Source organism: Phytopseudomonas flavescens (assembly GCF_900100535.1).
Lineage (GTDB): Bacteria > Pseudomonadota > Gammaproteobacteria > Pseudomonadales > Pseudomonadaceae > Aquipseudomonas > Aquipseudomonas flavescens.
Genome location: NZ_FNDG01000032.1, coordinates 1 through 49355 on the forward strand (window position 1 = coordinate 1; position 49355 = coordinate 49355).

The 49355-nt window shown below is 63.7% G+C and carries 42 protein-coding genes, 1 tRNA gene and 2 pseudogenes; 21 read left to right on the forward strand and 24 right to left on the reverse strand.

What is annotated here, in order from left to right:
* Nucleotides 1–337 (forward strand): transposase (locus BLR94_RS25730; protein WP_139207512.1); only part of this gene is annotated, 337 nt, incomplete at its 5' end.
* Between the two features lie 107 nt (nucleotides 338–444).
* On the opposite strand, the gene BLR94_RS27385 is transcribed toward BLR94_RS25730, so the two are convergent.
* The 8 genes from BLR94_RS27385 to BLR94_RS25765 form a co-directional block, all read right to left on the reverse strand.
* Complete coding sequence (locus tag BLR94_RS27385) at nucleotides 445–1485, reverse strand: hypothetical protein (protein ID WP_139207513.1); 1041 nt, start codon at nucleotides 1483–1485, stop codon at nucleotides 445–447.
* A gap of 123 nt (nucleotides 1486–1608) precedes the next feature.
* Nucleotides 1609–2862 (reverse strand): ribonucleotide-diphosphate reductase subunit beta, encoded by a 1254-nt coding sequence (locus BLR94_RS25735; RefSeq protein ID WP_084308801.1) that lies wholly within the window; start codon nucleotides 2860–2862, stop codon nucleotides 1609–1611.
* Between the two features lie 156 nt (nucleotides 2863–3018).
* On the reverse strand, nucleotides 3019–5931 hold the full coding sequence (locus tag BLR94_RS25740) for a ribonucleoside-diphosphate reductase subunit alpha (protein WP_084308800.1): 2913 nt from the start codon (nucleotides 5929–5931) through the stop codon (nucleotides 3019–3021).
* Nucleotides 5932–6626: 695 nt separating this feature from the next.
* Nucleotides 6627–7460 (reverse strand): 5'-nucleotidase, lipoprotein e(P4) family, encoded by an 834-nt coding sequence (locus BLR94_RS25745; protein WP_084308799.1) that lies wholly within the window; start codon nucleotides 7458–7460, stop codon nucleotides 6627–6629.
* Between the two features lie 230 nt (nucleotides 7461–7690).
* A complete protein-coding gene (locus tag BLR94_RS25750) occupies nucleotides 7691–9841 on the reverse strand; it encodes a TonB-dependent siderophore receptor (RefSeq protein ID WP_084308798.1) in 2151 nt (716 codons plus the stop codon).
* A 280-nt stretch (nucleotides 9842–10121) separates the two neighbouring features.
* The gene (locus BLR94_RS25755; protein ID WP_084308797.1) at nucleotides 10122–11093 is read right to left on the reverse strand and encodes a magnesium and cobalt transport protein CorA; all 972 of its coding nucleotides are present in this window, start codon (nucleotides 11091–11093) and stop codon (nucleotides 10122–10124) included.
* Between the two features lie 55 nt (nucleotides 11094–11148).
* The gene (locus BLR94_RS25760) at nucleotides 11149–11892 is read right to left on the reverse strand and encodes a lysophospholipid acyltransferase family protein (RefSeq protein ID WP_084308796.1); all 744 of its coding nucleotides are present in this window, start codon (nucleotides 11890–11892) and stop codon (nucleotides 11149–11151) included.
* A 125-nt stretch (nucleotides 11893–12017) separates the two neighbouring features.
* Entirely contained in the window at nucleotides 12018–12707 is a 690-nt protein-coding gene (locus BLR94_RS25765) for a crotonase/enoyl-CoA hydratase family protein (RefSeq protein ID WP_084308795.1), read from the reverse strand.
* A 332-nt stretch (nucleotides 12708–13039) separates the two neighbouring features.
* Between BLR94_RS25765 and BLR94_RS25770 the strand changes: the two genes are divergently transcribed.
* Nucleotides 13040–13129: transfer RNA gene (locus BLR94_RS25770), tRNA-Ser, on the forward strand.
* Nucleotides 13130–13210: 81 nt separating this feature from the next.
* On the opposite strand, the pseudogene BLR94_RS28095 reads toward BLR94_RS25770, so the two are convergent.
* Nucleotides 13211–13452: pseudogene (locus BLR94_RS28095) on the reverse strand (Txe/YoeB family addiction module toxin); the annotation flags it as partial.
* 15 nt (nucleotides 13453–13467) lie between these two features.
* Complete coding sequence (locus tag BLR94_RS25780; protein WP_084308794.1) at nucleotides 13468–13905, reverse strand: hypothetical protein; 438 nt, start codon at nucleotides 13903–13905, stop codon at nucleotides 13468–13470.
* Nucleotides 13906–14719: 814 nt separating this feature from the next.
* Between BLR94_RS25780 and BLR94_RS25785 the strand changes: the two genes are divergently transcribed.
* The 3 genes from BLR94_RS25785 to efp are packed head-to-tail and all read left to right on the forward strand — an operon-like array spanning nucleotide 14720 to nucleotide 17845.
* The gene (locus tag BLR94_RS25785; RefSeq protein ID WP_084308793.1) at nucleotides 14720–16069 is read left to right on the forward strand and encodes an MFS transporter; all 1350 of its coding nucleotides are present in this window, start codon (nucleotides 14720–14722) and stop codon (nucleotides 16067–16069) included.
* 32 nt (nucleotides 16070–16101) lie between these two features.
* Nucleotides 16102–17226, forward strand: a complete 1125-nt coding sequence (gene earP, locus BLR94_RS25790) for an elongation factor P maturation arginine rhamnosyltransferase EarP (protein ID WP_084308792.1) — start codon at nucleotides 16102–16104, stop codon at nucleotides 17224–17226.
* A 46-nt stretch (nucleotides 17227–17272) separates the two neighbouring features.
* Nucleotides 17273–17845 (forward strand): elongation factor P, encoded by a 573-nt coding sequence (efp, locus tag BLR94_RS25795; protein WP_042556123.1) that lies wholly within the window; start codon nucleotides 17273–17275, stop codon nucleotides 17843–17845.
* Nucleotides 17846–17951: 106 nt separating this feature from the next.
* On the opposite strand, the gene BLR94_RS25800 is transcribed toward efp, so the two are convergent.
* From BLR94_RS25800 to BLR94_RS25810, 3 genes are all read right to left on the reverse strand, one after another.
* Nucleotides 17952–18509 carry a Smr/MutS family protein gene (locus BLR94_RS25800; protein WP_084308791.1) on the reverse strand — a complete coding sequence of 186 codons (558 nt, stop codon included), beginning with the start codon at nucleotides 18507–18509 and terminating at the stop codon, nucleotides 17952–17954.
* Nucleotides 18510–18557: 48 nt separating this feature from the next.
* Nucleotides 18558–18881, reverse strand: a complete 324-nt coding sequence (locus BLR94_RS25805) for a hypothetical protein (protein ID WP_084308790.1) — start codon at nucleotides 18879–18881, stop codon at nucleotides 18558–18560.
* A 174-nt stretch (nucleotides 18882–19055) separates the two neighbouring features.
* Nucleotides 19056–19655, reverse strand: coding sequence for a cysteine hydrolase family protein (locus BLR94_RS25810; protein ID WP_084308789.1), 600 nt, complete (start codon nucleotides 19653–19655; stop codon nucleotides 19056–19058).
* 224 nt (nucleotides 19656–19879) lie between these two features.
* On the opposite strand from BLR94_RS25810, the gene prmB reads away from it, so the two are divergent.
* Nucleotides 19880–20806 carry a 50S ribosomal protein L3 N(5)-glutamine methyltransferase gene (prmB, locus tag BLR94_RS25815; RefSeq protein ID WP_420895753.1) on the forward strand — a complete coding sequence of 309 codons (927 nt, stop codon included), beginning with the start codon at nucleotides 19880–19882 and terminating at the stop codon, nucleotides 20804–20806.
* 311 nt (nucleotides 20807–21117) lie between these two features.
* Here the strand turns inward: prmB and cobF are convergent, their stop codons facing one another.
* The 5 genes from cobF to phhA form a co-directional block, all read right to left on the reverse strand.
* A complete protein-coding gene (gene cobF / locus BLR94_RS25820) occupies nucleotides 21118–21882 on the reverse strand; it encodes a precorrin-6A synthase (deacetylating) (RefSeq protein ID WP_084308788.1) in 765 nt (254 codons plus the stop codon).
* 155 nt (nucleotides 21883–22037) lie between these two features.
* Complete coding sequence (ggpS, locus tag BLR94_RS25825; RefSeq protein WP_084308787.1) at nucleotides 22038–24296, reverse strand: glucosylglycerol-phosphate synthase; 2259 nt, start codon at nucleotides 24294–24296, stop codon at nucleotides 22038–22040.
* A 105-nt stretch (nucleotides 24297–24401) separates the two neighbouring features.
* Complete coding sequence (locus BLR94_RS25830; protein ID WP_084308786.1) at nucleotides 24402–25691, reverse strand: MFS transporter; 1290 nt, start codon at nucleotides 25689–25691, stop codon at nucleotides 24402–24404.
* Between the two features lie 191 nt (nucleotides 25692–25882).
* Nucleotides 25883–26239, reverse strand: coding sequence for a 4a-hydroxytetrahydrobiopterin dehydratase (locus tag BLR94_RS25835; protein ID WP_084308785.1), 357 nt, complete (start codon nucleotides 26237–26239; stop codon nucleotides 25883–25885).
* Nucleotides 26240–26273: 34 nt separating this feature from the next.
* Entirely contained in the window at nucleotides 26274–27059 is a 786-nt protein-coding gene (gene phhA / locus BLR94_RS25840) for a phenylalanine 4-monooxygenase (protein ID WP_084308784.1), read from the reverse strand.
* A gap of 280 nt (nucleotides 27060–27339) precedes the next feature.
* Here phhA and BLR94_RS25845 point away from each other — a divergent pair, with 280 nt between their 5' ends.
* The gene (locus BLR94_RS25845; protein ID WP_084308783.1) at nucleotides 27340–28893 is read left to right on the forward strand and encodes a sigma-54-dependent transcriptional regulator; all 1554 of its coding nucleotides are present in this window, start codon (nucleotides 27340–27342) and stop codon (nucleotides 28891–28893) included.
* A 45-nt stretch (nucleotides 28894–28938) separates the two neighbouring features.
* Here the strand turns inward: BLR94_RS25845 and BLR94_RS25850 are convergent, their stop codons facing one another.
* The 4 genes from BLR94_RS25850 to BLR94_RS25865 form a co-directional block, all read right to left on the reverse strand.
* Complete coding sequence (locus BLR94_RS25850; protein WP_084308782.1) at nucleotides 28939–29601, reverse strand: DUF799 domain-containing protein; 663 nt, start codon at nucleotides 29599–29601, stop codon at nucleotides 28939–28941.
* A gap of 5 nt (nucleotides 29602–29606) precedes the next feature.
* Nucleotides 29607–29963, reverse strand: coding sequence for a DUF4810 domain-containing protein (locus tag BLR94_RS25855; RefSeq protein ID WP_084308804.1), 357 nt, complete (start codon nucleotides 29961–29963; stop codon nucleotides 29607–29609).
* Between the two features lie 14 nt (nucleotides 29964–29977).
* Nucleotides 29978–30646 (reverse strand): CsgG/HfaB family protein, encoded by a 669-nt coding sequence (locus tag BLR94_RS25860; protein ID WP_084308781.1) that lies wholly within the window; start codon nucleotides 30644–30646, stop codon nucleotides 29978–29980.
* Between the two features lie 223 nt (nucleotides 30647–30869).
* Nucleotides 30870–31778 (reverse strand): LysR substrate-binding domain-containing protein, encoded by a 909-nt coding sequence (locus BLR94_RS25865; RefSeq protein ID WP_084308780.1) that lies wholly within the window; start codon nucleotides 31776–31778, stop codon nucleotides 30870–30872.
* 128 nt (nucleotides 31779–31906) lie between these two features.
* Between BLR94_RS25865 and BLR94_RS25870 the strand changes: the two genes are divergently transcribed.
* From BLR94_RS25870 to BLR94_RS25915, 10 genes are all read left to right on the forward strand, one after another.
* Complete coding sequence (locus tag BLR94_RS25870) at nucleotides 31907–32734, forward strand: HTD2 family dehydratase (protein WP_084308779.1); 828 nt, start codon at nucleotides 31907–31909, stop codon at nucleotides 32732–32734.
* A 115-nt stretch (nucleotides 32735–32849) separates the two neighbouring features.
* Nucleotides 32850–34013 (forward strand): acyl-CoA dehydrogenase family protein, encoded by a 1164-nt coding sequence (locus tag BLR94_RS25875; protein WP_084308778.1) that lies wholly within the window; start codon nucleotides 32850–32852, stop codon nucleotides 34011–34013.
* Nucleotides 34014–34023: 10 nt separating this feature from the next.
* Nucleotides 34024–35376, forward strand: a complete 1353-nt coding sequence (locus tag BLR94_RS25880; protein WP_084308777.1) for an MmgE/PrpD family protein — start codon at nucleotides 34024–34026, stop codon at nucleotides 35374–35376.
* 80 nt (nucleotides 35377–35456) lie between these two features.
* Complete coding sequence (locus BLR94_RS25885; RefSeq protein ID WP_084308776.1) at nucleotides 35457–36659, forward strand: CaiB/BaiF CoA transferase family protein; 1203 nt, start codon at nucleotides 35457–35459, stop codon at nucleotides 36657–36659.
* A 155-nt stretch (nucleotides 36660–36814) separates the two neighbouring features.
* Nucleotides 36815–37639, forward strand: coding sequence for an HpcH/HpaI aldolase/citrate lyase family protein (locus BLR94_RS25890; protein ID WP_084308775.1), 825 nt, complete (start codon nucleotides 36815–36817; stop codon nucleotides 37637–37639).
* Between the two features lie 127 nt (nucleotides 37640–37766).
* The gene (locus tag BLR94_RS25895) at nucleotides 37767–38762 is read left to right on the forward strand and encodes a TRAP transporter substrate-binding protein (RefSeq protein WP_084308774.1); all 996 of its coding nucleotides are present in this window, start codon (nucleotides 37767–37769) and stop codon (nucleotides 38760–38762) included.
* 247 nt (nucleotides 38763–39009) lie between these two features.
* A complete protein-coding gene (locus BLR94_RS25900) occupies nucleotides 39010–39477 on the forward strand; it encodes a MarR family winged helix-turn-helix transcriptional regulator (protein ID WP_084308773.1) in 468 nt (155 codons plus the stop codon).
* Nucleotides 39477–40922 carry an efflux transporter outer membrane subunit gene (locus BLR94_RS25905; RefSeq protein WP_175154262.1) on the forward strand — a complete coding sequence of 482 codons (1446 nt, stop codon included), beginning with the start codon at nucleotides 39477–39479 and terminating at the stop codon, nucleotides 40920–40922. The genes BLR94_RS25900 and BLR94_RS25905 overlap by 1 nt, the downstream gene beginning before the upstream one ends.
* Before the next feature lie 9 nt (nucleotides 40923–40931).
* Nucleotides 40932–42116 carry an HlyD/EmrA/EmrK family protein gene (locus BLR94_RS25910; protein WP_084308772.1) on the forward strand — a complete coding sequence of 395 codons (1185 nt, stop codon included), beginning with the start codon at nucleotides 40932–40934 and terminating at the stop codon, nucleotides 42114–42116.
* Nucleotide 42117: 1 nt separating this feature from the next.
* Nucleotides 42118–43647 (forward strand): DHA2 family efflux MFS transporter permease subunit, encoded by a 1530-nt coding sequence (locus BLR94_RS25915; RefSeq protein ID WP_084308771.1) that lies wholly within the window; start codon nucleotides 42118–42120, stop codon nucleotides 43645–43647.
* Between the two features lie 10 nt (nucleotides 43648–43657).
* On the opposite strand, the gene BLR94_RS25920 is transcribed toward BLR94_RS25915, so the two are convergent.
* Together BLR94_RS25920 and BLR94_RS25925 are read right to left on the reverse strand one after the other, a co-directional pair.
* Complete coding sequence (locus BLR94_RS25920) at nucleotides 43658–44593, reverse strand: hydroxymethylglutaryl-CoA lyase (RefSeq protein ID WP_084308770.1); 936 nt, start codon at nucleotides 44591–44593, stop codon at nucleotides 43658–43660.
* A 234-nt stretch (nucleotides 44594–44827) separates the two neighbouring features.
* Nucleotides 44828–46033 carry a CaiB/BaiF CoA transferase family protein gene (locus BLR94_RS25925; protein WP_084308769.1) on the reverse strand — a complete coding sequence of 402 codons (1206 nt, stop codon included), beginning with the start codon at nucleotides 46031–46033 and terminating at the stop codon, nucleotides 44828–44830.
* Between the two features lie 178 nt (nucleotides 46034–46211).
* Here BLR94_RS25925 and BLR94_RS25930 point away from each other — a divergent pair, with 178 nt between their 5' ends.
* The 4 genes and pseudogenes from BLR94_RS25930 to BLR94_RS28100 all read left to right on the forward strand — a co-directional run.
* Nucleotides 46212–47099 carry a LysR family transcriptional regulator gene (locus BLR94_RS25930; protein ID WP_084308802.1) on the forward strand — a complete coding sequence of 296 codons (888 nt, stop codon included), beginning with the start codon at nucleotides 46212–46214 and terminating at the stop codon, nucleotides 47097–47099.
* Between the two features lie 398 nt (nucleotides 47100–47497).
* Entirely contained in the window at nucleotides 47498–48502 is a 1005-nt protein-coding gene (locus tag BLR94_RS25935; RefSeq protein WP_084308768.1) for a DctP family TRAP transporter solute-binding subunit, read from the forward strand.
* 22 nt (nucleotides 48503–48524) lie between these two features.
* Nucleotides 48525–48902 (forward strand): VOC family protein, encoded by a 378-nt coding sequence (locus BLR94_RS25940; protein WP_084308767.1) that lies wholly within the window; start codon nucleotides 48525–48527, stop codon nucleotides 48900–48902.
* 292 nt (nucleotides 48903–49194) lie between these two features.
* Nucleotides 49195–49355: pseudogene (locus BLR94_RS28100) on the forward strand (C4-dicarboxylate ABC transporter); the annotation flags it as partial.

Genomic DNA, 49355 nt, shown 5'->3' on the forward strand with positions numbered 1-49355 from the left:
GCTGGCCGAACTGGGCGATCTGCACAGGTTTGACAGCAGCCGTGCTGTGACGGCCTATGCGGGGCTCAATCCCAGGCTACAGGAGTCCGGGAAATTCAAAGGCCAAACACGGATATCTCGCACCGGCTCGGCCATCTTACGCGCAGGGCTGTATATGCCCGGCTTGGTGTCCATAACGCATAACGCGGCGATACGGGCAATGGCCGAGCGCATGAGAGCCAAAGGCAAAACCGGCAAACAGATCGTCTGCGCGGCGATGCGCAAGTTGCTGTGTATCGCCTACGGCGTGCTGAAATCGGGAATGCCTTTTGATGCCGAATTGGCGCTTGCAAGGTAACGGGCAAGACGGTATCTACACCCACATTTAATCCCGTCGTAGGGTGGATGACGTTTTACCCATCCACCATTGGTGGTGGTTGTTCGGGCTACTTGCTTGCTAAACCATTAATCTAATCGTTTAAAGGAGGGACGCGGGGAAATGATCTTGGGTGCCATTTCTTTAATATGGAGCCAGTCAGGAGCGTTAACACTTATCAGCTGATGTTTTTGGGTGACAAGATCTTGTTGAGCTGCTTCATTAAGGGCCTCTTCAACATCAAGAGCTGTTGAGTTCTCGTATTTATGCATTTGCTCCATTAATCGTTGTGCTTTTGCGCTTGGTTTAACCCAGTATTCTGGTTGAGGAAGTTTTCCAAGCTTTAAAAGGACGCGTGCAACTGCATGGTAGCCGTCATTGAAAAGCCCCATGAACCCATTCGGGTCAGCAAGTGTTACAATCCATAAACCATGTTTTTGGTCAAATCGTACACCTTCTCTGTTTCCTATGTCAGTCGATTCTGGAACTATCCCTATTCTAAGCCCTTGTCCGCCTTCTAATAAGTTGTAGTTGGATTTAATTGTTGCGGCGAAATAGCGTGGGTCATCTTCCACAGAAAGAAAAAGGTCTGTCTTCCATATTTTTTTTATTCTTTCGTTGAGAAAACCCTCGGCCTGTATGCCTTGGGCTGCTAGAGAGACCCATGGCCCGAAGTGAAAGGGTCTTCCACTTCCTTGTGGTAGTAAATAAGACTGATCTCCTGCGCCATCTATCACTGCGTCAAGGAAGCCGAGATATTTTGCACGTTCATGTCCAAATAGTAATGAGGCGGGGCATGCGTCCTTGATTTTTGTTGAGGCTTTTTTTAGAGCGTGGGCTACAGGATCAATAATTAGAGGCTCTTTTCCCAGAATAGCTTCGTGTACAGCCCACTCGAATCCATCACCTCGCATGCCTTTGTCTCTATCAAGTCGCGCTATTTTAGAGAGTTGGCGCATTGTGACTTTATTAAGCTCAGTATTCAGGTCTGCTAGATCTTCTTCGGACAATGAGTCGATGAATGCTCTTAGTACGGATCGAGCAATTGCATAAAGTGCGCGCCCATACTCGTCAATGGGGGCGTTCTGCTCGATGAACGTTACGTTGGGCTTCGCTTTGCTTTTTTTCATTTTGAATACACTTTTTCGAATTTCTTAATAAGAAGCCCCGCACTAGGCGGGGCTTCTTATTAAGCTTCAACCCCAACATCCATGGCAGGTGTGGGGGTAATTTACAGTCATTTCAAATCGCCATCAATCCCAGCTCAACGCCCCACCCGTCTGATACTCGATCACTCGGGTCTCGAAGAAGTTCTTCTCTTTCTTCAAGTCCATGATTTCACTCATCCACGGGAACGGGTTGCTGGCGCCCGGGTATTCTTCTTTCAGGCCGATCTGGGTCAGGCGGCGGTTGGCGATGAATTTGAGGTAGTCCTCCATCATCGCCGCGTTCATGCCGAGTACGCCGCGGGGCATGGTGTCGCGGGCGTATTCGATTTCCAGCTGGGCGCCCTGCAGGATCATCTGGGTCGCCTCGTCCTTCATGGTGGCGTCCCACAGGCTCGGGTTTTCGATCTTGATCTGGTTGATCACGTCGATACCGAAGTTCAGGTGCATGGATTCGTCACGCAGGATGTACTGGAACTGTTCGGCGGTGCCGGTCATCTTGTTGCGGCGGCCCATGGAAAGGATCTGGGTGAAGCCGCAGTAGAAGAAGATGCCTTCCAGTACGCAGTAGTAGGCGATCAGGTTCTTGAGGAACTGGCGATCGGTTTCCGGGGTGCCGGTTTCGAACTTGGGATCGGAGATCGAGCGGGTGTACTTGAGGCCCCAGGAGGCTTTCTTGGCGACGCTGGGGATCTCGTGGTACATGTTGAAGATCTCGCCTTCATCCATGCCCAGCGATTCGATGCAGTACTGGTAGGCGTGGGTGTGGATCGCTTCCTCGAAGGCCTGGCGCAGGATGTACTGGCGGCACTCGGGGTTGGTGATCAGGCGGTACACGGCCAGTACCAGGTTGTTGGCAACCAGGCTGTCGGCGGTGGAGAAGAAGCCGAGGTTGCGCATGACGATGCGGCGCTCGTCTTCGCTGAGACCGTCTGTGGATTTCCACAGGGCGATGTCGGCGTTCATGTTCACTTCCTGCGGCATCCAGTGGTTGGCGCAACCATCCAGATACTTCTGCCAGGCCCAGTCGTACTTGAAGGGGACGAGCTGGTTGAGGTCGGCACGGGCGTTGATCATCTGCTTGTCGCCGACTTCCACGCGTGCGGAGGTGCCTTCGAGCTCGTCCAGGCCTTCCTGGATGTCGAGGTCGTTGAGGGCCTTTTTCGCACGGGCGATGGCATCGGAGTCATTGGCGTCGATGGCACGGGCTTCGAGGGCTGCGGCGTCGCCGACCTGGTTGAGCCTTTCCAGGCTCATGTCGGCACTGGCTTGTGCGGCGGTCTGTTTCGGAGCGGCAGCTTCAGCGCCGTCTTCCTTGTCGAATTCATCCCAGCTCAGCATGAGGGGGCTCCTTTCAGGAGCAGCTTCAAGCTTCAGGCTTCAAGCTGCAAGTGGTTGGGTGGTGGCGGGGAGGGCAGTTCCATCCCCGCGAGCAGCACACGGTCGGCCATGTTGTGCGGTCAGTTTGTGGCTGACCGCTTGCAGCTTGCCGCTGCTTTATTGGCAGGCTTCGCAATCCGGCTCGTCGATGGCGCACGCCTTCGGAACCGGAGCCGGGCCAGGCGAGGCCTGGGTGGCCGGAGCAGCGGCAGGGGCCGCGCCGAGGCCTTGGTCACCGCCGCTGGATACCGCGTTCAGCTTGCCGGTGTTGATGGTCGACTTCTCGGTGCTGGTGGCGGCCAGGGCACGGAGGTAGTAGGTGGTTTTCAGGCCACGGTACCAGGCCATGCGGTAGGTCACGTCGAGCTTCTTGCCCGAGGCGCCGGCGATGTACAGGTTCAGCGACTGCGCCTGGTCGATCCACTTCTGGCGACGGCTGGCGGCATCGACGATCCACTTGGTGTCGACTTCGAAGGCGGTGGCGTACAGGTCTTTCAGTTCTTGCGGGATACGCTCGATCTGCTGCACGGAGCCGTCGTAGTACTTGAGGTCGTTGATCATCACCGAGTCCCACAGGCCGCGCGCCTTGAGGTCGCGAACCAGGTAGGGGTTGATCACGGTGAATTCGCCCGACAGGTTCGATTTCACGTACAGGTTCTGGTAGGTCGGCTCGATGGACTGCGACACGCCGGTGATGTTGGCGATGGTCGCGGTCGGCGCGATGGCCATGATGTTCGAGTTACGAATGCCTTTCTGTACGCGAGCCCGTACCGGAGCCCAGTCCAGGGTTTCGTTCAGGTCGACGTCGATGTATTTCTGGCCACGGGCCTCGATGAGGATCTGCTGGGAGTCCAGCGGCAGGATGCCCTTGCTCCACAGCGAACCCTGGAAGGTTTCGTAGGCGCCACGCTCGTCGGCCAGGTCACAGGACGCCTGGATGGCGTAGTAGCTGACCGCTTCCATGGACTTGTCGGCGAAGTCGACGGCGGCATCGGAGCCGTACGGGATGTGCTGCAGGTACAGCGCGTCCTGGAAGCCCATGATGCCCAGGCCTACCGGGCGGTGCTTGACGTTGGAGTTGCGCGCTTGCGGCACCGAGTAGTAGTTGATGTCGATGACGTTATCGAGCATGCGCACGGCGGTCTTCACGGTGCGCGCCAGCTTGGCGGTGTCCAGCTTGCCGTCAGTGATGTGGTTCGGCAGGTTGACCGAGCCCAGGTTGCAGACGGCGATCTCGTCCTTGTTGGTGTTCAGGGTGATCTCGGTGCACAGGTTGGAGCTGTGCACCACGCCCACGTGCTGCTGCGGGCTGCGCAGGTTGCATGGGTCCTTGAAGGTCAGCCACGGGTGGCCGGTCTCGAACAGCATCGAGAGCATCTTGCGCCACAGGTCCTTGGCCTGGATGGTCTTGAACAGTTTGATCTTGCCCGGGTACTCGGTCAGGGCTTCGTAGTACTCGTAGCGCTCTTCGAAGGCCTTGCCGGTCAGGTCGTGCAGATCCGGCACTTCGCTTGGCGAGAACAGGGTCCACTGGCCGTCGTCGAAGACGCGCTTCATGAACAGATCCGGGATCCAGTTGGCGGTGTTCATGTCGTGGGTACGGCGACGGTCATCACCGGTGTTCTTGCGCAGCTCGATGAACTCTTCGATGTCCATGTGCCAGGTTTCCAGGTAGGCGCACACGGCGCCTTTGCGCTTGCCGCCCTGGTTGACCGCCACGGCGGTGTCGTTGACCACCTTGAGGAACGGCACCACGCCCTGGGATTTGCCGTTGGTGCCCTTGATGTAGGCGCCCAGCGAGCGAACCGGAGTCCAGTCGTTGCCCAGGCCGCCGGCGAATTTGCTCAGCAGGGCGTTGTCGCGGATGGCGTCGTAGATGCCGCCCAGGTCGTCAGGCACGGTGGTCAGGTAGCAGCTGGACAGCTGCGGACGCAGGGTGCCGGCGTTGAACAGGGTCGGGGTGGAGGCCATGTAGTCGAACGACGACAGCAGGTTGTAGAACTCGATGGCGCGGTCTTCGCGGTTGTTCGGCTCTTCGATGGCCAGGCCCATGGCCACGCGCATGAAGAACACCTGGGGCAGTTCGAAACGGATGCCGTCCTTGTGGATGAAGTAACGGTCGTACAGGGTCTGCAGGCCCAGGTAGGTGAACTGCTGGTCACGCTCGTGGTTGATCGCCTTGCCCAGTTTTTCCAGGTCGTAGGTTTTCAGTTTCGGGTCGAGCAGTTCGAATTCGACGCCGGCTTCGACGTAGGCGGGCAGGGCCTTGGCGTACAGCTCGGCCATCTCGTGGTGAGTGGCACTGGCGGCGACGTTGAGGAAGCTCAGGCCTTCGGCGCGGATGTTGTCCATCAGCAGGCGGGCGGTGACGTAGCTGTAGTTCGGCTCACGCTCGACCAGGGTACGGGAGGTCATCACCAGGGCGGTGTTGACGTCTTTCTGGGCAACGCCGTCGTACAGGTTCTTCAGGGTTTCCTTCTGGATCAGCGCGCCGTCGACTTCCAGCAGGCCTTCACAGGCCTCGGTGACGATGGTGTTGAGGCGGCCCATGTCCAGCGGCGCCAGGCTGCCGTCAGCCAGGGTCACGCGGATGCTCGGGTGCGGCTGGGCGATGCCGTCGGCGGCGTCGGTGGTCTTGCGCTTGTTCGCCTGGGCTTCGCGGTAGATCACGTAATCGCGGGCGACTTTCTGCTCGCCGGAGCGCATCAGGGCCAGTTCGACCTGGTCCTGGATCTCTTCGATGTGGATGGTGCCGCCCGACGGCATGCGACGCTTGAAGGTCGCGGTGACCTGCTCGGTGAGGCGGGCAACGGTGTCATGGATACGCGAGGAGGCGGCGGCATTGCCACCTTCCACTGCGAGAAACGCCTTGGTGATGGCGACGGTGATCTTGTCACCGGTGTACGGCACGACGGTACCGTTACGCTTGATCACACGCAGTTGGCCCGGTGCGGTTGCAGCCAGTGCCTCGGTGGCGTCGCCCTGAGGCGCCTGGGCCTGAGGGTTCTCGCGAGTGGTGTCGGTATGCATGAAGGTCTCCATGATCAATGAAATGTTCAGGCGTGAGCGTTCTGTCGCCGACCCCCCCGGCTGCAATCCCCTCGGCTGGCGCGAGGCCGGCAGCAGGGTGTCGCGAAAAGGCGCTGAGCGACTAGCGGCAGCCGGGGTGTCTCGATGCCGGAACGCTTCATTCCTGGCTTAACGGGTGCTTGCTGCAGTGCACGGTCACTAGATGTAGTGTTGCCGGTGCTGGCGCAGCGAGCGGTATTGGGTCTGGGCCGCTCGATAAGGTCGTCTGTCTGCTTGTCGGTGCGCCGGGGTCGGCGACCGTAACCTGTACCGTAAAAAAGAGGCCGGGCATGGACTTTTTCAGGCCATTCGTGCTTGGGTTGTTTCGGCCAAAAACCCAACATGTAGGTGTTTGGCGAGTTCGGGATACAAGATAGTGCGGTCGGTGGGCTAAGGCAAGCCCCGTCTCCTGTGGATAAATCTGTGGGTTAATACGGGGTAAGTGGCGCAAGAGCCCGTGGATACTGGCGATGCCAGGATCGTTGGGCTGATTGCCGCAGGTCGTTTTTTTTGCGGCGCTGGCGGCGGCGGTTCACTTCGTCGCCTGGACACAACATATAGGGTTCATTCGCGCATTCTGGCGTGCAATATGCAAAGACCCGTCGACGGCCCTCGAGGTCATATCGAGGGTTGTCTGACGCGCGGCTGGCCGCCCCTCAGGGCAGCACCAGTACCTTGTGTTTCGAGGCGCGTTGCTGTTCTGCCGAGAGGTCGTCGCGATCACCGTATGGCGCCGTGTACCAGCCACCATAGGTCGGGTTGGGCAGCAGGAACCAGCGCTGACCGAACCACGCCAGGTAGGGCGCTGCGGCCTGGCGTTGATCGCTCGCGCGATTGGGCGCCGCGATGAAGTCGCCGTAGCTGTCGCCCACCATGAGCAGCACCCGCGCCCGCTCGCCGACCCACTGGCGGCGGCAGGTCTTGTCCGAGCCGGCCTGCTGGCAGCCGCCGGTGGCGGTTCCCGCGGTGAGAATCTGCCCTTCGTCACGGATGGGAAAGCCGGCCTGGCGCAGGTTGCGCAGGGTGTCGGCTTCCTGGCCGGGCTCGCGGTTGGTCAGGTAATAGGGGGTGATGCCGAGTTTTGCAGCCGCCTGCATGAAAGCCAGCGAGCCGGGCAGGGCGCGGGCCTGGGCCTTTGCCACCCAGCGGTACCACTCGGCATAGTCATAGGGGCCGCCCTCGATCACCGACCTGGCATTGACGGGGGTGTTGTCGAGCAGCGTCTCGTCGATGTCGACGATCACCGCAGGTGCCAGGCCCGTCAGATCGCGCGGCGGTTGCGCCAGGGCATCCCAGCGCGGGTCGGCGAGTGCCGGCTGCAACTGGCGGGTCGCGGCGGCGTAGACCTGCTGGTAGAGCAGCTCGTGCTCGATGGCGGTCTGCGTCCACAGCACCGCGTCGAGCTGATCGTGAGCCTTGGGTGTTTGCTGGCAGCCAGTGAGCAGGCTTCCCAGCACGCAGACGGTCAATAACGATGCGGTGCCACGCATTTGCAATGCTCCTTGGGCGTTGCGGGGATGGTTCATATGAAGTGGCGGCGACAAGGCGTAAGCAGCCATTTGTAGGGTGGACGACGCTTCACCCGTCCACCGCTCTGCGATCGCGATGGTGGATGAAAAGAGCGTCATCCACCCTACGGCTGCTTCCGCCTCCTCTCTGCCCATCACCGGTACGCTTGTGTGCCCGTGTCCATCAAGACCTCCCGGTGGTGAATCGCCTCCTAGAAACTCACGGTGGCGGACAGGCGCGCGGTGCGCGGGTCGCCGGGGAACAGGTAGCCGTCGCCCTGGTAAGAGCCGGTATCGCGCCAGTAGCGTTTGTCGAACAGGTTGTCGACCGTCAGGCGCAGTACCGTTTCATAGCCTTCTATACGGGTGGTATAGCGGCTGCCGAGGTTGAATACCGTGTAGTCGGCGACTTTCACCGTACCGCTCGGGTCGGCGTACTTGCTGCCGCTGTACTGCAGGCCGCCAAGCAGCGACAGGCCCTGGATCCCGGGAATGCGGTAATCGGCGGACAGGCTGGCGCGCACCCTGGGTACGTTGACCGCCTGATGACCTTCATAGGCCTCGGTGCCGCTGTCGATCGCCCGGGCGCGAATCACCGCGGCGCTGGCCGACAGTTGCAGGTCGCGGGCGGCCTGCCCGCTGGCGGAGAGCTCCAGGCCGATATTGCGCTGCTTGCCCTGCTGCACGTAGGTGAGGGTGCCGTCGTCGTTCGGCCGGCTGTATTGCAGCGCCTGGTCGATACGGAACAGTGCGGCGCCCAGGCTCAGGCCCTGCCAGTCACGTTTGAAGCCGGCTTCCAGTTGGCGCGAGGTGGTCGGGGCGAGGATCTGCCCCTCGTTGCGGGTGTACCAGGGGGCCTCGCCGCCCAGGGACAGGCCCTTGCTGTAGCTCACATACAAGGTGGTGTCGGCCTGGGGTTTGTAGAGCAGCGCGGCATTGGGCAGGAATTCGCTGCGCCGGGTGCGCCGCTCGCTGACACCGCTGCTGGTGAAGGCTTCTTCGTCCAGGCGCACCTGCCGCCCGCCGAGCAGCACCTGCCAATGCTCGTCGAAGCTGATGCGGTCGCTGAAGAACAGGCCGTACTGGCGGCTGTCGAGGCGGCGTTGCCTGGGATTGAGCGGCACGCCGGTCGGGGCGAAGTCGGCTGGGTCTTCATGGATATTGCCGTCGCCCACCTCCACATTGACCGAACTGCGCCGGGCCACGGTGCGGCGCAGTGCGCTGCTGCCAACTGTCAGCTCATGGGCGATGGCGCCGGTAGCAAAAGCGCCCGACAGGGTGGCCTGCAACTCATCGTGCTGGCGCGTGTCGTCGGGGCTGCGGTAATCGTAGATGTCGTAGTTACCTTCGGGGCTGAAATGCGCGTACCAGGTGTCACAGCCTGACCTGGGGCTGCAGCCATATGGAAAGCTGCTGTAGTCGTCGATCACCACTTTGCTGTGGGAGGCGTCCAGAGCCGCTTTCCAGTCGTCATCGAAACGGTACTCGAAACGCCCGCCCAGGTTCAGGGAGTCGATGCCCACCGGTTTCGACCAGCTCTGGTGGCCCAGGCGGGTGTCCGGATCGACGCCGCTCGGCACCCGGGTGCCGCCAAGCAGTTGATAGCCGGGCACCGAGCGCTGCTCGCGGGTCTGGTATTCGGCGTCCAGTTGCAGCGTGGCGTTGGGCGACAGGTTCCAGTCCAGCGCCAGGGAAATGAAGTCGCGCTTGCCATCGGCGTGCTCGACGAAGGAACGGATGTCCTCGTGGGCCAGGTTGAGGCGCAGGCCCAGTTCCTGCTCGCTGCCAAACCAGTGGCCGAGGTCGGCGGCGACATAGCGCTCGCCATCCTGGTTACTGGCCACGCTCAGCGAGCGCACTTGCTCGGTACGCTTGGTCACGTAGTTGATCAGCCCGCCGGGCTCGACCACGCCGCTCTGCAGGCCAGACAACCCCTTGAGCAGCTCGACCTGCTGCTTGTTCTCCAGTGCCACGTTCTGCTCGCCCACCACGCTGCGACCATTGACCCGGTAGCTGTTGGCGGCATTCAGCGAGAAGCCGCGCACCACGAAGTTCTCGTAGTAACCGATCGGGGCATAGGCTTCGCCCACCGACGCGTCGTTCTTCAGCACATCGCTGAGCAGGCGCGCCTGCTGATCGTCGAGCAACTGCCGGGTGACCACCGAAACCGACGCGGGCGTATCGAGCAGCGGCGCCTCCGTGAAACCTCCCACAGTGGCACTGCGCGCCTGGTAGCTGTCGCTGGTCTGGTCTTCGATGGTGGTGGCGTCGAGGGTGATCAGCGAGTCGGCGGCCCATGACAGCGTCGGGCTCAATGCCAGGGCGAGCAGGGTCGGGGCGAAGCGCGGGCGAGGCAGGGCCATGCAAATTCCTTGTAGGCGGCGGTCGGCGATTGGCTATCCGGTACGCGGGCGATGTGTGGTCGGCACGAGGCAGCCATCGCTTGGCGGGGCGGTATTGTCGCTTATCGGGCCAGGGCTTGCCATGTCTGCAGGGCGGTGAGTTGGCGCAGGGCGGGCCGCGGTGATGTTTCCCGGCCCTGGCCGGCTGTGTATCGGCGAGCCTGCCGGCCTGGCGAGCAGCGCCGCCGGGGCGCCTCACGGGATCGGCATGGTGGCTGCGTTTGCCGTTCTCCGTGGGCGTTTACAGCCAGCCGTAATGGCGGAAGCTGGCGTACAGGCCGCCGCAGCCGGCGCCGATCACGCCGAGCACGGCGAAATAGCCGTATTGCCAGGTCAGCTCGGGCATGTTGTGGAAGTTCATCCCGTAGATGCCGGCGATGGCGGTAGGAAAGGCCAGTATGGCCGCCCAGGCGGCGAACTTGCGCTGTACCACGCTCTGCCGGGACGACTCCAGCAACAGGCCGATCTCGATGGCGTGGTCGGCCATTTCCCGCAGGTTGGTGAGGTCTTCGAGCAAGCGGTTGACGTGGATGGCCACGTCGCGGAAGTACGGGCGCATGTTTTTGTCGATGAAGGGGAAGTCCAGGCGCTGCAGTTCCTGGCAGATCTCCGCCAGCGGGCCGATATTGCGTCGCAGGCGCAGCAGGTTGCGGCGCAGGTGCTGGATGCGTACCACCTCGGCATGGCTCATCGCGCATTCCAGGACCGCCTGTTCGAGCTGCTCCAGCTCGGCGTAGTAGACGTCCATCAGCGGTCGGTAATTCTCGATGATGAAACTGAGCAGGGCATAGAGCACGAAGTCTTCGCCATGCTCGAGCAGCAGGGGCCTCGCCTCGCAGCGCTGGCGCACTCTGGAATAGGGCGCGGATTCACCGTAGCGGGCGCTGATCACGTAGCCCGTGCCGGCGAACAGCTGGGTTTCCACGAAGGTCAGTTCATCGTCGACCTGCACCGGCGAGTAGAGCACCAGGAACAAGGCATCGCCGAAGGTCTCGAGCTTGGGACGAGTATGCCGTTGCAAGGCGTCCTCCAGGGCCAGTTCGTGGAGGTTGAATTGACGCTGTAGGTTGCCGAGCTCCTCGCTGCCGGGGTCGTGCAGGCCGATCCACACGAAATGCCCGGGCTTTTGCGCCCAGTCGCGGCCTTCGTCGAGGTGGATATCACTGACCTTGCGGCCTTTGCTGTAGACGACTGCTGCGACGACTTCGCCCATGGTGTGCCCCGTGCGTGATCTGTTCAGCGCAGCTTAGCCGCTTATCGCATCCCGCTCAGTCCCTTTGCGCGAAGGCCGGGGTCGTCGCCAGCTCGGCATCCATCGAGGCGATGCAGGCCTGCATGCGGGAGCGGCAGGTTTCGATCAGTTGCGGCAGGTCCTCCATGCTCAGGCCGGCAGTGGGGATCGCCGGCAGCGAGCGGATCATCACGCGGCCACTGTTCCAGGCATTGAGGCGCAGGCTGCGTATGTAGTTGCTCGCACACACCGGGATGATCGGCACGCCGGCGGCGACCGCCATCTGGAAGGCGCCTCGCTTGAACGGCAGCAGCTCGCCACCGCCGTTGCGGGTGCCTTCGGGGAACACCCAGATGGAGGTGTTCTCGTGCTGCAGCGTGTGGGTGGTCGCCAGCATCGAGCGCTTGGCCTTGCGCGCATTGCCGCGATCGATCAGCACGTTGCCGGCCAGCCAGTACAGCTGGCCGAACAGCGGCACCCATTTCAGGCTCTTCTTGCCAAGGCTCACCGTGCGCCGGGGCACCACGCAGCCGATGACATAGAGGTCGTAGTTGGACTGGTGGTTGGCGATGATCACGCAGGGGCGATCGTGTTCGGCGAGGTGGCGCGTATCGGTCTCGACCCTGATGCGCAGCAGGCGCAGGGCCGGCAATGAATAGAGACGCGCGCACAGCCGGCTGTTGTCCGGGTGGAAGGGCCGGCACAGGCCCAGCAGCAACCCGAGAATGCCGGCGACGATGAAATGCACGCCCATCATCAGCATGCGCGGTACGAAGAGCATGGTTGCGACCCACTCGGAAAAGGTCGCGCAGTGTAGGGGCGGCCCGGGCTTTGGGCAATTGCCAGGCCGTTGCCGCTGATTGCGGCGTTCAGGCGGTCAATCGTGGCGGTTGACCGCGCGACGCCCTACAGGGCGTGCTGCCTGTCCAGCTCGATGGCGCGGTCGAGGGTTTCCAGCAGCGCGGCCCGAACCTTGAGCTTGGTCTTGCCGTGGGCGCTCAGGTTGATCTTCTTGAACTGCGTCGCGACCGCCAGGGCGGTGCTCGGCAGTTGCTCGACCGGCACCACCCGGTCGAGGAAACCGGCACCGAGCGCGCCCTGCGGGTCGAACATCTCGCCATTGATCACCGAGCGCTGGAAGGCCGACTTGCGCAGGCGATCCCGGGCCAGTTCGATGCCGACATGGTGCATGGTCATGCCGATCTGCACTTCGTTGAGACCGATACTGAAAGGCCCCTCGACACCGATGCGGTAATCGCCGGAGAGCAGCAGGAAGGCACCCTTGGCCACCGCATGGCCCGGGCAGGCGACAATGATCGGGTAGGGGTGGGCGAGCATGCGCCGCGCCAGGGTCGAGCCCGCGGCCACCAGCTCGATGGCGTGCTGTGGCCCGGACGTCATCACCTTGAGGTCATAGCCGCCGGAAAGAATGCCCGGCTGCCCGGTGAGGATCACGATGGCCTTGTCCTGGGTGGCGCGATCCAGGGCCGCATTGAAGGCGTCGATCACCGCAGGGGAAATGGCGTTCACCTTGCCGTTGTTCAGGGTCAGGGTAGCGATGCCGTCATCGAGTTGGTAGCTGATCAGGTCGCTCATGGTCGACTCCTTGTTCTGGATGTGCGGCTGACGTTACCCATCGGACGAGATCAGGTAAAGCGCGAAGGGTGACCGTAGAGTCAGGCTTTCAGCACGGGCGAGTGGAGGATCCCGTTTCAGCGTAGCGCCGATGATGGATTGGATCGATCGCCACTGTCTTCACTCCTTCGCCTGCCTGACATTGCCGGCATGAGCCTGCTGTGCATGACCAGGCGGCCCGCCACTGTCTGTTGCCATGGCTTAAATGCATGAATCTTCTGAAAAAGTTTGCCTTTGCGAAAACCTTCGATTACATTAGCGCGCCTCGACGGACTGCATGTCTGGCGAGATCCGGTGAAGTGTCCGAGCGGTTGAAGGAGCACGCCTGGAAAGTGTGTATACGAGAAATCGTATCAAGGGTTCGAATCCCTTCTTCACCGCCACTTTCGCAATACCTAAAGCCCTGAAAACGTTACTGTTTTCGGGGCTTTTTGCATTCCGGGTCAGCGGACTGTCGAAAGCGCTTATTCGTAGTGAGTCCAGAGCCGCAGCACTTTGACCACGTGCTCATCCTGCAGCACCTGATAGACGAGCGGTGCTGGATGTTGATGCGCCGCGGGTAAGTGCCGGACAGGTCGCCCACCCGATTTTCGTAGGCTGGTGGGTTCTGGAAGGGGTTGACCTGTAGCACGTCCAGCAGGGCTTTGGCCTTGTCCTTCAAGCCTGCTGCAGCAAGCTTCTTGGCGTCTTTCTGGGCCTGTTTCGTTCGCTCGGTGCTGCCTCACACCGCTTTGGATCTGGGGTAGCTCTTCTGATAGCGCGTCAGCTCGTCCTTGCCTGGCTCGCGGTAAGACGTGCCTGGGCCGTCATTGGCGATGAAGAACGTGTCCGATGAAGAATGCGTTGCCGTTGCCTTGGAAACCGTATCGAGCGGCGTCCAGGGCAATACGACCGAACCCTTTTTGAACGATGTGCAGCCGTTGATCGACGCGAGATAGAGCGTCTTTTCGGGCGCTCCAGGTGTGGCCACCTTCACTTCACGCTCTTCAAGCAAGCGCTTGGCAACCGCCGCACCAAGCAGCTTTGCAATGGGCGCGGTCAGGGTATCGATGTTGCCAGGAACCGCCACCAGAATGTGGTCATTCTTGTTCATGGCCAGCCGCAGAACCCGGGCGAATTCGTCTGCGAAAATGCCGTGCTTGATCGTGTGATACATCATGATCCGCATCCTTACGTCGATGTTTGAACGTTCAGGCTAGAGCAGGATTGCCTGAGCTTCAACCAGAGTGGCGTTCCACGGGATATTCGGTGCAGGCCCGAGGTTTGGTGCCTCGAAGTGCTTCTATTGGCAGCCACTCATCCGTAGAGGATCCGGTGGTCTCGCCACCCCACCGCGCGGAACACCCTGCAACTCGCCCCCCTGCGTTGCATTCCTGGTGGATGGCGCCCTCCGGGCCGATATTCTCCGGGGGCTGCTCAGGCGAATGGTATAGGGAAAAATTGGGCAATGGATAGGACGTTCTTGTCCGTGACAGGGCGCTACTGTATCGTCCGCGCCCTGCCGTGATGGGGCCCTGTGGCAAGCTGAAAGAGAAGGTGTCGGGGTTTGAATCCCTTCTTCACAGCCACTTTCGAACAACACTAGGCTCTGTCCGAAAAGTACCTGCGCTCGGTGATGCTTCGTTAAAAATCGGTTCGGAATGCTCATTTACAGCTCGTAAACTCGAATGCGAGCCCAGTCCGTTCCTCACCGATTTTTGCCTCGCCTGACCTTCGCTCGGAGACTTTTCAGACAGACCCTAAAAATCCCGAAAGCCGACAGGTCTTCGGGTTTTTGGGCTTCTGGTGTCCGGCCTTCTGCGGCGCCGATTATCTCCGAGCATCCAGCACTCAGCCGAGCACAGCTCGCAGGCGAGTCTGCACGTGTGCGGTTCAGGTTTCGATTGCTGCATGTGCACCGGCCACGGCCTTTCTGATTTTTCAGGCACCTGCCCATGGCGGGGGCGGACTCACATCATCGTTCCGAGGTTTTTATGTCGCAACTGCTTGGCATGGCGCTGGGGCCTTTGCTCGGTTTGTTCATCATCAGTATGGGTAACGGCTTCATTTCCTCGCTGACCACGCTGCGCCTGGACGCGGCCGGGGTGTCGGCGACGGTCATCGGCGTGGTGTCTGCCTCTTATTTTATCGGCCTGACCCTGGGTGCGCTGTTCAACGACCGCCTGATCCTGCGCATCGGCCATATCCGCGCCTACAGCAGCTTCGCGTCGCTGACCGCGGTCAGCGTGCTGCTGCAGGGGTTGTTCTTCGACCCCTGGGCCTGGTTCGTCTTCCGGCTGATAGCCGGTTGGTCGATTCTCGGCGTCTTCCTGGTGGTGGAAAGCTGGATGCTCCTGGCCGGCGACCAGAAGGTGCGCGGCCGCCTGCTGGCGCTGTACATGATGGCCTTGTACGGCTCGGGGATGCTCGGGCAGTTGCAACTCGGTGCCATCGACGCCTGGGGTGAGACCGCGCCGTTCATGGTGGCGGGCCTGCTCGCTTCGTTGTCGGTGTTGCCGATGGGCATCATTCCGCGGGTGACGCCACTGGTCGAGAAGGTCGAGCCGTTGCTGCCGCAACAGTTGATCCGCATGACGCCGACCGGTGTGATCGGCTGCTTCGGTTCCGGCATCGCGATCGCCGCTGTCTACTCGCTGCTGCCGCTGTATCTGCAGCGCGTGGGCATGAGCGTCAGCGAAGTGGGGCAGATGATGGCCAGCGTGATTCTCGGCGCCATGCTCTTGCAGTACCCGGTGGGGCGCTGGTCGGATCAGTACGATCGCCAGGTGGTACTGATCGCGCTGAGCATCTTCTGCCTGGCGATCTCGGTGGCCATCATGGTGTTGCCATCTTCGCCGCTGGTGCTGATGGTGCTGCTGTTCCTGCTCGGCGGCGGGGTGTTCGCCGTTTACCCGGTAGCGGTCAGTCACGCGGCGGATCGGGCACCGGCCGGAGCCCTGGTGCGTATGGTCCAGGGGCTGTTGCTGATCAACTCCCTCGGTTCGGCGATCAGCCCGCTGATGATCTCGCCCTTGATGGAGCGTGACCAGGATGCAGGGCTGTTCCTGGCGTTCAGCCTGCTCAACGGCTGCCTGGTGGTGTTGTTCTTCTGGCGTCGCAAGTTGCGCCCGGCCCCGCAACCCGTGGCACCCTTCGAGCCGGCGACTCCGGCCTCGATGGTCGGTGCGGAGTTGCGGGTGACCGAGGGTCTGGTTCAGGGCGCGCTCGAGCACGAGCGCATGGAGGATCTCTCCGATGTGGTACCCGGTGTCGAAGTCGCCGAGCCCGTGATCGATGCGTCGGCAGATACCCGGGAGCGCGGCACTGGTGGGGTTCAGGCCTGACGTGAGCAAGGCTCAGTGGGGGAAGCATTGCGATGAAGTGGGACATTTTCTGCCGCGTCGTCGACAACTACGGCGACATCGGGGTGACCTGGCGGCTGGCGCGCCAGTTGGTGGCCGAGCAGGGCGTCGAGGTGCGCCTGTGGGTCGATGACCTGGCGGCACTGGCGCGCATCTGTCCGCAGGCGGATGCCGGGTCGGCGTGCCAGCGACTGCGCGGCGTCGAGGTGCATCACTGGGCTGCGGCCTGGCAAGCGGTTGCGCCGGCCGATGTGGTGATCGAGGCGTTTGCCTGCACCTTGCCCGCCGACTACGTGGTGGCGATGGCGGCGCGGCAGGCCCCCGTCCTCTGGCTGAACCTGGAGTACCTGAGTGCCGAGGATTGGGTCGAGGGTTGTCATGGGCTGCCCTCGATGCAGAGCGATGGCCTGCAGAAGTTCTTCTTCTTTCCAGGCTTTACCGCCGGTACCGGCGGGCTGCTGCGCGAGGGCGACCTGCTCGGCGCCCGCGACGCGCTGCAGCGGGACGCGGGCGCCCGTGAGCGCTTTCTCGCGTCGATGGGCGTGCGACCGGCCAGCGGCACCCGCCTGATTTCCCTGTTCGCCTACGAGAACGCGGCGTTGCCTGGCTGGCTGGATGCGCTGGCGAGCGATGCCGCGGCCAGCCATCTGCTGGTGCCCGAGGGTCGGATTCTCGGCGATCTGCAGCAGTGGCTGGGGCAGCCTGTCGAAGCAGGCACGCTGGCGCAGCGCGGTGCGCTGAGCATTCAGGTGCTGCCCTTCATGGAGCAGGATCAGTACGATGCGCTGCTCTGCTGCTGCGACTTGAATATGGTGCGTGGCGAGGATTCCTTCGTGCGCGCGCAGTGGGCCGGGCGACCGCTCGTCTGGCATATCTACCCCCAGCAAGAGGGTGCGCACCGTGACAAGCTGGAGGCCTTCATGGCGTTGTATTGCCAGGGGCTCTCGGTCGCAGCCCGCGTGGCGCTGCAGGGGCTGTGGCGAGCCTGGAACGGCGGCGAACCCATGGCGCAGGGCTGGCACGGCTGGCTGCAGTGCCGCGAGGAGCTGAACGCCCATGCCCAGGCATGGGCGAGGCGCCAGGCGGTACGTGTGGATCTTGCTGCGGCGCTGGTGCAGTTTTACCGAAATTGGCTATGATATGCGGCCTCGAATTTTGTAAATCCATTCAGATCCGGATATTCGTATGAAAACCGCACAAGAAATGAAGCCTAACAGCGTGGCCCTGATCGATGGCCAGCCATGGCTGATCCAGAAGGCCGAGTTCACCAAGTCCGGTCGTAACAGCGCCATCGTGAAGATGAAGCTGAAGAACCTGATGAATGGCTCGAAGACCGAGACCGTCTACAAAGCCGACGACAAGATGGAGCCGGTCATCCTTGAGCGCAAGGAAGTGAACCTGTCCTACATCAGTGGCGACGACTACGTTTTCATGGATCCGGAATACAACTCCTACGAGCTGCGCGCCGAAGACCTGGAAAGCGTTCTGCCGTTCATCGAAGAAGGCATGAACGACGTCTGCGAAGCGGTGTTCTTCGAAGGCAAGGTGATTTCCGTCGACCTGCCGACCACCATCGTGCGTCAGTTGGCCTACACCGAAGGTTCCGCCCGTGGCGACACCTCCGGCAAGGTGATGAAGCCCGCCAAACTGAACAACGGTACCGAAGTGAAAGTGGCCGATTTCTGCGAAATCGGCGACTGGATCGAGATCGACACCCGCACCGGCGAGTACAAGTCCCGCGCCAAGGCGCCGGTCTGATCCTCAGGTTCGCCGTGTGATGAAAACCCGGCCTTCGCGCCGGGTTTTTTATCGCCTGCTGGTTGCCATTCGAGGAGGCGACGGCCGTCCCGTCTCCTGGTGGCGATCACTCGTCACGGCCATCGAGCATGGTGCGTTTGAGCATCACGTAAAGTGCGCCGGTTCCGCCGTGTCGGGCGATGCAAGAGGTGAAGCCCAGTACCTGCGGGTGCTGGCGCAGCCAGGTGTTGACGTGGCTCTTGATCATCGGCTTGCGCCCGTCGGTACGCACTGCCTTGCCGTGGGTCACGCGAACGCAGCGAACCTCCAGCCGGGTGGCTTCGGCGAGAAACTCCCAGAGGGTGTCGCGGGCCTTCTCGACGTTCATGCCGTGCAGGTCGAGGCTGCCGTCGAAGGCGATCTGGCCGAGCTTGAGCTTGCGCATCTGGCCGTCCTGCACGCCGTTACCGGCCCAGTACAGGGCGTCCTCGGCGCCGACGTCGATGACGAACTGATCCGAGAGACCATCGACCTTGAGGGTATCGGTGCGCTGCGTGGCCGCCTGCCGCAGGGTGGCCAGGCGGGCCCGGTCGCTCTTCGGCTTGCCGGTGTCGGCACGGTCATGGCTGATCGGTTTCACGCCGTGCAGCTGTGCCTTGAACAGGGAAAGGTCATCGTCTTGCATGGGGGCCTCCGCGGGGGCAAGCAGTTTACCAAGCGCGGAGGGGGCGGGTCAGTCGCGTTTTTTCATCAACTGCGGGGACATGGCCAGATCGGCGCGGCGCTGGCGCATGCGCCGCCGACATCTGCGCCAGCCCATCACGCCGCCGCAAAGCAGCAGCAAGCCGAGCGTCAGCAGGACGCTGGCGTCGCGGGTGGAGTCGTTCAGGTTGCCGAATGCCGGGGGTCTGCCCAGGAGCGTCGCGGTGCCCGCCATGGCCAGCAGAATGCCCAGTGTCGCGAACAGCGCCGCCAGGGCGGCGGCAACGCGCAGACGCCAGTGGCCCGATCCTCTCGGGCGTAGGCGGCGGGCATCGAAACCGTCTGAGTGCTTCATGGGGCGACATTTCCTCGAAGGATCTTTGCGCTAAGACTGCATCGCGGCGCAGCGGGTTCAAACCATCGCGGCGCCTGACGTTGCGCTGCCCAGCGTCAGTGAACTGCGCGTGTGCGCCCGATCATGCGCGGCCTGGCCCGTGCCTGACCCGCTCGCGAGGCAGCGAACAGGCTATTACACCAGCGCGCTGGCATCCGCAACCCAGGCCGCGAAATTGTCGGCCAGGGCGATCATCTCGACGCGGTGCATCTCGGCGGCGCTGATCACCTTGCCGTCCGGCGTCGGCAGGTCGCGGGTGGCGCAGGCGGCATCGACCACGGTGCAGCGGTAACCGTAATCCTTGGTAGCGCGAATGGTGGTGCTGATGCTGGAGTGGGTCATGAACCCGCAGACGATCAGATCCAGGTGGCCGAGCGATTGCAGCTTTTCGTGCAGGTCGGTACCGGAAAATGCGTTCGGCATGCGTTTCTCGACGACGATCTCGCCAGGCAGCGGCGCGACTTCCGGCAGGTGCTCGCCACGTGGGCCGCGCGGATCCAGCAGCCCGCCAGGGATGCCCAGGTGCTTGACGTGAACGATGGCACCGCCCTGGGCACGCACGGCATCGAGCAACTTGGCGATTTCCGCCAGCGCTGCATCCAGGCCCGGCAACTGCACCACACCACTGCGGTATTCTTCCTGGGCATCGATGACCAGCAGAGTCGCATTGCTCAGGCTGGCAGGCGCGTGGCCACGCCCGGTGAGCTGATAGAAGGTTTGCGGGTGGGACGACATGTACGACTCCTTGCTGGCGCGGTTAACGGGGCATATTGTCCGCCTCTATGGCGCCGCTGTGAACCTCTCTGTTGGTGGTATTGCAGCGCTGCCGTGTCGCTCGGCCGGATGAATCGTTTCAGCTGGCCGGGCGATGGCGGGCTGCCGTTGCCTGTCGGCGAGGGCCTGTGCTGGTTTGCCGGGACAGGCCTGCTAAACTGAGGCCTTTTGCCCGGAGCCAAGTTGTGACCGATGCCCGCCCAGCCCTGAACACCCGCCTGCGCACGCTGCGCGATTATATCCGCTGGGCCGTGAGCCGCTTTCAGGCCGAGGAGCTGTTCTTCGGTCATGGCACCGACAATGCTTGGGACGAAGCCCGGCAACTGGTGCTCGGTGCCTTGCACCTGCCCTGGGAAATCGCCGACAGCTACCTGGATTGCCGCCTCGAGGAAGACGAGCAGCAACACCTGCATGCCCTGCTGCGGCGACGCATCGAGGACCGTGTGCCGACTGCCTACCTGCTCGGCGAGGCCTGGTTCTGCGGCTTGCCCTTCATCGTCGACGAGCGCGTGCTGGTGCCACGCTCGCCGATCGCCGAGCTGATCGAGCAGCGCTTCAGCCCCTGGCTGGCTGGCGAGCCGGCGCGGATTCTCGACCTGTGCAGCGGCTCGGGCTGCATCGGCATTGCCTGTGCCTACGAGTTCCTCGACGCCGAAGTGGTGCTCGCCGACCTGTCCTACGAGGCGCTGGAGGTGGCCAACCGCAATATCGAGCGCCATGGCCTCGATGAGCGGGTGTATACCGTGCAGGGTGACGGTTTCGCCGGTCTGCCGGGGCAGCGCTTCGATCTGATCGTGTCCAACCCGCCCTATGTGGATGCCGAGGATTTCGCCGACATGCCGGCCGAGTATCAGCACGAGCCGGAAATGGGCCTGGCCTGCGGCGATGATGGGCTGGACCTGGTACGCCGCATGCTGGCGGAGGCGGCCGATCACCTGACCGAGAAAGGCCTGCTGATCGTCGAGGTGGGCAACAGCCAGGTGCACGTCGAGGCGTTGTATCCCGAAGTGGATTTCGCCTGGCTGGAGTTCGCCCGGGGTGGGCACGGCGTGTTCATGCTCTCGGCCGAGCAATGCCACGAACACCAGGCGCTGTTTCGCGAGCGCTGCTGAAGCGAATCTATTATCTGTCAGCTCGAATCATGGCGGCTTGGCAGGCTGTTATTGGCGTAATCAGCCGGTCGTTTCCGTAGGGTGGACAACGCTCTTTTTGTCCACCATTGCGATTGCAGAGCCGTGGATGAGAAAAGCGTCGGCTACGCGCCCCGATCCACCCTACACGCTGTGGGAACGGGCCATGCCCGTGATTTTTCGCGGGCATGGCCCGCTCCCACAATGAATCGCAAAGCATCCGGTTCTTCCTGCTTGCCGTCGAGCGCACAGCAAATCCTGAAAAGCCTCGTGCAGTATCCGCGAGTCCGCTATCAGGCATCGCGCCCGCCACGGCGCAGCAGGTAGCTGTCCATGATCCAGCCGTTGGCCGCGCGCGCAGCGGCACGGGTGCGCGCGATGCGCTCGGCGACGTCGGCCAGTTTGCCCTCGATCAAAATCTCGTCCGACGTACCGACATAGGCACCCCAGTAGATATGCAGATCTTCGCCGGCCACATGGCGATAGCTGTCCTGCGCATCGAGCATCACCACCACGCTGTCCACGCCTGCTGGCCAGCCCTCGCGCAGCCGCCGGCCGGTGGTGATCTGCACGGCGCGACCGATCTGGTTCAGCGGGATGCGGTGGCGCGCGGTCAGGGCCTGCACGCTGGTGATACCGGGGATCACCTCGTATTGCAGGGGATGACCGCTGGCGATCACGCCGTCGAGAATACGCAGGGTGCTGTCGTACAGCGAAGGGTCGCCCCAGACCAGGAAGGCGCCGGTTTCGCCCTCCTGCAACTGCTCGATCAGTTGCTCGAACACCGCCTGCTTGTCGCGATTGAGACTGTCGATACTGGCGTCATAGTTGGCTACATCGCGTTCGCGTTCCGGATTGGTCGCTTCGAGGATTCGATAATTGCGACCAGGCTCGATATAGCGATCGAGGATCAAGCGGCGCAGGGCGATCAGTTTGTCCTTGGCTTCACCCTTGTCGAGGATGAAGAACACGTCAGCGCGATTGAGCGCCTTGATCGCTTGCGTGGTGAGGTAGTCAGGGTCACCGGCGCCGATGCCGATGATCAGGATGTCTTTCATGCTGCGCGTCTCGTACTTGCAATGACGCGCAGCATATCAGTTGCAGACCGCGGAGCAGGGTAGAACCCCACTTGTGGGAGCGGGCGGGGACACCCAGTCCATGCCCGCGAAACTGTCGCGGGCATGGCCCGCTCCCACAGATCTATTGACGTGGCTCAGCCTGCCGCCAGCTTCAACACCGTCTCTTCCTCCGGTTCGGCGACGCCGGCGAGGAACTCGTCGCCCCAACGACGGATATCGTTGTAATTGACGATATCGAACAGCTCGCGCATGCGTGCCCGGGCCTCGGACTTGGGCATGTTCAGCGCCAGGTAGCAGGTCTGCGCCAGGTCGGCGGTATCGTGGGGGTTGGTCAGCAGCGCGCCCTTGAGCTCCGCAGCCGCGCCCGCGAATTCCGACAGCGCCAGCACGCCCTGGCCTTCGAGCAGGCCCTGGGTGGCGACGAACTCCTTGGCCACCAGGTTGAGGCCGTCGCGTAGCGGGGTGATCCACATGACATCGGCCATGGCGTACCAGGCCACCACTTCGTCGAACGGGAAGCTGCGGAAGAAGAACTGCACAGGCGTCCAGCCGATCCGCGCGAAGCGGCCGTTGATACGCCCCACGGCCTGTTCGATCTGCGATTGCAGCTCGTCGTAGATGGTCATTTCGCGGGCCGCCGGCACGCAGATGCTGACCAGGGTGATCTTCTTGTGCAGCTCCGGGTTATCGGCCAGCAGGCGCTCGTAGGCCTGGAGTTTCTCGAGGATGCCCTTGGTGTAGTCGAGACGTTCCACCGAGAGAATCAGCCTGATGCCGCGCAGCTCGTCACGCAGTTGGCTCATCTGCTCGCGGGTCTTGTCCTGGGCCAGGGCGTTGCGCACGCGGTCGATATCGAGGCCGACCGGGTGGGCGCCAAGCTTGACCACACGGCTGCCGGTGTCCACGGCGGTGGTCATGCGCTCCAGGCCCACGGCGCAGCCATAGGTGACGAAGCGTGGTGCGCAGTTCTGCCGGCTGACGGTCTGCAGCGGCGTGACGCCACGGGCCACGTCGACGAAGTTCTCCACCTGGCGCGGGATGTGGAAGCCGATGTAGTCGCACTGCAGCAGGCTGCCGATGATCTGCCGGCGCCATGGCAGTACGTTGAACACGTCGGCCGATGGGAAGTAGGTGTGGTGGAAGAAGGCGATGCGCAGGTCCGGGCGCAGTTCGCGCAGGTAGCCGGGCACCATCCACAGGTTGTAGTCGTGCAGCCAGACGATGGCACCTTCCGCTGCCTCCTTGGCGGTGCGTTCGGCGAAGGCGCGGTTGACCTTGAGAAACACCTGCCAGTCATCCTCGTCGAAGCGTGCCCGTTCCCAGAAGGTGTGCAGGGTCGGCCAGAAGGCTTCCTTGGAGAAACGCTTGTAGAAGATGTCGACCTCTCTCTTGCTCAGCGCCACCCGGGCGGCGGTGAGTTTCGGGTAGCGTTCGGCGTCCACCGTGGTATGGGTCTCGAACGGCTCGTCGCCTCCCTCGTCGACCGCCCAGGCGACCCAGGAGCCAGGGCGCGAATCGCCGAAGAAGCTCATCAGGGTCGGGATGATGCCGTTGGGCGAGCTCGGCCGGCGGCGCTGCAGCTTGCCATCCACGCGGTGTTCTTCGTAGGGCAGGCGGTGATAGACCATCACCAGCTCGGCGCGGCCCGGCTTGGTGGCGCTGCGTTTCTCCGCAGCGATGCCATGCTCGCCCAGGAAGCCGAAATGCACGAAGGCCTGCAGGATGCCGCCGCAGCCAGGGCGATCGGCCTGGAGGATCCACGACTGGTGCTCGGTCGCCTTGATCAGGTTCGGCTCGGACTCGCCAACGCAGACGCCTTTATAGGTGCCGTCGAGCATGTTCAGGTCATTGAGGGTGTCGCCACAGGCCAGCACCTGGCCGGCATCGATGCCCAGCCAGTCGACCAGCGCCTTGAGGCTGCTGCCCTTGTTGATGCCCTTGGGCAGAAAGTCCAGGTAGCGATCCGCGGAGTAGAGCAGATCGCAACCTAGCGTTTCTGCGACCTTGGCCAGGGCCGGGTCGGCGGCCTGCTCGGGCGTGCAGAAGTAGGAGCAGCGGCGCGCCTGGGGCACGTCCTGGCGCTCCAGACCGAAACCTTCCAGGGCCTGGGCCACCTGGCTTTCACCTGGCCAGTGGGCATCGACCTGGCTCTGCAGCGACTGGATCGGTTGCAGGGTGTCGCCATGCACGAAGGTGGCGCCGACGTCGGCGATGATGAAATCCGGTTGTGGCAAGGTCGGGTCGGCCAGCAGCGGCAGCACCGCTTCGAGGCTGCGACCGGTGACGTAGGCCAGCTGGATTTCCGGGTGGGCGGCGATGGTCTGGTAGAGGCTGAGGCGATCCTCGGGATCGCCAGCGAGAAAGGTTCCATCAAGATCGGTTGCAAGTAGCATGCGCTGTCTCCCTGTCCATGAATAAAGTGGTGCAGTGACGCGCCGACATCAGCCGACGAGTAGAGTGGGCGCCTTGGTTGGCGCCTCTGTGGGGTAGGTCGCTGCCTACGTCGAGGTGACGACGCGCTCCTGCGCGTCGTCGGGGTTATCGTTGTCCGAACCGTCGTCGGTGTCCGACGGCGGGGCATCGGGCATCAGTTCCAGCACGGTATGGCTGGTGCGCAGCATCGGCATGAAGTGCGCCTGTTCACCCGCGACCAGGTCGCTGACATGGCGCAGGCGATACAAGGTGTAGGCCGCCAGCAGCCCCAGGGTGGCGGCGAAATACAGCGGCAGCGCCGCAGCGCCGACGTACTGCATGAGCAGCCCGGCAAGCAGCGGCCCGCATACGGAACCGATGCCGTTGACCATCAGCAGGCTGCTGGAGCCGGCAAGAATCTCGTCGCTGTGCAACTGGTCGATCAGTTGCGCCACGGCGATGGGGTAGATGGCGAACGACAGCCCGCCGAACAGGAACATCAGTGCCAGCAGCGGCCGACCGGCCGGCAGCAGGCTCATCAGCAGGGCCACGACCACTGCGGCGCCGACCACCCAGAACAGCACCCAGCGCCGGTCGTGGCTATCGGAAAAGCGCCCGATCGGCCATTGCAGCAGGGCACCGCCGAGAATGGTCGCGCTCATCATCAGGCCGACCCCGGCCGCGTCGAAGCCATTGAGGCTGGCATACACCGGCGCCATGCCCCAGAACGCGCCAAGCGCAAGGCCCGAGAGGCCGGCTGCGGCGATCGACAGCGGGGCGATGCCGGCGATGGCGCGCAGGTTGGTGTGCAGGCCATCCGGCACGCTGGGCTGCGGCTGACGCGTCAGGGTAATGGGCATCAGTGCCGCACTGATCAGCATCGCCGCCAGGGCGAAGAGCAGGAATTCGCCAGGGTCTGCCAGGTTCAGCAATTGCTGCGCGGCAGCCAGGGCGCCCAGGTTCACCGCCATGTAGATGGCGAACATCTGGCCGCGCTTGTCGTTGGGAACCTGGGCGTTGAGCCAGCTTTCGATGACCATGTACAGGCTGACCAATGCCAGGCCGTAGAGCACCCGCAGACCAAGCCACACCCAGGGGTCGACGATCAGCACATGGAGCAGCGCGGTGATCGCGGCGAGGGCGGCGCAAAAGGAGAACGCACGGATATGCCCAACGCGACGAACCAGCGGAATCGCCAGCCAGGTGCCGAGAAGAAAACCGACGAAGTACCCGGACATGATCAGGCCGAGCATCCCGGTGGAGTAGCCTTCGGCGACGCCACGCAGGGTCAGTAGGGTGTTGAGCAGACCATTGCCGAGGAGGAGTAACGCGACCCCACCCAGCAACGAGCTGATAGGGGCAATCAAGGACCACATGGCGAACAACCCTAGGGGACTATGCCGATGATGGCAAGCAGGAAGCGCGCCAGTGGTCTTTATGCTGGATATCTAGGTCATTGATAATTAAGGGTAATTTTTGCCGACGAACGGTCTTTGCGTTTTTCGGGGGAGTGAAAGGCACCAGTGCAGTGCGCAAAGGAGCGACTTTTTCCCGTTTGCGGGGCAGATCATTTGCGCCCATCGGCACCCTTGGCCAACTCGTCGGTGCGCGCCGCCATGATGAAATCGTTGCGATGCAGGCCCTTGATCGAGTGGCTCCACCAGGTCACGGTGACCTTGCCCCATTCGGTCAGCAGGGCGGGGTGGTGATTCTCCGTTTCGGCGATTTCGCCGACCGCATTGGTGAAAGCCAGCGCCTGTTTGAAGGTGCGAAAGCCGTAGGCCCGTTCGAGTTGCATCACGCCGTCGCGAACTTCGATATTCCAGTCAGGGATCTCCTTGATCAGCTGCGCCAGTTCGGCCTCGCTGACTTTGGGCGCATCGGCGCTGCAGGCTTCGCAGGTGGCTGTCGACAGTACGGTCATGAGGTTTCCTCGTGGGAGTGATCGATCCGGCAGATTAGGCCGCCTTGGGTGGGAATTTCGGTGCGTGCAGGCCGAGCGTCATGGCTTGTCGCGCCAGGCTCATGATGTCCTGTTGCGCCAGGGCGAACAGCCGTTGCAGATCCGGCAGCACGAAATACAGCGGCTGCAGGATGTCGATACGGTAGGGCGTACGCATGGCTTCGAGCGGATCGAACGGCAGGTGTTCGGGCTGCGTCGACAGACAATACACCGCTTCGCGGGGCGAGGAGAGAATGCCGCCGCCGTAGATACGCCGGCCGGCCGGCGTATCCACCAGCCCGAATTCGATGGTCATCCAGTACAGGCGGGCGAGGAACACCCGCTCCTGGGGCGTGGCGGCCAGCCCCAGGCGACCGTAGGTGTGGGTGAATTCGGCGAACCAGGGGTTGCTCAGCAAGGGGCAGTGGCCGAACAGCTCGTGGAAGATGTCCGGCTCCTGCAGGTAGTCCAGTTCCGCTTCGCTGCGGATAAAGGTGGCTACCGGAAACTGCCGGTTGGCGAGCAGTTCGAAGAAGCGTTGAAAGGGAATCAACGCCGGTACCTGCGCGACTTGCCAGCCGGTGGCGGCGCACAGCACACGGTTGATGTCAGGCAACTGGGGAATCCGCTCACGGGGCAGGGCGAGGCTGTCCAGGCCATCGAGATAGGCTTGGCAGGCCCGTGACTCGATGACCGCGAGCTGGCGCTCGATCAGGATCTGCCAGGTGCGATGCTCGACCTCGTCGTAGTGGATGAAGCCGTTGGCATCGGGCTGCCTGGCGAGGTACTGGCTGGCTTTCATCGAGCGATCTCCCTGTCTGTCACGGCGTGGTTCACGGGCTATCGACTGCTGGGTGACGCGACGCGTCCAGCCCCTGCAGCGACCCGTCCTGCGGCCACCCCATGGTCTGCAGCATGGCGCAGGCTGAGGATCCTGGTAGGCGCGCGAGCGATCCGTTCGAGCGCCATGGACGGGGTTTTCGTAAAGAAACCATTACGTCACGCGCAATGCATTGCCGTGGGCTCGGCCGGATCCACTAGACTGGCAAGAAACCTTGACGAAAATAACAAGAGCGGCCGTCATGCGTATCAAGATCCATTGCCAGAACCGTGTCGGTATCCTGCGCGACATCCTCGAGTTGCTGGTCGACTATGGCATCAACGTCGCACGGGGCGAGGTCGGCGGCGAGCAGGGCAACGCCATCTACCTGCATTGCCCCAACCTGATCAATCTGCAGTTCCAGGCCCTGGGTCCCAAGTTCGAAGCCATTGCCGGCGTGTTCGGCGTCAAGCGCGTGGGCCTGATGCCCAGCGAGCGTCGCCACCTGGAACTCAACGCCTTGCTCGGCGCGCTGGAGTTTCCGGTGCTGTCCATCGACATGGGCGGCAGCATCGTCGCCGCCAACCGGGCCGCCGCGGCCCTGCTCGGCGTACGGGTCGACGAGGTGCCGGGCATCGCGCTGTCGCGCTACGTCGAGGATTTCGACCTGCCAGAGCTGGTACGCGCCAACCGCTCGCGTATCAATGGCCTGCGAGTGAAGGTATGTGGCGACGTGTTTCTCGCCGATATCGCACCGCTGCACAGCGCCCACGACGACAGTGAGGCCATGGCCGGTGCGGTGCTGAGCCTGCAGCGTGCCGACCGCGTCGGCGAGCGCATCTACCAGGTGCGCAAGCAGGAGCTGCGTGGTTTCGACAGCATCTTCCAGAGTTCCAGAGGGCTGGCCGCCGTGGTGGGCGAGGCGCGGCGCATGGCGCCGCTGGACGCACCGCTGTTGATCGAAGGCGAGACCGGTACCGGCAAGGAGCTGCTGGCCCGCGCCTGCCACCTGGCCAGCCCGCGGGGCCAGTCGCCGTTCATGGCGCTCAACTGCGCCGGTCTGCCGGAGTCGATGGCCGAGACTGAACTGTTCGGCTATGGCCCTGGGGCTTTCGAAGGCGCCCGCGCCGAGGGCAAGCTGGGCCTGCTGGAGCTGACAGCGGGCGGTACGCTGTTTCTCGATGGCGTCGGCGAAATGAGCCCGCGCCTGCAGGCCAAGCTGCTGCGCTTTCTGCAGGATGGCTGCTTTCGGCGGGTCGGCAGTGACGAGGAGGTGTACCTGGACGTGCGGGTGACCTGCGCCACCCAGGTCGATTTGTCCGAGCTGTGCGCCCGTGGCGAGTTTCGCCAAGACCTCTATCACCGCCTCAACGTGCTGAGCCTGCATATCCCGCCGCTGCGCGACTGCCTCGATGGTCTGCAACCACTGGCCGAGCATTTTCTCGACCGCGCCAGCCGGCAGATCGGCTGCCCGCTGCCTGGCCTGGCACCTGCCGCGCTGGACAAATTGGGCCGTTACCACTGGCCGGGCAACGTGCGGCAGCTGGAGAACGTGCTGTTCCAGGCGGTATCGCTGTGCGAGGGCGCAGTGGTCAAGCCCGAGCATATCCGCCTGCCGGGCTACGGAGCCGCGCAGCCGCTGGGCGACTTCTCGCTGGAGGGCGGGCTGGACGCCATCGTCGGGCGTTTCGAGAAGGCCGTGCTGGAGCGCCTGCACGCCGAGTTCCCGAGCAGCCGATTGCTGGGCAAGCGCCTGGGGGTGTCCCATACCACCATCGCCAACAAGTTGCGCGAACATGGCCTAGGCAAGGAGTGAGAGCGATGAAAACGAGCCCGGTGCTCCGGGCTCGTCTGGCGGGCGTCAGCGAGCGCTGACGGGCCGCGCGCGGGGGCCGGGCAGAATGCCGTTGACCGGGTTGCTGCTCAGCAGGCGGGCGCTGGTGAGGCCGGCGATCTCATGGCCGCGATCGTTCAGGCTGTTCATCACCTGATTGACCAGCGCAGTGATCAGGATGCCGGCGAGGCCACCGCCACTGTTCTGCTGTTGCTCTGCAGAGCTGGCCCGAGCAATGCCTTTCCACAGCTCCTTGCCGGTGCGCAGGTCGATCAGCGTGGCGCTGGCGGCTACCGCCACCTCGCTGCTGATCACCTTGTAACTGCTGCCGTACTCGGTCACGTCGATATACAGCACGGTGTCGGCGCCGAAGATTTCGTACAGCTTCTGCGGCGGGACTTCGCGGATTTCCTCGGCGTTGAGCAGGCCGTTCTGCTTGAAGGTCTCGTTGACCACCGCAACCGGAAGCACGTAGTAGCCGGCTTCGCTCAGGGGCGCGGTGATCAGCGAGTACATGCTGAAGGTGGCCTTGATGTCCGGCGACTTGTTGACCGGTGGCAGCACCAGAATGGAGGCCGGGCTGCTTTCCTTGAAGGCGCTGTAGTCATAGGGCTGCTGGGTGACGCAACCCGCCAGCAGCGCGAGGACGATCAGCGACGCGAGTGTTCTGATTGAGTTCAGTAGAGGCATGTCGGTCACTTCGCCATATTGCGCATCAGGAAGTCCATGTATTGCGCGGACTCGGGGAACAGGGCCTTCTCGGTTTCGAATTGCTGGCGCACCTGATCGGGTTTGCCGATCTCCGCGTAGAGCATGCCGAGGTGGGCATGGAAGCCTGGGGGCAGGGTACGGTCCGCGGCCCGGGCTTTCTGCACGCTTTCTTCGAGGGCGGCAATCTGCTCCTCGGTGCCGGTGGTGTTCTCGAAGCGTTGGTAGACCTGTTGCTGATAGCCGTCCCAGTAGTACAGCGACTTGGGTTGCTGGGCGCAGCCGCCCAGCGTGGCGGCGGCCAGCAGGGCGGTGAGCAGAAGGGGAGTACGGGCGAGTGTCATGGTCGAGTCCTCGCTCATTTGACCGGGCGCCAGGCACCGCTGTCGACGCCACTGACCAGGTTGTTCACGGCCTCGCGAATGGCCAGGTCGAGCACCTTGCCATTGAGCGTCGAGTCGTAACTGGCAGTGCCGCCGAAGCCGATCACTTCACGGTTCGACAGGCTGTACTCACCGGCGCCCTGGGTGGAATAGACCACTTCGGACGTGGCGACGTCGACGATGTTGAGGTTCACCTTGGCGTAGGCGATCTGTTGCTTGCCGCGACCGAGAATGCCGAACAGCTGGTGGTCGCCGACTTCCTTGCGGCCGAACTCGGTGACATCGCCGGTGACCACGAAGCTGGCGCCTTTCACCTGTTGAGCCTGCCTGGAGAAACCCGACTCCTGCTGCAGTTCGGCCAGGTTGTCGCGGTCGAGCACATTGAAGCGGTTGGACTGCTGCAGGTGGGTGATCAGGATGGTCTTGGCCTGCCCGCCAAGGCGGTCGACGCTGTCGCTGAAAATGCCGCGCAGGTAGCTGGAGCGGTTATCGAACTTGCCGACGGCGATCGGGTTGCGTGGGCCGCTGTAATGGCTCGACGCGCTGGTGACCTTGGTGACTTCCAGGGTGCGCGAGCTTTCGGTGGCGCAACCGGCGAGCAGCACGAGCATGCCGGTCAGGCCGGCGGTGAGGAGCTTGTTCATAGGCGTCTCTTGAGAAAGTGGGCAGGCGAAGCCTGTTACGGGCAGGAAGCTGCCGGACACATTCACAAGGCGCTAATGCATGGGGGTAGCTGTCGCGCTGGGTGTTGCGCGAGGGAGACTGCCGAAGTCTGTCCATGACGTTAAATCCGAGGTGCGGGCGTACGTGCTTCCTGCGCCGGCGATTTTGATGAGCCTCGGCACGCATTGCCAGTGCCGCTGGCGGTCACGGTGGGGATTCGCTCGCCGTACCTTCCGGCAACAGTGTGGCGATCAACGCCCGCACGCTGCCCGGCAGGGCTTCGAGGTCGCGTACCAGCATGCTGCGTTCGCGGATGGCCCAGGCTTCGTGCAGTTCGATGGTGTGCAGCTTCATGGTACGACGATGCCGGCTGGCCGCCGATTCGGGAATGATGCCGATGCCGACGTTGGCTTCCACCATGCGGCAGATGGCTTCGAAGCTGGACATCTGGATGCGCAGCGACAGGGTGCCGCCCAGGGTTTCCACGTGTTCACGCAAGAAGGTCAGCAGCGTGCTGCCGTCGTGCAGGCCGATATGCTGGTACTGCAGGGTGTCGCGCAGGCTGACCTGATCACGGCCGGCCAGGGGGTGGTTGTCCGGCACCACCAGCACCAGGCGGTCGGTGCTGAAATGCAGCACCTGCAGGCCAGCGGCCTCCACCGGCCCGGCGATGATGCCCAGGTCGGCGCCGCCGTCGAGCACGCCGCGGACGATGTCCCGGCTCAGGCGCTCCTGCAGGTCCACCGTCACGCCGGGGCGCTCGGCGAGGAAGCCGGCGAGGATTTCCGGGAGGAACTCGGTCACCGCCGTGGTATTGGCGAAGATGCGGATATGCCCGGCCGAATCGCTGCCGTATTCGGTGAACTCGCTTTTCAGGTAATCGACCTGGCGCATGATCAACCGCGCGTGCTGCAGCAGGCGTTGACCGGAGGGTGTCAGCTCCACGCCACGGCTGTCGCGGTACAGCAGGCGAGTGTCGAGCTGGCCTTCCAGCGCCTTGATGCGGGCGCTGGCCGCGGCGGGCGACAGCGAGGCACGCCGTGCGCCCTGGGTCAGGCTGGGCGATTCGGCGATATGGATGAAGAGGCGCAGATCCGGCAGGTCGAAATGCATGGCAGTCGCGTTCAATGGATGGGAGCAGCGTTCAGCATATCCGAACGCTGGATTAAATAAATGAGGATTCTCGGAACGGATCGCGGGCTGCATGCTGGCGGCACATGAAAAGACCGCTGGAATCCACCATGAGCGACGCTGCTTTTTCCGCCTGGATCGGCCGCACCGAAGAAGCCCACGATCAACTGAGCCGCAACCTGGTCATGCGTATCGCCGCGACCCTGGGCGAAGACACGCCCGCTCATGGCGAGGCGCTGCCGCCGCTGTGGCACTGGGCATTCTTCCAGGAGCCGGTTACCGAAAGCTCCCTGGGTGGCGACGGGCACCCGGCGCGCGGTGGCTTCCTGCCCCCGGCCGACAACCGCAACCGCATGTGGGCCGGCGGTCGCGTCGAGTTCATCGCACCACTGCGGGTCGGTGGCGAGGCTACCCGCGTGTCGACCATCACGCACATCGAGGAGAAGCACGGTCGCACCGGTGCGCTGCTGTTCGTCACCGTGCAGCACGACTACCGGCAGGACGGCGAGCTGGCGATCCGCGAGGAGCAGGACATCGTCTACCGCGAGCCCAGCCCGCCCAAGAGCGGTGCCGGCGAGGCGCTGCCGGCCGGTGACTGGCGCGAGGGCGTGGTTCCCAGCCCGACACTGCTGTTTCGCTACAGCGCGGTGACCTTCAACGGCCATCGCATTCATTACGACTGGCCCTATGTCACTGACAGCGAAGGCTATGCCGGGTTGGTGGTGCACGGCCCGTTGATCGCCACCCTGAACCTGCGCGCGTTCTGCCGCGCCAACCCGCAGACCCGCCTGCGTCGTTTCGCCTATCGCGGCCTGCGTCCGCTGATCGCGCCAGAGCCCTTCGAGGTGGCGGGGCGCATCAGCGCGCCGGGCAAGGCGCAGCTGTGGGCCGGCAACGAAGCCGGCATGGCCCAGCAGGCCGACGTGGAATTCGACTGAACGCTGAACCGTAGGGTGGATCGCGCTTCATCGATCCACCGAGCGGTGTGTCGGTGGATGTGAAAAGCGACAGCTACGCGCCCCGATCCACCCTACGTTTAACCGAGGAACCGTTATGACCCCCAACAACAACGAAGAACTGAATGCCATCCGCGAAGGCGTACGCGGCCTGTGTGCCGAATTTCCTGCCGAATACTGGCGCAAGATCGATGAACAGAAGGGCTTCCCGGAAGCCTTCGTGGCGGCCATGACCGAAGCCGGCTGGCTGTCGGCGATGATCCCGGAACAATACGGCGGCTCTGGCCTGGGCCTGGCCGAAGCCTCGGTGATCCTCGAGGAGGTGAACCGCTGCGGCGGCAACTCCGGCACCATCCACGGGCAGATGTACAACATGTTCACCCTGCTGCGTAACGGTAGCGACGAACAGAAAAGCTATTACCTGCCGAAGCTGGCCAGCGGCGAGCTGCGCCTGCAGTCCATGGGCGTGACCGAGCCCACCACCGGCACCGACACCACCAAGATCAAGACCACCGCCGTGCGCCAGGGCGACAAGTACGTGATCAACGGCCAGAAGGTATGGATCTCGCGCATCCAGCATTCCGACCTGATGATCCTGCTGGCGCGCACCACGCCGCTCGCCGAGGTGAAGAAGAAATCCGAAGGTATGTCGATCTTCCTGGTCGACCTGCGCACCGCCATCGGCAACGGCCTGACCGTGCAGCCGATCGCCAACATGGTCAACCATGAGACCAACGAGCTGTTCTTCGACAACCTGGAAATTCCTGCCAGCAGTTTGATCGGCGAGGAGGGCAAGGGCTTCCGCTACATCCTCGACGGCCTGAATGCCGAGCGTACGCTGATCGCTGCCGAGTGCATCGGCGATGGTCGCTGGTTCATCGAAAAAGCCAGTGCCTACGCCCGTGATCGCGTGGTGTTCGGCCGCCCGATCGGCCAGAACCAGGGTGTGCAGTTCCCTATCGCCAAGGCCCATATCGAAGTGGAGGCCGCCGACCTGATGCGCTGGCGCGCCTGCGAGCAGTACGACCGTGGCGAGAACGCCGGGGCCAGCGCCAACATGGCCAAGTACCTGGCGGCGGAAGCCTCCTGGGCGGCGGCCAACGCCTGCCTGCAGACCCATGGCGGCTTCGGCTTCGCCAATGAATACGACGTCGAGCGCAAGTTCCGCGAGACCCGCCTGTACCAGGTGGCGCCGATCTCCACCAACCTGATCATGTCCTACGTGGCCGAGCACCTGCTCGAGCTGCCGCGCAGTTTTTAAGGAGCTTGCCATGAGCACCCATACTCAGCAGCTCGCTGCATTTCTAGCCGACCTCCGTTATGAGCAGATCCCCACGCAGGTGCTGGATCGTACCGAAGACCTGTTCCTCGACTGGCTCGGTTCGGCCCTGGCCAGTGAAGGCGCGCGGCCGATTCCGCTGTTCGAAGCCTATGCGCAGAAGATGGGCCCGGCCGATGGCCCGGCGCGCATTCTGGTCAACGGTCGCGGCACCTCGGCGTACTTCGCGGCGCTGGTCAACGGCGCTTCGTCCCATCTGGTCGAGCAGGATGACCTGCACAACAGCTCGGTGCTGCACCCGGCCACCGTGGTATTCCCGGCGGCCCTGGCGGCCGCGCAGGATCTGGGCAAGTCCGGCCGCGAGCTGTTGCTGGCCTCGGTGGCCGGCTACGAGGCGGGCATCCGCATCGGTGAATTCCTCGGCCGCTCCCATTACCGCATCTTCCACACCACGGCCACGGTCGGCACCCTGGCCGCTGCCGTGGCGGTGGGCAAGCTGCTGAACTTCGACAAACAGCAGTTCATTCACCTGCTCGGCAATGCCGGCACCCAGGCCGCCGGGCTCTGGGAGTTCCTGCGCGACGCCGCCGACTCCAAGCAACTGCATACCGCCAAGGCCGCCGCCGATGGCCTGCTGGCCGCGTACTTCACCGAGCAGGGCCTGACCGGCGCACGGAACATCCTCGAGGGCGAGCAGGGCATGGCCGCCGGGATGTCCAGCGATGCCAACCCGAGCAAACTGTCGGATCGCCTCGGCAGCCGCTGGGCGCTGGCGGAGACCTCGTTCAAGTTCCATGCCTCCTGCCGGCATACCCACCCGGCCGCCGATGCGCTGCTGGGCCTGATGCAGCGCGAAGGCCTGCGGCATGGCGACATCGCCCAGGTGATCACCCATGTGCACCAGGGCGCCATCGATGTGCTGGGGCGTGTGGTGGTGCCGCAGACCGTGCACCAGGCCAAGTTTTCCATGGGTACCGTGCTGGGCCTGATCGCCGTGCATGGCAAGGCGCAGCTCAGCGAGTTCGAGAAGCTGTCGCTCAGCGATGCTGAGGTCAGCGAATTCAGGGGCAAGGTCAGCATGCGCCTCGACCCCGAGGTGGATGGCGCCTATCCGGCGCGCTGGCTGGGTCGGGTCGAGGTGCTCACCACCGACGGCCGTACCCTGCGCGGCGCCATCGACGAGCCCAAGGGCGATCCGGGCAACACCCTCGACCGCGCCGAGCTGGAAGACAAGTTCCGCCGCCTGCTGGCATTCGCCGGCAAGCGCAGCGAGGACGAAGCCGGTGTGCTGATCGAGCGGGTCTGGCGTCTGCGCGAAACGAAAGACCTGAGCGACCTGGCCTGAAGGCGGGCTTCGACTTTCCGGTGGGTCGGTGAAGCGCGGACTACGCGTCCCGATCCACCCTACGGATTAAGGAACCGGACATGAATAACGCACAGCAAACCCGGCCCCTGGATGGCATCACCGTGGTCAGCCTGGAACACGCCATCGCGGCACCGTTCTGCACCCGTCAGCTCGCCGACATGGGCGCCCGGGTGGTCAAGGTCGAGCGCCCCGGCAGTGGCGATTTCGCCCGCGGTTACGACGAGCGGGTCAATGGCCTGGCGTCGCACTTTGTGTGGACCAACCGTTCCAAGGAGAGCCTGACCCTCGACCTCAAGCAGGACGCTGCCGGTGAGGTGCTCGACAGCCTGCTGGCAAAGGCCGACGTGCTGGTGCAGAACCTCGCACCGGGCGCGGCGACGCGCATGGGCCTGTCGTTCGAGGCGCTGCATGAGCGCTTCCCGACGCTGATCGTCTGCGACATTTCCGGCTACGGCGAAGGCGGCAGCTACGAGAAGAAGAAGGCCTACGACCTGCTGATCCAGAGCGAGGGGGGCTTCCTGTCGGTCACTGGCGGGGCCGGCGACGACCAACTGGCCAAGGCCGGTTGCTCCATCGCCGATATCGCCGCTGGCATGTATGCCTACAGCAACATTCTTTCGGCCCTGCTGCTGCGTGGCAGGACCGGTCTGGGCAGCCGCATCGATGTGAGCATGCTCGAGAGCCTGGTCGAGTGGATGGGTTATCCCCTGTACTACGCCTACGACGGTGCCACGCCGCCGCCGCGTGCCGGGGCCGCCCACTCGACCATCTATCCTTATGGCCCATTCCCCGCTGGCGACGGCGGCACGGTGATGCTCGGCCTGCAGAACGAGCGCGAATGGCAGGCATTCTGCGAGCGGGTGCTGTTGCAGCCGGAACTGGCGACCGATGAGCGTTTCTCGGCGAACTCCAGGCGTTCGGCCAATCGTGAGGCGCTGCGCTCGATCATCGTAGGCACCTTTGCCGTGCTCAGTGCCGAACAGGTGATCGAACGGCTGGAACAGGCACAGATCGCCAACGCCCATGTCAATGACATGGCCGGTGTCTGGGCCCACCCGCAGCTCAAGGCACGCGATCGCTGGCGTCAGGTGGACAGCCCGGCAGGCAGCCTGCCCGCGCTGCTGCCGCCTGGCAGCAACAGCGCCTTCAGCCCGCGGATGGATGCGGTGCCGGCGCTGGGCGAGCACACCGAAGCCTTGCTGGCCGAGCTGGGCTACGGCGATGCCGCGATAGCCGGCCTGAAGGTCAGCGGCGCGGTTTGAGGTTTGTGGCCAGGACCTCGGTTTGCGTTTTTCTGTGGGAGCGCGCCATGCGTACGAATCACGGGCATGGCCCGTTCCCACAGGCAACGTGCTGATCGCCCACAACGCCAAGCGCTCCCTCCAATTAACGAGTTTCACGTCAGGAAGCAGATGCCATGACGACACCCATCATCCGAACCGCGCTGTTCGTTCCCGCCTCGCGCCCCGAGCGCATCCCCAAGGCGCTGGCCAGTGGCGCCGACGCGGTAATTGTCGATCTTGAGGATGCGGTACAGGAAAGCCTCAAGGTCGAAGCGCGCGACAACCTGAAGCGTTTCCTGACCGACAATCCCGAAGCGCGTCTGCTGGTGCGTATCAACTCCTCCGAACACGCCGGGCACGCCGCGGACATCGCGCTGTGCCAGCGCCATGAAGGCGTTATCGGCGTGCTGCTGCCCAAGGTGGAGAGCGTGGCGCAGGTGGCGCGGGTCGCCGAGGCCGGCAAACCGATATGGCCGATCATCGAAAGCGCCCGTGGCCTGCATGAGCTGCCGGCCATCGCCACGGCCGCCGGTGTCGAGCGGCTGTCGTTCGGCGCCCTGGATCTGGGCCTCGACCTGGGCCTGAACAGCGGCACCACGGCGGCCGAGCGCCTGCTCGACCAGGCCCGTTACGCGATCCTGCTGCACAGCCGGCTGGCCGGGCTGGCGGCGCCGCTGGACAGCGTATTCCCGGCGATCCAGGACCAGGCCGGCCTCGACCGCGCCAGCCGCGATGCGCGTGACACGGGCTTCGGCGGGCTGCTGTGCATCCACCCCTGCCAGATCGCCGTGGTGCATCGGGCGCTGGCGCCATCGGCCGAGGAACTGGCCTGGGCACGCCGGGTGCTGCAGGCCGGCGCGGGCGGCGACGGTGTGTTCGTGGTCGACGGACAGATGGTCGATGCACCGGTGGTCGGCCGCGCCAGACGCATCGCCGAGCGTGCCGGGGCAGCGGGCTAGGCGGCGTTCGGCGATGGTGAACGCGCCTTTGCACAATGGTGAATTCCGTGCAGGGATCGCAACGTTGTAAACAGTGATCAGTGGCTCGAACGACTGCCCAACTACAAAAACAAGATGAGGTACACCCATGCTCAAGCTATCCCTCAAGGCGCTGGTCTGCGCTGTGTCGCTTTCCGTGGCTGGCGCGTTGCACGCTGCTGATCCCATAAGCATCAAGTTCGCCCACGTGGTTGCCGAGCACACGCCCAAGGGCCAGGGCGCGCTGCTGTTCAAGAAGTTGGCCGAGGAGCGGCTGTCCGGCCGGGTCAAGGTCGAGGTGTACCCCAACTCCTCGTTGTTCGGTGATGGCAAGGAGATGGAAGCGCTGCTGCTCGGTGACGTGCAGTTGCTGGCGCCTTCGCTGGCCAAGTTCGAGCATTACGCCAAGCCGATCCAGATCTATGACCTGCCGTTCCTGTTCGACAATATGGAGGCGGTCGACCGCTTTCAGGCCAGCGAGCAGGGCAAGGCGCTGCTGACCAGCATGGAAGGCAAGGGCATCACCGGCCTGGCCTATTGGCACAACGGCTTGAAGCAGTTGTCGTCGAACAAGGCGATGCACGAACCCAAGGATGCCCGTGGCCTGAAGTTCCGCGTACAGGCTTCCGCGGTGCTCGACGAGCAGTTCAAGGTGCTGCGTGCCGCGCCACGCAAGATGAGCTTCGCCGAGGTCTATCAGGGCCTGCAGACCGGGGTGGTCAACGGCACCGAGAACACCTGGTCGAACTACTTCAGCCAGAAGGTGCATGAGGTGCAGCCGTTCTTCACCGAATCCAACCATGGCCTGATCGATTACATGGTGATCACCAACACCAAGTTCTGGAACAGCCTGCCCGAGGATGTACGCAGCGAGCTGGACACGATCATGGTCGAAGTGACTGCCGAGGTGAACCGTCAGGCCGACGAGCTCAACAAGGAAGCCCGTGCCGCCATCGTCAAGGCGGGCACCAGCGAGATCATCGAGCTGACTCCCGAGCAGCGCGAGAAATGGCGTGAAGCCATGCGCCCGGTATGGAAGAAATTCGAAGGCGAGATCGGTGCCGAGCTGATCGAGGCGGCCGAGGCGTCCAACCAGGCACAGTGACAAGCCGCCACGCCCCCAGAGGCCGCGTCGACAGGACGCGGCTTTTTCGTATCTGCAACCCAGGCCACATTCCCATCCCGGCGGCATGAAGCCCTGGACCGATCGCAGCCCGATCTGCCGCTTCGGAGTCTCGGTATATTTCAAAGTATTTCTGAAATCGATACCGAGTATTACAAAATGTAATTGGGCTATTCACTGCCTGGGCAGTAGTCTGCACGGCATTCACTGCCTGGGCAGGTAATTCCCGATGCCACATTTCGACCGCGAGCGGTTCTCGCTGCAGCACTCCCCCGGCCACCTCATTGCGCTGATCAATCAGCTCAAGGATCGCATGCTGGAACGCCATCTGGTGGACCACGGCGTGACTGCCGCGCAGTTCAAGGTGGTGCTGCTGATCAGCCAGAGCCGCGCCAGCACGCCCGCCGATCTGGTGCGTTTGCTCAGTCTCGACAGCGGGGCGATGACCCGCATGCTCGACCGCCTGGAGCAGAAGGGCCTGCTGACTCGCGAACGCAGCCATGAGGATCGCCGCCAGGTACGCCTCAGGCTCACCGAGGCGGGCAATGCCCTCGGCGTGCGAGTGCCGCAGATCGCCGCGGATGCCACCAATGAGCTGACCGGCTGCCTGAGCCGCACCGAACTCGACGAATTCCAACGCCTGTTGAAAAAAATGCTGATGGCCGCCGATGCGCTGCCGCACGTGCCAGGAGAATGATGAACACCATGCCGTTGCGTACCCCCTTGACCCTGATTTTCAGCGCGCTACTGCTGGCCGCCTGTGCCTCGCAGGAGGGCCTGCACACCGAAGGTCATACCCTGGATGCCGCCAGCCTGCAGGGGCAGACCTTTGCCGCCAACCTGTCGCCGGCTGCCTGGCCGGCGAGTGACTGGTGGAATCGCCTGGGTGATCCGCAGTTGAGCGGGCTGATCGAAGAGGCCCTGGGCAGCAACCCGGACCTGCAGGTCGCCGATGCCCGTGCCCGCCAGGCCAACGCTGCTGTGCTGGCCGCCGATGCGCAGCGTCAGCCGACCTTGGACGCCAATGCCAACGTCACCCGCTCACGCTCCGCCCGGGTCGATGACCCCAGCGGGCAGGGCGGCCGTTACGGCACCTTGCGCAGCCTGTCGCTGGAGGGTGGCTACCGCTTCGATCTGTGGGGTGGCGAGCGGGCCGCCTGGGAAGCGGCGCTGGGCCGTGCCCGTGCCAGTGAGGTGGATCGCCAGGGCGCGCGCCTGACCCTGGCCGCCGATGTGACCCGCGCCTACAACGACCTCGGCCTGGCCTACGCCACCCGGGATCTTGCCGAGCAGGACCTCAAGCGCAGTCGCGACATGCTCGACCTGGCCCGCAGCCGTGTCGATGCCGGCCTCGACAGCGAATACCAGTTGCAACAGACCCAGAGCCTGGAAGCCGCCGCCGAAGCCAGCCTGACCGCCGCCACCGGGCAGGTCGACAGTGCGCGCATTCGCCTGGCCGTGATGCTTGGCCAGGGCCCGGATCGCGGTGCCACGCTGCCCCGGCCGCAGCTGATCGCCCCCACGGCGGTCAGCCTGCCGGCCAACGTGCCGGCCGAGTTGCTTGGCCGTCGTCCCGACCTGGTCGCCGCGCGCTGGCGCGTCGAGGCAGCCACCCGCGATATCGATGCCAGCAAGGCCGATTTCTACCCCAACCTCAATCTGAGCGTCGCTGCTGGCAGCAAGTCGCTGCTCGGCGATGCGATGTTCGGTGGCGCCAGCCGCTTCTTCAGCGTTGGCCCGGCTCTCAGCCTGCCGATCTTCGACGGTGGCGCTCGGCGCGCCGCGCTGGCTGGGCGCAACGCCGATTACGACGTGGCCGTGGCGCAGTACAACCAGACCCTGGTTGGCGCGCTCGGCGATATCGGTGACGGCATCAGCCGCATTCGCTCCCTCGAGCAGCAGATCGAGCAGCAGCAACGGGCCCGTGACATCGCCCGCAGTTCCTACGACATCGCCATGCAGCGCTATGCCGATGGCATCGGCAATTACCTCGATGCGCTGAGCGTCGAGCAGCAACTGCTGCAGAGCGAACGTCAACTGGCCAATCTGCGTGCCGAGCGTATCGACGCGTCGGTGCTGCTGATGCAGGCCCTGGGTGGTGGCTTCGAGGCTGCCGCTCCATCATCCACTTCCGCACGCTGAGTACTCGCCATGACCGAATCTCAAGCCACTCCCGCCGCCCCTAATTCGGGCAAGCGCAAACGCCTGCTGCTGGGCCTCGGCGTCATCGTCGTGCTGTGCAGCGTGGCGATCTTCGCCTACCACGAGCTGTACGGCCGCTTCTATGAAGAGACCGACGACGCCTATGTCGGTGGCAACCTGGTGCAGATCACCCCGCAGATCACCGGCACCGTCACGCGCATCGCCGTGGATGACGGTGACTATGTCGAAGCCGGCCAGCCGCTGGTGTGGCTGGACCCGGCCGACACCGAAGTGGCCCAGCAGAGCGCCGAGGCCAACCTGGCGCGTACGGTGCGTCAGGTGCGCGGGCTGTACAGCAACGTCGACAGCTACAAGGCCCAGGTGGCCTCGCGCAAGATCGACGTGCAGCGCGCCAAGGCCGACTATCAGCGACGCGTGACCCTGGCCAGCAAAGGCGCGATTTCCCGTGAGGAACTGGCCCACGCCCAGGACACCCTGAGCAGCGCGCAGAGTGCGCTGACCTCCGCCCAGCAGCAGTTGGACACCAACCAGGCGCTGGTCGATGACACCGTTATCGCCTCCCACCCGGACGTGAAAAGTGCCGCCGCACAGCTGCGCCAGGCCTTTCTCAACAACGCCCGCAGCACCCTGGTGGCGCCGGTCAGCGGTTACGTGGCACGCCGTTCGGTGCAGGTCGGTAGCCGCATTCAGCCCGGTACCGCGCTGATGGCCGTGGTGCCGCTGCATGAAATCTGGATCGACGCCAACTTCAAGGAAACCCAGCTGCGCGAGATGCGCATCGGCCAGCCGGTGACCGTCGAGGCCGATCTGTATGGCGATGAAGTGACCTATCAGGGCCACGTCGAGAGCCTCGGCGTAGGTACCGGCAGCGCCTTCTCCCTGCTGCCGGCGCAGAACGCCAGCGGCAACTGGATCAAGATCGTGCAGCGTCTGCCTGTGCGCATCCGCCTGGACGAAGAAGCGCTGCAGAGCCATCCGCTGCGTATCGGCCTGTCCACCGCGGTAACCGTGGACCTGCACGACCAGAGCGGTGCCCAGCTGTCCACCCAGATGCCGAGTGAGCCGCGCTTCAGTACCGCCGTCTACGACGCGCCGCTGGTCGAGGCCGATGCGCTGATCGAACGCATCATCCACGCCAATGGCCCGGCCCAGGCCTCCACGGCTCGGGGCTGACATGAGCGACGCCAACTTTCGCCCGGCCAGCATGCTGCTGGCCACCATCGGCATCTCCCTGGCGACCTTCATGCAGGTGCTCGACACCACCATCGCCAACGTCGCCTTGCCAACCATTTCCGGCAATCTGGGTGTCAGTTCGGAGCAGGGCACCTGGGTCATTACCTCGTTCGCCGTGTGCAACGCCATCGCCTTGCCGCTGACCGGCTGGCTGGCGCGGCGCTTTGGCGAGGTGAAGCTGTTCCTCGCCGCGGTGGTGCTGTTCGTGATCACCTCGTTTCTCTGCGGCATCGCCCGTTCGATGCCCGAACTGGTGGTGTTCCGTGCCCTGCAGGGGCTGGTCGCCGGCCCGCTGTATCCCATGGCGCAAACCCTGCTATTGGCGATCTTCCCCAGCGCCAAGCGCGGCATGGCCCTGGCGCTGCTGGCGATGGTCACGGTGGTCGCACCGATCATCGGGCCGATTGCCGGCGGCTGGATCACCGACAGTTACAGCTGGCCGTGGATCTTCTTCATCAACATACCGATCGGCATTCTGGCCACCTTCGTGGTCTGGGCGCAGTTGCGCAAACGGCCGGAAACCATCGTCCACCAGCCCATCGACTACATCGGCCTGGCGTTGCTGGTGCTGGGGGTCGGCATGCTGCAGGTGGTGCTCGACAAGGGCAATGACCTGGACTGGTTCGAGTCGACCTTCATCCAGATCGGTAGCGCCGTGTCGGTGGTCTCGCTGGTGGCGCTGGTGATCTGGGAACTGACCGATCAGCATCCGATCATCAACCTGCGCCTGTTCATGTACCGCAACTTCACTTTCGGTACCCTGGCGCTGGTGCTCGGTTACTCCGGGTTCTTCGGCATCAACCTGCTGTTGCCGCAGTGGCTGCAGACCCAGTTGGGCTACACGCCGATCTGGGCCGGGCTCGCGGCAGCGCCGATCGGCATCCTGCCGCTGTTCCTGTCGCCGCTGGTGGGCAAGTACGCGCACAAGTTCGACCTGCGCCTGCTGGCCGGCGGATCGTTCCTGGTGATTGGCGCGTCGTGCTTCATGCGGGCCTCGTTCAACACCGAGGTGGACTATCGGCATATCGCCGAGGTGCAGGTGTTCATGGGCCTGGGGATCGCGCTGTTCTTCATGCCCACCACCAGCATCCTGCTCTCCAGCCTGCCGCCGAAGGACATCGCCGACGGCTCCGGCCTGGCCACCTTCCTGCGGGTACTGGGCGGTAGCTTCGCCTCGTCGCTGACCACCTGGATCTGGCATCGCCGGGAGATCTATCACCACGCGCAACTGACCGAGCACGTCACGCCCTACGATCCGGCCACCCACCAGTATCTGGAGCAGCTCGGCGGCGCCTCGCAATCGGCCTACCTGCAGATCGACCGGGTGGTGGAGAGTCAGGCCTACATGCTCTCGACCGTGGATTACTTCACGTTGATGGGCTGGCTGTTCTTCGGCCTGATCCTGATCATCTACCTGGCCAAGCCCCCATTCTCCGCCAAGGGCGCAGCGGAGTCGGGCGGCGGGCATTGAAGTCGAGCGATCAGGCTTGTGCTTCGCTCATCCATTTCGGTTTCGGATAACGGCGTTCTGAAGTGCCGGCCTTGAGGATGGCGCCGGGCACCTCGTGGCCGATCAGCTCCGGCAGGGTGGCCGCCGCCGCCAGCAGCGCTTCGAGGTCGACGCCGGTGTTCAGGCCCATGCGCTGGAACATGTGCACCAGGTCTTCCGTGCAGATGTTGCCGCTGGCGCCCGGCGCATAGGGGCAGCCGCCGAGCCCGCCGAGGGAGGCGTCGAACCGCTCGATGCCGGCATTCAGCGCCGCCAGGGCATTGGCCAGGCCCATGCCACGGGTATTGTGGAAATGCGCGGTGAACAGCGTCTCGGGCCAGCGCCGCAGCGACTCGCGGCAGATGCGCTCGACCTGGGCGGGATCGGCCATGCCGGTGGTGTCGCAGAGGGTCACGCCCTGAACGCCAAGATCCAGCAGGCGCTGGGTCAGCTCATGGACGCGCGCCTCGGGCACCGCGCCTTCGAACGGGCAGCCGAAGGTGGTCGACAGCGACGCATTGATGAACACCCCGCTGCCGCGAGTGGCCTCGATGATCTCGCGAAACTGCGCCAGCGACTGTTCCGGCGTCATGCGCAGGTTGGCCAGGCCGTGGGTGTCGCTGGCCGACATCACCAGGTTGATCTCGTCCACCTGGCACGATAGCGCCCGCTCGCAGCCGCGCAGGTTGGGTACCAGCACGGTGTATTCCACGCCGGGGGCGCGGCTGATACCGCGCATCACCTGTTCGGCATCACGCAGATTGGGTATCGCCTTGGGCGAGGTGAACGACGTGACTTCGATCTTCGCCAGGCCGGTCTGCGACAGCTTGTCGATCAGCGCGATCTTGTCCTCGGTCGGCACGAAGGCCGCTTCGATCTGGAAACCGTCACGGGTGGCGACGTCCTGGATATAAAGGCGTTTGGTCATGGGCAAGTCCTGGTTGTGTCGGGCTACGGGCTGCGGCTCGTAGGGTGGATCGGCGCACGTAGCTGATGCTTCATCCTTCCACCACAGCGATTGCATGTAAGAGGCTGGCCAAGCTTCCTTCGCTCTGCGGCACATTTGGTGGACAAGCTCCGCGTTGCCCACCCTACGCATCCGTTGTGGCGTAGGGTGGATGGCGTTTTATCCATCCACCGTTACAGGGCATGTCGGGATTTCTCAGATGATCCCGCGCTCGCGCAGGCCCTTGACCTGCTCGTCGCTCAGGCCCAGACCGGCCAATACATCATCGGTATGTTCGCCCAGCTGCGGGCCACCTTCACCGATGCGGCCCGGGGTGCGGCTGAGTTTCGGCAGCACGCCCGGCACTTTCAGCGGGCCGGCGCTGGTGCGTACCGTCTCGATCATCTGCCGGGCCAGGTAATGGGGGTCGCTGACGATATCGGCGGCGGTGTAGGGATAGCCCGCCGGCACCCGCGCGCCCTTGAGTGCGTCGATCACCTCGTCGCGGCCGCGCTGGGCCGTCCATTCGCCAATGGCAGCGTCGATCATCTCGGCGTGCTGGCTGCGCCCGTCGTTCTGCGCCAGGCGCGGGTCGTCGGCCAGGTCAAGGCGGCCGATCAGGTTCATCAGGCGCTTGTAGATGCTGTCGCCATTGCCGGCGATCAGCACGTAGCTGCCGTCGGCGCACGGGTAGGAGTTGGAGGGGGTGATGCCGGGCAGGGCGCTGCCCGCCGGTTCACGCACGTAGCCGAAGGCGTCGTATTCGGGCACCAGACTTTCCATCATGGCGAACACCGACTCGTACAGGGCAACGTCGATCTGCTGGCCCTGGCCACTGCGGTTGCGCTCCTGCAGGGCGAGCAGTACACCGATCACCCCATACAGCGACGACAGCGAGTCGCCGATGCTCACGCCGACCCGCACCGGCGCCTGGCCGGGGTAGCCGGACAGGTGGCGCAGGCCGCCCATGGCCTCGCCGATCACGCCGAAACCCGGCAGGTCGCGGTAGGGGCCGGTCTGCCCATAGCCGGAGATGCGCAGCATGATCAGCCGCGGGTTGATGCGTGACAGTTCGTCCCAGCCCAGGCCCCATTCCTCCAGCGTGCCGGGGCGGAAGTTCTCCACCAGGATGTCGGCTTCGGCGACCAGGCGGCGGACGATGTCCTGGCCTTCGGCTTCCTTGAGGTTGAGGGTCAGTGACTGCTTGTTGCGTGACTGCACGTGCCACCACAGCGACGTGCCGTCCTTGATCTTGCGCCATTTGCGCAGCGGGTCGCCGATACCCGGCGGTTCGATCTTGATCACCTCTGCACCGAACTCGCCGAGCAGTTTGCTGGCGAAGGGGCCGGCGATCAGCTGGCCCATTTCGATGACCTTGAGCCCGGCCAGGGCCATGGGTGTTACGGTTGAGTCGGCAGACATGTGCGAATTCCCGATGACTGGGGTCGATGGCGGCGAGCATCTCCCACGGCGGGCCTGGCCGCAATCAGTCAATCGCCAAGTCTGGCTTCGCCTCTCGCGAAGGCTTATGGTGTGGCCGCTCCTGCCCGGCGCCAGTCGCGGCGATGAGCCTTTCGCCAATCACGAAGCGGAGCCTGCCATGCGCGTGGATTTTCTGACCCTCAAGCTGTTCGTGGCCATTGCCGATGAGCGCAGCCTGACCCGGGCCGCCGAGCGCGAGCACCTGGCGCTGGCGGCGGTGAGCAAGCGCATCAGCGACCTCGAGGCGCACCTGCGCACGCCCTTGCTGTATCGCCAGCCAAAGGGCGTGGCGTTGACGCCAGCGGGCGATGCGCTGCTGCACCACGCGCGCAACCTGCTGGACAACATTCAGCACATGCAGGCCGACCTCAGCGAGTTCAGCGAAGGCATCAACGGCCATGTGCGCATCCACGCCAACACCTCGGCGGTGATCGCCTTTCTGCCCGAGGACCTCAGCGCCTTCACCGCCCAGCACCCGCAGATTCGTATCGATCTGGAAGAGCGGGTCAGCAGCGAGATCGTCCACGCCGTGCGCGAGGGGCTGACCGATATCGGCATCTTCGCCGGCCATGTGCAGGCCGATGGCGTGCAGGTCTTTCCCTACCGCCGCGATCGGCTGGTGCTGGTGGTGCCGAACGAGCATCCCCTGGCGACCCGCGAACGGGTGACCCTGCTGGACACCGTGGGCTACGACTTCATCGGCCTGCAGAAGGAGGCGTCGCTGCATGCGCTGATCAGCGAGGCAGCGCAGCAGGTAGGCGCGCATTTGCGGGTGCGCATCCAGGTGCGCAGCTTCGAGGCGATCTGCCGGATGATCCACACCGGCATGGGCATCGGCATCCTCCCCGAGCAGGCCGTGCGCACCTATCTGCCGGGCATGGCGGTGCGTGCCGTGGAGATCGAGGATGCCTGGGCGATCCGCGCGTTGAACATCTGCGTACGGCACTACGACAACCTGTCGCTGATCGCCCGGCAGATGGTCGATCACTTGGCTAGGGTCTGTTGACGTTTCAGCGCGAGCCGCGTTGCTGCGAGAAATCTCGCCAAGCGAGGCGGAGGACGCAGGGAATGGCATTCCCTTTTCAAGTCCTCCAACGACGCATGGCGTGATTTCCCGCGCAACCCGTAGGGCCGGGCCAGTTTTAGCGCGATGCTGCGTTTCTCGGTGGCTCATTTGGCCAGCCAAACTTCGCACCTCGTGCCTTGCCTCGCGCTAAAACTGGCTCCGGCGCGGTCGTGCTGACACGTCAATAGACCCTAGTGACCCTGCCTTCGGCAACCACGAAGGCAGGCTTGGCCAATCAAGAATTTAGTCGCTCTCGGCGCTGCAGTAGAGTTCGTCGCGAACAAAGGCATCCGGCAGGGCACTGACCCGCCGCACTAACAACAACAGGAGATCGCCTCATGTCCCGCTTACTCTCGCGCAGCTTGTCCTGCGTGCTGCTTTCCACCGCCATGGCCTTCGGCGGCGCCGCGCAGGCCGAAGAAATCGTCATCAAGTTCGCCCACGTCGCCTCCGACCAGACGCCCAAGGGGCAGGGCGCGCGCATGCTGCAGAAACTGGTGAAGGAACGCTTGGCGGGCAAGGCGCGCGTGGAGGTGTACCCGAACTCTTCGCTGTTCGGCGATGGCAAGGAGATGGAGGCGCTGTTGCTCGGCGACGTGCAACTGCTGGCGCCTGCACCGGTGAAGCTGGAGAAGTATCAGCCACGGGTGCAGATCTTCGATCTGATGTTCCTGTTCGACAACGCTGCGGCGTCACAGCGTTTCGAGCAGTCGGCCAAGGGCCAGGAGCTGCTGCACAGCCTGGAGAACAACGGCATTCTCGGCCTGGCCTACTGGCTCAACGGCATGCGCCAGTTCACCGCCAACAAACCATTGCACGTGCCGAGCGATGCCCGGGGCATGAAATTCCGCGTGCAGCCTTCGGACCTGCAGGCCGCGCAGATCAGCGCACTGCGTGCGGTGCCGCGCAAGATGGCCTTCGCGGAGATCTATCAGGGCCTGCAGACCGGGGTGATCAACGCCTCCGACAATCCCTGGTCGAACATCTACAGCCAGCGCCATTATGAAGTGCAGCAGTACATGATCGAATCCAACCATGCCGTCGGCAACTACATGCTGATCACCAATGCGGCATTCTGGAACGGCCTGCCAGAGGACGTGCGTGGCGAGCTGAGCAGCATCATCGATGAGGTCACTGCCGAAGTGAATCGCCAGGCGCTGGCGCTCAACGAAAAGGACAAGGAGCAGATCCTCGCCAGCGGCAAGCATGAGCTGATCACCCTCAGCGACGAGGAGCGGGCACAGTGGCGCGATATCATGCGACCGATCTGGAAGCAATACGAAGGCAGGATCGGCAGTGACCTGATCGAAGCGGCCCAGGCCGCCAACGCTGCTGGCCAGTAATCCAGAGAACACGGAGACCGCCATGCTCGATCACCTGGATCATCTGGTGCTGACCGCGGCCGATGCTGACGCGACCACGCACTTCTACGTCGAGGTGCTGGGCATGCGCCTGGAGACCTTCGGCAATGGCCGCCAGGCGTTCTGCTTCGGCAACCAGAAGATCAACCTGCACGTGCGTGGTAAGGAGTTCGAGCCCAAGGCTCACCTGCCGGTGCCGGGTGCGCTGGATCTGTGCTTCATCGCCAGTCAGCCCTTGGAGGAGGTGATCGCGCACCTGCAGCGGGTCGGCTGGCCGATCATCGAAGGGCCGGTGATGCGCACCGGCGCCACGGGGCCGATCCGCTCGGTGTACCTGCGCGACCCCGACCTGAACCTGATCGAAATATCCGAACCGGCCTGAGCCCCGAAAGGCCGTTACAAGGCGATAGCAGCCGTAGGGTGGATCGGGGCGCGTAGCTGACGCTCTTTTCATCCACCATCGCGATCGCAGAGCGGTGGACGGATGAAGCGTCGTCCACCCTACGAATGTCCGCTAGCGCCTTTAACTTGGAGCTTGCCGCTTGAAGCTGCCCCTGCACTATTCGCCCACGCCGAAGGCCGCGTTTACCAATCGTGAATATCTGCCCGCCAGACGGCGGGGTTAGAGTCGGCTTGGCAAAACAATTACAACAACTCTCTCTGGGAGACCGCTGATGAATGCGTTGCAGCGCCTATGGAATCGCCTCGAGGAAGCCGCCGTGGCGTTTCTTCTCGCGGCGATGACCCTGGTCACCTTCTCGTACGTGGTGTTCAACAACCTCTACGGCGTTTTCTATGCCCTTGGCGATGCGCTGCCGTTCGCAGGCGATGCGCT

What these genes read in the sequence shown, in the direction of transcription:
- phhA (WP_084308784.1), bottom strand. Translation starts at nt 27,059, where the DNA reads ATGAAAGCCAGCCAGTACCTCGCCAGGCAGCCCGATGCCAACGGCTTC.
- BLR94_RS25875 (WP_084308778.1), top strand. Translation starts at nt 32,850, where the DNA reads ATGACCCCCAACAACAACGAAGAACTGAATGCCATCCGCGAAGGCGTA.
- BLR94_RS25860 (WP_084308781.1), bottom strand. Translation starts at nt 30,646, where the DNA reads ATGAACAAGCTCCTCACCGCCGGCCTGACCGGCATGCTCGTGCTGCTC.
- BLR94_RS25910 (WP_084308772.1), top strand. Translation starts at nt 40,932, where the DNA reads ATGACCGAATCTCAAGCCACTCCCGCCGCCCCTAATTCGGGCAAGCGC.
- ggpS (WP_084308787.1), bottom strand. Translation starts at nt 24,296, where the DNA reads ATGCTACTTGCAACCGATCTTGATGGAACCTTTCTCGCTGGCGATCCC.
- BLR94_RS27385 (WP_139207513.1), bottom strand. Translation starts at nt 1,485, where the DNA reads ATGAAAAAAAGCAAAGCGAAGCCCAACGTAACGTTCATCGAGCAGAAC.
- BLR94_RS25870 (WP_084308779.1), top strand. Translation starts at nt 31,907, where the DNA reads ATGAGCGACGCTGCTTTTTCCGCCTGGATCGGCCGCACCGAAGAAGCC.
- BLR94_RS25895 (WP_084308774.1), top strand. Translation starts at nt 37,767, where the DNA reads ATGCTCAAGCTATCCCTCAAGGCGCTGGTCTGCGCTGTGTCGCTTTCC.
- BLR94_RS25785 (WP_084308793.1), top strand. Translation starts at nt 14,720, where the DNA reads ATGTCGCAACTGCTTGGCATGGCGCTGGGGCCTTTGCTCGGTTTGTTC.
- BLR94_RS25755 (WP_084308797.1), bottom strand. Translation starts at nt 11,093, where the DNA reads ATGGGCGAAGTCGTCGCAGCAGTCGTCTACAGCAAAGGCCGCAAGGTC.
- BLR94_RS25885 (WP_084308776.1), top strand. Translation starts at nt 35,457, where the DNA reads ATGAATAACGCACAGCAAACCCGGCCCCTGGATGGCATCACCGTGGTC.
- BLR94_RS25930 (WP_084308802.1), top strand. Translation starts at nt 46,212, where the DNA reads ATGCGCGTGGATTTTCTGACCCTCAAGCTGTTCGTGGCCATTGCCGAT.
- BLR94_RS25805 (WP_084308790.1), bottom strand. Translation starts at nt 18,881, where the DNA reads ATGAAGCACTCAGACGGTTTCGATGCCCGCCGCCTACGCCCGAGAGGA.
- BLR94_RS25835 (WP_084308785.1), bottom strand. Translation starts at nt 26,239, where the DNA reads ATGACCGTACTGTCGACAGCCACCTGCGAAGCCTGCAGCGCCGATGCG.
- BLR94_RS25740 (WP_084308800.1), bottom strand. Translation starts at nt 5,931, where the DNA reads ATGCATACCGACACCACTCGCGAGAACCCTCAGGCCCAGGCGCCTCAG.
- earP (WP_084308792.1), top strand. Translation starts at nt 16,102, where the DNA reads ATGAAGTGGGACATTTTCTGCCGCGTCGTCGACAACTACGGCGACATC.
- BLR94_RS25880 (WP_084308777.1), top strand. Translation starts at nt 34,024, where the DNA reads ATGAGCACCCATACTCAGCAGCTCGCTGCATTTCTAGCCGACCTCCGT.
- BLR94_RS25920 (WP_084308770.1), bottom strand. Translation starts at nt 44,593, where the DNA reads ATGACCAAACGCCTTTATATCCAGGACGTCGCCACCCGTGACGGTTTC.
- BLR94_RS25940 (WP_084308767.1), top strand. Translation starts at nt 48,525, where the DNA reads ATGCTCGATCACCTGGATCATCTGGTGCTGACCGCGGCCGATGCTGAC.
- BLR94_RS25810 (WP_084308789.1), bottom strand. Translation starts at nt 19,655, where the DNA reads ATGTCGTCCCACCCGCAAACCTTCTATCAGCTCACCGGGCGTGGCCAC.
- BLR94_RS25905 (WP_175154262.1), top strand. Translation starts at nt 39,477, where the DNA reads ATGAACACCATGCCGTTGCGTACCCCCTTGACCCTGATTTTCAGCGCG.
- BLR94_RS25765 (WP_084308795.1), bottom strand. Translation starts at nt 12,707, where the DNA reads ATGAGCGACCTGATCAGCTACCAACTCGATGACGGCATCGCTACCCTG.
- BLR94_RS25935 (WP_084308768.1), top strand. Translation starts at nt 47,498, where the DNA reads ATGTCCCGCTTACTCTCGCGCAGCTTGTCCTGCGTGCTGCTTTCCACC.
- BLR94_RS25900 (WP_084308773.1), top strand. Translation starts at nt 39,010, where the DNA reads ATGCCACATTTCGACCGCGAGCGGTTCTCGCTGCAGCACTCCCCCGGC.
- BLR94_RS25750 (WP_084308798.1), bottom strand. Translation starts at nt 9,841, where the DNA reads ATGGCCCTGCCTCGCCCGCGCTTCGCCCCGACCCTGCTCGCCCTGGCA.
- BLR94_RS25745 (WP_084308799.1), bottom strand. Translation starts at nt 7,460, where the DNA reads ATGCGTGGCACCGCATCGTTATTGACCGTCTGCGTGCTGGGAAGCCTG.
- BLR94_RS25890 (WP_084308775.1), top strand. Translation starts at nt 36,815, where the DNA reads ATGACGACACCCATCATCCGAACCGCGCTGTTCGTTCCCGCCTCGCGC.
- efp (WP_042556123.1), top strand. Translation starts at nt 17,273, where the DNA reads ATGAAAACCGCACAAGAAATGAAGCCTAACAGCGTGGCCCTGATCGAT.
- BLR94_RS25845 (WP_084308783.1), top strand. Translation starts at nt 27,340, where the DNA reads ATGCGTATCAAGATCCATTGCCAGAACCGTGTCGGTATCCTGCGCGAC.
- BLR94_RS25830 (WP_084308786.1), bottom strand. Translation starts at nt 25,691, where the DNA reads ATGTGGTCCTTGATTGCCCCTATCAGCTCGTTGCTGGGTGGGGTCGCG.
- BLR94_RS25735 (WP_084308801.1), bottom strand. Translation starts at nt 2,862, where the DNA reads ATGCTGAGCTGGGATGAATTCGACAAGGAAGACGGCGCTGAAGCTGCC.
- BLR94_RS25800 (WP_084308791.1), bottom strand. Translation starts at nt 18,509, where the DNA reads ATGCAAGACGATGACCTTTCCCTGTTCAAGGCACAGCTGCACGGCGTG.
- BLR94_RS25925 (WP_084308769.1), bottom strand. Translation starts at nt 46,033, where the DNA reads ATGTCTGCCGACTCAACCGTAACACCCATGGCCCTGGCCGGGCTCAAG.
- BLR94_RS25780 (WP_084308794.1), bottom strand. Translation starts at nt 13,905, where the DNA reads ATGATGTATCACACGATCAAGCACGGCATTTTCGCAGACGAATTCGCC.
- BLR94_RS25865 (WP_084308780.1), bottom strand. Translation starts at nt 31,778, where the DNA reads ATGCATTTCGACCTGCCGGATCTGCGCCTCTTCATCCATATCGCCGAA.
- cobF (WP_084308788.1), bottom strand. Translation starts at nt 21,882, where the DNA reads ATGAAAGACATCCTGATCATCGGCATCGGCGCCGGTGACCCTGACTAC.
- BLR94_RS25855 (WP_084308804.1), bottom strand. Translation starts at nt 29,963, where the DNA reads ATGACACTCGCCCGTACTCCCCTTCTGCTCACCGCCCTGCTGGCCGCC.
- BLR94_RS25760 (WP_084308796.1), bottom strand. Translation starts at nt 11,892, where the DNA reads ATGCTCTTCGTACCGCGCATGCTGATGATGGGCGTGCATTTCATCGTC.
- BLR94_RS25915 (WP_084308771.1), top strand. Translation starts at nt 42,118, where the DNA reads ATGAGCGACGCCAACTTTCGCCCGGCCAGCATGCTGCTGGCCACCATC.
- BLR94_RS25850 (WP_084308782.1), bottom strand. Translation starts at nt 29,601, where the DNA reads ATGCCTCTACTGAACTCAATCAGAACACTCGCGTCGCTGATCGTCCTC.